Genomic DNA, 57671 nt, shown 5'->3' with positions numbered 1-57671 from the left:
AGTCCGGCAGTAGTCACATTCGCCACAGTAAATGTTAGGGTCCACGGTCACGTGATCACCGACTTTAACGTTCGTAACGTCGCTCCCAATTGCGGCCACAATCCCTGAGTTTTCATGGCCTAAAACGATTGGTGGCACAGCATCGGCTGAACCTGGTAGCCCAGCGTACAAGGCCCGGTCGGTTCCACAAATTCCGGCATAAGCGGTGTTGACCAACACTTCGTTGGGCTTAACCTCTGGGGTTGGTAAATCTTGAATCTCCATCTTCTTGGTTCCAGTTAAAACTAAAGCTTTCATCAGTTACTTCTTCCTCTCTTATTTGTTGTACTCTTTCAATGCTAGGGCGAAATCCCCTAATGTCGCTGAGCCATTCTCCTTAACGGATGGCATCACGATGTAATCTTCAATATTGCCCACATCAACGTAACCGTTGAGTAATTTCGTAAATTCTGCGCGTACCTTCACTAGGAAGCCCTCGCTGACCACGCCACCGCCAAAGACAATCTTGTCTGGCCGTAACATCAACGTTTCTTGCAAGGCTGCTTGTGCCACGTAGTACGCCATGATATCCCATACGTGATCGGTTAACGGGACCTCATGACCGTGTTTACCAATTCGGGCTTCAAAGGTTGGTCCACTGACCAAGCCTTCCAGGCAGTCCCCGTGAAACGGACAGATGCCCTTAAAATCTAAGTCATCCGGATGCCGCTTCAAGCGAACGTGGCCCATTTCGGGATGGCCCATGGTGCCGACAAACTTGCCATCAACGATTGCACCGGCACCCACGCCAGTCCCAATCGTGAAGTAGACCAATGAATGGATCTTCTCGTTAAATAACGTCGAAACCACGTATTCACCGTAAGCTGACCCGTTAACATCCGTCGTCCAAGCCATTGGAACATCTAGGTCTTGTTTCAGCCGACCCAGGAAATCCGTATTCGACCAATTAGCCTTGGGTGTATCCGTGATATAACCATATTTAGGGGCATTGCGCCGTAGTTCAATTGGGCCAAATGACGAAATACCAATGGCCTTAAGGTCTGGATATTGTTTAAAGTAATCAATACACTGACTTAACGTTTCCTCTGGTGTTGTCGTCGGAATGATCACGCGATTATCTGTCCGATAGTCCTCGTTACCGATTGCACAAACAAACTTTGTTCCACCAGCTTCAATACTTCCGAGTTGCATAGTAGCTACCTCCATGTGGTCGCGCGGGGCCGTGACCCGCACCACCCAATTACTGAGTGATCAATGACTATTACTATCATTTTTAAATCGGTTTCAGTATATCATCGCGATTCGTGATTTTAAGGGGGTTTTTCGTCCATAAATTTTCAGAAAATTACGTCAAATCTAGCTATATATGCAATGCAATCGATTCCGCTTTTTAGTGAAAAAGGTCACTTATCGGGTCAAAATTGCCTTGTGTGAAACCTTTTACCTATGATTTTCACACTTAAAAGTTGCCACTTTCACTCATCCGTGCTAGGCTAAGACCACTGAACTAATCGAATAAGTTGTTTTCTAGGGTTCCGCTGCACGTGCAGGTCTGGTCCGAGAGAAAACCTGTGGAACACAATTTCCGCAGCCACGGAAGGGAAAAAGCCTGGGAGATGTTGTCGTCATGACAGCATTTCTCAGGCTTTTTTACCACTATTAGGAGGAATTCACATGTTAAAGCATTGGTTACGCGTCGTTTATGGTGCTGTTTTCGAAGTTGGCTGGGTGGTAGGTTTCAAACACGCCACTACCCTCTGGGAATGGGGGCTAACGGCCCTCGCCGTCTACCTCAGCTTTTACTTTCTAATCAAGGCCGGCGAAGTCTTGCCGGCCGGAACCGCCTACGCCGTCTTCGTAGGTCTGGGAACGTTGGGCACGACCGTCGTGGGCATCCTCGCATTCGGCGAACCCGTCAGCGTTACTAAACTTGCCTTAATTGGCTTGCTACTCATTGGTATCGGCGGGCTTCAAACGGTTACGACCAAGGAGGTGCACTAAAATGGCTTGGATCTATCTCATCATCGCTGGCCTCTGCGAAATGCTCGGCGTCACCTTTATGAACTGGGCGATTCACCGTCGAACTTGGCCACTGTGGGGCGCGATGGTTATCGGCTACAGCCTGAGCTTTGGCTTTCTGGATCTGGCGCTAAACACGCTTCCCATGGGGACTGCCTACGCCGTCTGGACGGGAATCGGTGCCGCTGGGGGTGTCCTCACCGGCATGCTTTTCTTCGGCGAATCCAAGGACTGGCGTAAGCTCCTATGGGTCGGCGCGATTTTGCTGGCCGTGATGGGGCTCAAATTAATCAGTTAAGTCTCGCACCATGTTGAACCAAACCTCGCCAGCATGCTGAGAGGCCGAGACGCCCTCGTTACGATACCCATTGCGCTCATAAAACGGCACCAAGCGTTCTAAACAAGTGAGTGTTATCGCCTGGCGTCGTTGAGATCGTGCCACTCGGGCTAAAGCCGTCAACAATTGGCTCGCAATCCCCTGTCCCTGCCGCTGGGGGCTCACCGCCAGACTCAATACCGTCTGATAAGGGGAAGCCGCGGCATTAGGAAGGGTCTGCTCAAACAGATCATCGGTTAAATAGCGCTGATTAAATGCGGGGCCAACGATATAGCCCAGGACACTTCCCCCTTCCTTAGCCACTAAAAAGGTATCCGCAATTTGGCGAATTCGTTCGGCCATACTTGCTTCGGTCGCGGCCTCCGCTGGCGAGAAGCCTGCACGTTCAATCACCATAATTTGGTCTAAATCTTGAGGCTGCACTGGATTAATTGTGATCGACATCTTAAACGTCCCCCTGAGTAGTTAATACTTGTTAGTATAACGCCACAAGCAAGCAAATATACCTTTTTGCAAAAACACTTTCGCTTTTATCAACTGTAACAAAACCAGAGTAGCCAACGACGATCAGTTGAATACTCTGGTTTTAATACAGTACCTAGAAAATTATTTATTTTCTTGCCAAACCTTATCCCATGAATAACCGGTAAGATCCTCAACGATATGCTTCGTCTTAGGATCAACATCATCTTTTTTACCGCCTGCTTGTAATCGTTCAATTTCGTTATGCAGGATTTTGTGTGTACGTTGATTCAAGTTAAAACGAGAGACCATCCACCATGCAATAGCGATTGAAATTACTGGTACTACAATCAATACAACCAAAATAGCATCTTGTGCTTGCGCCGTTTGATGTAGTGCGCCTTCTTTAAATCCACCCCACTGTAGAATGAATCCTAACAATGCAGATCCCAAAGCACCCGTTAACTGACGAGTAAATGACTGCACCGCCGCAAAGGTTCCAGTCCGTAGCTTACTAGAAACAATCGTATCAACATCTGGTACCAACGGAATCACTTGCCATGCAGTGTATTCCAGGAATTGACGACCCACTTGCCACATGACACCGAGAGTGATTAAAACAATAATTGTTGTACCCTTGCCAATATTGCCGTGGATTGTTGAAAGAATAAAGAACCCTGCCATGACAACAAAAATTAGACTGAACGAAGTTGACCAGTTAACTTTAGGATTTTTCGTCTTAATTAACATAAATGCTGCCACTGGCACAACCAGCATACCAACGAATGATAGCGACGTAATCCCTTGACCAATAGTTTGTGTAAGGCCTAATACGAAGACAACATAGTAAAGAAAGGCCGTAGAGAAGCAATCTTTAGCAAAATATGTCATAAAGTAAATCGACACCATATACCGTGCGGACTTATTGCGAAGCATTTCCCAATAATCCCGTAAAGATCCAATAAAACTGTTCTCTTTCTTTGCATTACTATCACGATTAGAACTTTCAAACTCCTCAACTTCTTCAGGAGAATGCTCCCAAGTTGAGCGGTATGTAATAAGCGTACAAACAGCAAAGACAATCCCAAATACGATACCAGAAATTGTATATGCTTCTGCACCTTCTCCTAAGAATGCCAATAAAGTTGCTGGCAATGCTGATACTGAGAAAGTTGCAAATGCTGAAATGAACAACCGAATAGACGACATTTTTACTCGATCATCCGCATTAGGTGTCATTTCGGTAGCCAAAGTTTCATAAGCCGTTCCGATAATAACATTAGCCGTTTCTACCATCACAAAGGCAATCAGATACCACCAGAAACTACCCGGCATTACAATAAACAACATCGGGAAGAATAGAATAGTTAACAATGCTCCGACTAATAGTAGCAAATGCCGCCGACCAAAGCGTCGACCAAGCTTAGTCGCGTATAAGCGATCAGAAATTGAGCCCGCTAACATAGACATAATAGCATTCAAAAACTTACCAATTAAAAACAACATCCCAACTGAAGCCGCCGATAATTTGCCATAAGTAGTCAAGAAGAACATTAAATATGAACCCACTAATGTTCCCCAAGAAGCCCCATTCATATCATTTATTCCATAGCCAATTGAACGCCAAACAGAAATCTTGTGTGGAGTATATACCCACCGTTTCTTTTGATTCTCCATTTTTCTCCAACTTCCTATTCTTGGTTAGCCTAGCTTCTCACCATTTACCGATAAGTTGGTGACATTAATGGTCTTAATATCACGATCTTCATTATGAAATCTTCCGCCGGTCTCTTCCGCTCTTTCCGTAGGCAACAATTCACTTTCATCTGCCAAGGACCAGTCAAAATTATCGATTGAAACATTTTCAATATTTGCTTCCGGTAGACCAACAATAAATGCGGCTGTCGCTCGCACATTTGTAGCCGTAATATTCTTTATTTCAATATTCTTAATGTGTGGTGTGGTTTCATCAACTGGCTGCGGATCTTGAGACAATACGGTTGCTTCCTCAGCAGGTAAAACTCCCGGGGCGAAGTATTGTTCCAAAGAAATTGGACACCAGCATGCATTCATCTTTAAATCACGCAACTGAATATTTTTAATTGTGCCGCCACGTGTTCGTCGTGATTTTAGCCGAATACCGCGCCGAGTCCCCTCAAAAGTACAATTTGACACCTCAACATCGCTAATCCCCGCTGCTGTCTCTGAGCCAATAGCAATACCACCATGACTAGCTAGAATTTTGCAATCTGACACTTTAACATTTCTAGTAGGACGGTTAACCCGAATTCCATCTTTACCGGAACCGGATTTCAAAGTTACACCATCATCACCTACATCTAGCAAACAATGCTGTACGGTAACATCTTCACTGGAGTCAATATCCATGGCATCAGTATTAATAGCATCCGCTGGATTAGAAAAAGTCATATTTTTAATTGTAATTTGACTGGAATAAACCATATGCAATGTCCAGAATGGAGAGTTTTTAAGCGTAATACCATCAATGACAATCTCACGACATTTCCAAAATTGCACCAACGGTGGCCGCAAATATTGCGTCGATGGTCTGCCACCACCACCCGTTCGAGTCTTATAGTCAGCATTTAGATCTGCTAAACGTAATTCATACTTCTCTCTGGGAAGAATCCGATCTTCATTCTCAATCTCTCTAAATTTTTTCCACCAATTCGATCCTGATCCATCGATTACACCATCACCATCAATTTTAATGTGATGTTTACCATTAGCATAAATAAGCGGATGCATGGCATAGCATTCTATACCTTCCCAACGTGTCCATACCGGTGGATAAAGCATTGGGTCATCCTTAAACTTGATCACTGCCCCCTTCTGCACCGTGAGTTCTAAATTAGAAACCAACTCCAGCGGCCCTGTCAGATGATCACCTGGCTTAATAATTAAGTGGCCTCCGCCAACTCGACCAATTTGATCAATGGCCGCTTGAATATCCTCATGCTCTTTCACTTCAATAACTAGCATAACAACCCTGCTTTCCCACAAAAATGCTGTCTGAGCGTTCCAAACTAAATTTGTTGTTTAGAAGACTCCGATTATGTCCCTTTGAATTGTAAGCGCTTACTACATTACGTAGAATAACACGCTTTTGATTTTTTGTAAACAAATGTTTATCTCGCTAAACATTTGTTTACAAAAAAATTCCCCACTTCGCTATCTTAATTTATTAAAAAAGACAAGCCGAACAAACGACTTGCCGTTTACCAAATATTCAAATTAGATATAGAACAGACTTACTTATTTTTGATACTACTTTCAAGAAATTCAGGTGTCATCCCTTCGAATATATTAAGATAGGTGGTCATTGCCACCTGTGCTGCTGACCTAGCAACACCTGCTGTCTGCTCATCATCTAGTCCTCGCCTACGCGCAAAAACAATCGCTGCAATTGCTGCAGCACCTACCCCATTAGTATTCAAAACTTTCTTGGCTTCAACTGGAAAATAAAATGCATTGCTCTTCGTTTGATAGAAGAAGCCTAACTGTGCATCATAAATAAATACATTTGAAATCCCCATATCAACTAATTCGGCTGCACATTTCTTTGCACTATTGTGGTCTTTAATTTCCACGTCAGTAATAGCCGTGGACTCGTCTGCATTCAATACCAATGTATCTAATGCTTCAATACCATTCTTTAAACGGCTAAGTTTGTTAATTGAATCTGCAAACAGCGGTTGTTCAAAGTTTTGGTAAATCCAAGAAATTGTTTGCTCCGGTAAATTTGGATCTAAAACAATCATCTTAGCATTACTCAAAATATTCATACGTTCTTTCAAAAATTCTGGCGTAATCTCATCATGAATTCGACTATCATCCACACCAAATATCCGTTTGGCGCTCGTTTGATTGATGTACAAATACCTTGACGTCGGTATACTTGAAATCTGCTTTGAGTAAGTAATGTCCAAATTCTTTTCTAAGGCATCTTTCTTAAACTCCTCACCCGCTGAATCATGACCATAAACAGAAATAAAATAATTTGGAATCTCAAGCTTCGTTAGATCAACTGCAATGTTTCTCCCTAATCCACCCACATCAGAATAAATAACACCGGTATTAGACTTTTTTTCAATCACTTCACTATTAGGAATACCAAAGATATCTAGAGTAATCCCACCGACAACAGCAACATAATTTTCCGGTGAAACAATATATCCCTTACCTTGTAAAAATCCTTTTTTCACCAGATTAGAAATGTGAGCTGCAACTCCAGAACGCGTAATTCCCGCCAGTTCTGCTAACTCATTTTGGCTAATCATTGGATTCTGTTTTATCCATTCAAGAATTTGTTGTTCACGTGACAGCATCGTTCATATCTCCATTTCTAATTTCAAGCACCCAACGTTATGACATTGAGTGCGGACTATAATCATTAGTCTAATTATTAATAATTAAGATCTTGGTCCCGCCATTAGCTCCTTTTAAAAGCCATTGCTCCGAAACATATGCTTATTATACACTACGGAAAGTTCAAAGTTTAAGTGTTAAAATTTTGATTTTTCTAGATAACAAAAGGGAATTCCTAAGCTGGAATTCCCTTTTGTTATTTTACCCATTTCAGCTAGCCCCAACGCCCACTAGCTAACCTTCACTAAAGAGATCAATTCACCATTTACGCTAACACCGTACGTTGGAATGGGGCCGCTAATGACCGTAACGTCCAATTTATCCGCCGTCAGGTCAATTTCGAGAACACTCTCCGCAATCTTCATCCGGTAGGTTAAGCGGTCTAACTCCGTTGGCAAATGATTGGCGAAATGTACCACTTCATCCTGTACGTAAAATCCAGAAAACCCTGCGACTAAAGCTAACCAGCTACCACCGAGATTGGCCAGGTGTAGCCCATCCGCCGTGTTCTTCTGTAAATTAACCAGATCCATCTGGGCCGTATCCATGAAGTACCGGTAGGCTTTCTCTGGGTCGCCCATCCGCGCGGCTAAAATACTGAAGATCGACCGCGATAACGATGAATCGTGGGTCGTTACCCCTTCATAGTACTGATATTCCCGCTTCAATTGATCAAGCGGCAAATCTTCAGGGAACAGGTAGTCCGCCAGCAACGTATCGGCTTGCTTAGACACCTGATAACGATAGATGGTCAATGGATGGTAGTGCAACAATAGCGGGAAGTTATCCTTCGTCGATTTGTCCGCTGGCCACCGGGGCTTGTCCAAGAAGCTATCGTCTTGTTCATTAATCCCCAGTTCATTGCTATACGGGAGATAGACGTGGTCCGCCAGATTCTGATAAACGTCCAGGTCATTTTCAGTCATGCCAAATTTCGCCAACAACTGTGGTGACCGCTTCATCATCTGGTGCGCTAACTCAACGACCAGCTCGAAATTGTGCTTAGCCAACCGGTTCGTGTAGTAGTTATTGTTGACCAGTGCGGTATATTCGTCCGGCCCCGTCACCGTGTGAAATTCGAAGCGACTACGATCACCAACTTGACGCCAGGAGCCGAAATTCTCCCAGAAGCGGGCTGTTTCGAGGACCATTTCAAAGCCACATTGGATGACAAAGTCTAAGTCCCGGGTGATTTCAAAGTACTTGCCCACCGCATAGGCAATATCCGCGTCGATGTGATATTGCGCCGTGCCAGCCGGGAAGTACGCCGATGCCTCTTCACCATTAATCGTCCGCCAAGCAAAGAGGGCGCCTTGATCAACCCCGAGTGTCCGCGCCCGTTCCCGCGCCTTCGGTAAGGTTTGGTAACGATACAGCAAGAGTTGCCGTGCCATCTGCTGGTTCGTGTAAGTGAAGTAAGGCAGCATGTACATTTCTGTATCCCAGAAGTAGTGTCCTTCGTAGCCTGAGCCGCTGAGCCCCTTAGCCGCAATATTCGTTCGCCCGTCACGACCAGCTGCTTGATTCAACTGGAAAATATTGTAGTGAATCGCCAAGTCCAGCGCATCATTGCCGCCGACACTCACTTCACTACGGGTCCACACGCCTTGCCAGAAATTCTGGCTGTCCTCGGCGAGCGCGCCCAACGAGCTGGCCATAAACATCGCCGCTGGATCAATCGTATTGCGTTGACCCACCTCACCAATATAAGCTTCATATTCCAACGTGTGTGGCTGTTCATCGCTCAAATCCACCGGCTGTTGTAGCAACTGCCCATGACTCTCCAAGATGCCCAGGTACATGGTCACTGCCTGCTTGGTCACCCGAGTCTTCACGTGATAGCGTTGTAAATCTTGCGTGACGAATTCCGTTTCACAGATTGGCAAGCCGGCCATCCGGGTCTTCCGGGGATCCGCCGACGGAATCGCCTCCGCTTCAGCGGGAACCGCAATCGACTTACTTACCAGCAGCCCCTTCGCGTAGGTCTTCGCAGTGAACGTATAGCCAACTCCCCACAGGCTAGTCTGACCTTGGCCAATCACCGATTTGACCCCCATCATAATCGTTTCGCCTTGGTCAGTGCTAATCTGATAGTCTTCTGTCAGTAAGCCAGTGCCGAGATTGAGACTAGCGGCCGTCCGCTTGCTGTGCGTGAACTGATGGCCACTACTAGTTGAGACGTGGACGTGCCGCAGATCTGGCAGATTGAGAATCGTTTGGTGTTTCTGGGCGTAACCGACCCCTGCTTCGCCATAGGTAATGGGGGCGGTTTCATAAAATCCATTAATTAACGTTCCTGTGATGGGATTACCGCTAATCGGATCGTTTGCCCGAACACCAAAATGTCCATTTCCCAGTGAGAATACCGTCTCTAAATATTCCGGTTGTTCATTAGCCACATCGCGTAAAGTCAAATGATAGTCGCGTAAAGTCACAATAATCTCCCCCAATTAAAGTTTAGCTTAAATCAATTTTGCTGCCGACCGCAACGCATCCTGAACAGCTGGAACGTTACCCGTAAAGTTCAAGAAGGCGTGGCTGATACCACCATAGCGAATGTAATTGGCATCCCCATTTGCGCGACCAACTTGATCGATGAAGGCTTCACCCTGCAAACGGAACGGATCGTACTCACCCACCAGCAGCGTGGTCTTCTTAAACGTCTGTGGATCTGCTAATAATGGTGACAGTAGCGGCGCCGTCAAATCAACGCGCTGATCTGCCACGTAGTAACCACTCATAATTTCGTCAAGCTGTTCAAATAACTGGTAGCTTCTGTGTAAAGCATCGCGCTGTTCCGGAACGATGTCAATACTATTATCGTCCCACAATTGACCGCCTAAATCCGACCCCTGAATCACCGTCGGATAGAAGAGCAGGTGCGAGTCAATCGTGCAGATCCCCATTGACTGGCAGAGTTGGCTAACCCCTAGTGCAATGGAGCCGCCTGCGGAATCGCCACCCAAAGAAATGTGGTGATACTCCTGAGTCATGGCCGCCACCACAGCCAGGCCATCCAGAATACCCGCGGGATAAGGTTGCTCCGGTGCCAACGCATAGTCGACGTTGTAGACCACGCAATTGGCCTGCTCAGCCACGTACTTCAGCGCCAACAACACATCCTCTGGCGTTCCGCCATAATAAGCCCCACCATGGAAATAAATCAAGGCTTTATCCGCAGTTAGGTGATCCATCCGCGCAATCCGGATAACCCGCACGCGTCGATTCATGGCAACGATCTGCTGCATTTCAATTTTCATCTCGACCGACGTTAAATCCTTCTGCCCGGACGTTTCGGTGCCTTGGCGTAAACTGAATAGATCCGTTGGTAACTGTGGATTTTCTTCAATTTCGGCAACCGTTTCCCAGACTAAGGGCTCGTAGGTGTGAGCGGGATTACGCTCCTTAATCCACTTGGTCACCCCATCAACCACGGTCGTCGTCTGTATTTTAGCTAACCGTTTTAACTCGTCTGCATACCCCAAAGATTGCTTGGTTGTCGTATCATTCAGCATTTTAATTACCCCTCTCATTAAACTACTGTCGTCGCCAGAAAGCGTTCAGGTCCCATAACTCAGCTAGCCATTGCAGCTGCTGATCGAACCATTCCGCTACATCCGGTCGGATAAACCGCTCCCCAAAGTCCGGATGGGCTGACTTAAAACTCATTGGAAATGCCGTGACGGCCCGGGCCAAGCTCAAGCCGTGCGGACCGTGTGGATAAATGGTGGCCACCATCGGTACCCCGTGCTGATGTAATGCCGTGATGAACCGCCGGGCATTTTCCGCCGGCACCAGTTCATCCTCGGCAGTGGTCCAGATAAACGTAGGTGGATTCTGCGCCGTGACGACCTGATCTGCCTCATGCTGGGGCCAAGTCCCGACAATCGCTGATGCAACGGCCGCATCCGTTGGCCAACCTAGCCGTAGCCCAATCATGGGATAACCTAACGTGAGTGCACTCACTCTCAGTGTCGCCGCTGATACTTGTAGGTCGGCAGCCAGGCGTGGCCACAACCCCGCATACAGCGCTGCCAGATGGCCGCCCGCCGAAAAGCCAACTAATAAGATGTGCGTGGCACTAATGCCATAACGACCAGCATGCTGGTGAAATTCGTGAACGACGCCCGCTAGCTGGTAGAGAGCTCCCGGCAAGACTGGCGGCTGCTCAATTAACCGATACGCCACGACCGCTACCGCAAAGCCTTGCGCCAAGTACTGCAGCGCCACAATCTCATTTTCACGATCCGAATAAAACGCATAACCACCACCCGGTAATAGAATCACCAACGGCCGCCGCTGCGGTTCGAATTCAGCAATGGCGGCCGGTTGATAGTAGGTCACTGTTACCGGATAGTCAGTGAACCCACAGGTGAATTTAAACGTTTTCATTATTTAGCTTGTCAGCGCCCGCCTTGGCTTCTTTAGCTGACGTGATCTCATCTTCGTCCAACTTGTAGAAGATGTACAGGATACCGACAATAATTAGGGCGAGAATAATCGGTAACCAAACAAAGCTCGTGCTGATCGCCGTCAATGCTTTGGCTCCTTGGATCTTGGCTGTGGCTTGGAAACCACCCCAGGAAAGCAACCAACCAGAAACTAAGCCACCGAAGCCCATACCGAGCTTGGCACCAACCATTGGAACAGAGGAAAGAATACCAGGTTCGTCGATATGCAATTCGGAACGAGAGTATTCAACAGTATCCGCAATCATCACGAAGGCGATCGAGAAGGCCGCCCCCATGGCAACTAAGGCGATGACGTTCCCAGCAAAGAGTAATGGAATACTCTTGAAGGACATGATCACTTCACCAATCCCAAACGTAATCATCGCTAGAATCATCACGTTACGGTGCTTCATAATCTTACTCAGGAATGGCACGGATAAGTTCCCGGCAACCGCTACAATTACTAATCCGTTAAACGCCCCAACTAAATCAGCGCGCCGGTAAACGTAGGTCAAGTAGTAAACCGCAGTTTGCATCCGGATTACCCAGAAGGTCTGGAGTAAGATGAAACTCAAACTTAAGGCAACCCATGGCTTGTTCTTTACGGCACCTTTCAGCGATTCCTTCACGGACAAGTGTCCCTTAATTTCCGATTCACCTTCGGCATTCTCGGTAATGTCATCTTTTTCACGTAAGTTGGCAAATGAACTGAAGAACAGGACGATAATGGCTAAACCAATAAATATCCCCCAAATCATCCAACCTTTTTCAGCGTTCTTACCACCTAAACGCGCAACCATTGGTAAGGAAATGGCCCCGATAACGGCCGTCCCAATGTTCGTCATGACCATCCGTGCACTGGCTAAGTTCGTCCGTTCATCTGGGTCCTTCGTCAAGCTAGGCAGAATGGCCGTGATTGGCGTGTTAGCCCCGGAATAAACTAAGCTGAACAGCGTGTAGACGATGGAAATCCAAGCCAGCTGGAAGATCTTGTTGCCCCCAAACGATGGGTTAAAGAACAGCAGCATGGTCAAAATCCCTAATGGAATCCCGAACCACAAGAAGTATGGCCGCGCTTTCCCATATTTAGAATGCGTGTGGTCAATTAAGAATCCATAGACCACACCATCAAAGGCATCAATGATTCGCACAACGAAGAATAATGTCCCCACAAACGCCGGCGAGATACCAACTACCGTGGTGTAGTAGAACAACAGGTAAAGCCCAACGATTTGCCAAATCAGGTTCCCCGCCATATCAGTTGCACCATAGAAGAATCGCTGTTTCCATAATTGTCCTTTACTCATGATGAAACCTCCCCCATAGATTTAATTGCTTCTCTTTGTAACCGTTTACATATATAGCATACCGGATCGGCTCGGCCCCGATAATCCCCTTTTTTGGCTAACCACTTACCTTTTCTAACCAGTTCGTCCAATCTGTCACTTTATTTATCAAAATTGACAAACGAACTCCGTTACCGCCACTATCATAACCGAAAAATGATCCCAACTAGTAGTTGGGGGACTTCATTAGTTTTCCATGCTAACTCACTGCTAACTATCGAGAGTAAAACCTATTCTGCAACCCCTCAAACTCGGTTGATCAAGATTGACGAGATTTCCCGCCTTACCGTTCGCCAATTTTGGGCTGGAACGCTGTGGGAAGGACGGCCTGAGCCACAGACCGGTCTTAGGCCTCGCTTGGAGCCGAAAGACCACGTCTCCAAGTCGCCATTTACCAAGAAGAACACTTGGTAAATCCCACGGCTGAGCCCAAAATTGACTCACTCACGGCTACATTGACGTGACCATTTATCATTGAATAAATACCGATGCACCAGATTCTCTTAGTCAAAAACAGTACGTCGTTCTACCAGCCACAGTCAGTCCCCCACAACGGACAGAATCTCCGCCCTTTACTATAAAAAAGCGCCACCTAATCAGGATTACTCCTGTTAAGCAGAGCTTTGACTTGTTTGTATTGAAGATTGAACAAGCTATAACCGCTATCCACCGGTCTATTTCAACCGGCGGATACTTTGCCGTTCGACCAGTTTGATCGGTGTGATCTTCTGTGAGGTATCATCCGGGGCGCTGACCTGGCGCACGCCGGCCACACCCATTTCGTAGAAGTTCTGGGAAATACTCGAAAGGGCTGGCTGCACAAGGTCACAGATCGTCGTTCCATCAATCGCCAGAATTGAAAGATCGGTAGGAACCTGCAAGCCTAGACTGCGGGCCTGATTAAGAACGCCCACCGCCGCCATATCACTAGCACCAATCACCGCTGTGAGCGCTGTGTCGGCGCCATAGGCTTGCATCGCCTGCTGCCCGGCAGCATAGCTATAATCGCCGAGTTGAACCCACGCCGGTTGCACGCGAATCCCCGCTTCCTGCATGGCCTGGCGATAACCTGAAACCCGTTGCCGACCAGTATGGAAATCACTATCGACCCCTGCAAGGCCAATGCCCCGGTGCCCCCGCTGCAGTAGCGTTTGAGTCGCCTGATAGCCGACCTGCCAATCATCGGACGTGATGTACGGGACCTGGATGTCGTCAAAGGAAATGGACAAAAAGCAGAAGGGAATCTGAGCGCTCTGCAACAGTTGTAAATTATCCGCTGACAAGTCGACCGACAACAGTAAAATTGACCGGACTGGCCGTTCGATCACCGTGGTCAGGGCTCGCCGCTGTTGTTCTGGGTCGTCATCCCCCGCGTAAACGATGATGACGTTCAAATCATGCAAGTGGGCTTCCGCCTGAATGCCCTCAATGATGGGACTGGCAAAATTGGTTTTCGTGGAATTAACGATTGCGGCAATGACATTGCTTTGGCGCGTCACCAATTCAGCCGCCGCCGTATTCTTCTGGTAACCCAGTTCTTTAGCTGCCGCACGCACCTTTTCACCGGTCTGGGCGCTAAAAAAGCCCGTTTTATTGGCCAAAACCCGTGAGACCGTCCCGGGTGAGACCCCCGCCAACTTGGCAATATCTTTAATGGTTGCGCCCATTCAGGCCACCTCACTTTCTCCGTTCATCTAACTAGTTCTTATTCTACCGTTATCCATACGAAAGCACAAAGTCCAAATCACCGTCATTGGCCGATTTTTAACACAAACGTTTGTTATTCTTTAAAATCAGCATTGCAAACGTTTGTGTAACGTGCTAGAATCTCTATTGAAAGCGGTTACTTAATCACTCAACCGATCGGGTAATCCCCACTTGCTATTCCAACTCTAGGAGGAATCATAATGTCTCAAAATGCAGCGCTTCAAAATGGTCGGGCTACGCAGGCCCCGGTTCAGACGACCGCCAGTGAGAATGCCTTACCGCGGCTCCCGTTAAAGACGATCTTTGCCATGACCTTTGGCTTCTTTGGGGTCAATATGGCCTTCTCCCTGCAATCGTCACAAATGGGGAGAATCTTCCAAACGATTGGTGCCGATCCGACCAAATTAGGATTTTTCTTCTTACTGCCCCCTTTGGCTGGAATGGTGGTCCAACCCCTCATCGGTAAATACTCTGATATTACTTGGAATCGTTTCGGTCGGCGAATGCCTTATCTGATGATTGGGGCCCCCATCGCCGCGTTGGTCATGATTCTCTTGCCAAATGCTGGGTCGTTTGGCTTTGGCTACGCCTCCATCGCCGCATTACTCTTCGGCGCCGTTGCCATCCTATTCATGGATCTTTCTTCAAACGTCTGCATGCAACCGTTCAAGATGATTATCGGTGACATGGTCAACGAAGACCAAAAGGATCTTGCGTGGTCTTGGCAACAGTCTTACTCTAATCTAGGTGGGGTGCTCGCCACGATATTCCCGTTCATTCTCACTTGGTTTGGCGCCTCTAACGTCGCTGCTAAGGGAACCGTGCCATTATCCGTGCGACTGGCCTTTTACATCGGTGCCGGGATTCTTCTATTAACATCAATCTATACCATTATTTCCGTTAAAGAATACGACCCCGCTACCTATAATCGGTACCATCACGTTAAGGCCGAGACCAAGCAAAAGACTGCTAGTCTCTGGCACTTGGTCAAAACCGCGCCCCGCGCCTTTTGGGAAATTTCCTTCGTGCAACTCTTCGATTGGTTCGCGATTCAATACCTATGGACTTACGGGACCGGCGCGATTGCCGATAACGTTTGGCACACGGCCGACGCCGCATCTGCTGGCTATCAAGCTGCCGGCAACTGGTTCGGGATTCTTTCCTGCATTCAATCGTTGGCTGCCGTTGTCTGGGGCTTCGCAGTTCTCTCCCACACCAAGCCCAACCAGCGAAAATTCTGGTTCCGCCTCAGTCTCATCATGGGCGGCGCGGGAATGATCTGGATCTACTTTATCCATTCACAATGGTTGCTCATCTTACCATTCTGCCTCATTGGGATCTGCTACCTCACGATGCAGACGCAGGCGATGTCTCTCTTCACCGAATCCTTAAATGGGAAAAATGAAGGGGCTTACTTGGGACTGTTTAACTGTGGGATCTGCTTACCCCAAATCATCGCTTCTCTGGCCAGCTTCGCCATCTTCCCCGCGATTGGCAAATCAATGCCCGGGATGCTCGTCATTGCCGGAATTGCCTTTCTGCTCGGTGCCGTTGCGGTCAGCGTCATTCATCCACGTTTATCTACAAAGTAATCCACAATTATTAAACTTAAAAAATTCAGGAGGTTTTACTTATGTCAACTCAATGGTGGAAAAATTCAGTCGTTTACCAAGTCTATCCTCGTAGCTTTCAAGATAGCAATAATGATGGGATTGGTGACTTGCCGGGCCTGACCCAACGGTTACCTTACATTAAAAAATTAGGCGCCGACGTGATCTGGCTCAACCCGATTTACAAATCTCCTGATAAGGACAACGGCTATGATATCAGCGATTACCGCAACATTCAGGATGTCTATGGGAGTATGGCCGACTTCGATCATCTGTTAGCCAGTGCCCACCAACAGGGACTGAAATTACTGATGGATCTGGTCGTCAACCACACATCCGACCAACACGATTGGTTCCAGCAAAGTCGGCAGTCGCGGGATAATCCTTACGCCGACTACTACATCTGGCGCGATCCCGTTGATGGTCACGAACCGAACAACTGGGGCTCCTTCTTCAGCGGCTCGGCTTGGACCTTTGAACCTAAACGCCAACAATATTACCTGCACCTCTTTGCCCCCGGACAACCTGATCTGAACTGGGAAAATCCCAAGGTCCGCCAAGAAGTCTACAGCCTGATGAAGTTCTGGTTGGACAAGGGGGTCGATGGCTTCCGGATGGACGTGATCAATCTCATTTCCAAGCCAGCCGGTCTGCCTGACGCACCGCAAGCTCCTAACGCGCTGTATGGCGACGCCCAAGCCGCGGTGGCTGACGGTCCTAAGCTGAATGCCTATCTCAAAGAAATGAATGAACAAGTACTCTCACATTACGACATCATGACCGTGGGTGAAATGCCAGGCTCAACGCCGGAAGATGCCATCGCCTACACCGGCTTTGACGCCCATGAGTTGAATATGGTCTTTCAATTTGAACACGTCTCACTGTCGGCCAACCCCGATCCGCGCCTAGGAAAATGGAACGATCAGCCCGTCAAGTTGGTTGACCTCAAGGCCGCTCTCTCCCGTTGGCAAAAGGAACTCGACGGGCGCGGTTGGAACAGTCTCTATTGGAATAACCACGATCAACCGCGTGCCGTTTCTCGCTTCGGAAACGATTCGCCAAAATACCGTGAGTTGTCGGCCAAGATGTTGGGGACCACGTTGCACATGCTCCAAGGCACGCCGTATGTCTACGAAGGTGAGGAACTAGGCGAAACCAACGTCCATTACACTCGCCTCGATCAGTACGAAGACTTGGAAAGTATCAACGCCTACAATCAACTGGTTAAGCAAGAAAAGATCGTAGATGATTCTACCATGTTGAGCTACCTCGCCAACATTTCCCGAGACAACGCGCGGACACCGATGCAATGGGATAACACCACCAATGCCGGCTTCTCCAAGGCCCAACCTTGGTTCGCATTGAATCCTAATTACACCAGCATCAACGCGGCCGCCGAGGTGGATCAACCCGACTCCGTCTTCAGCTACTATCAACGACTGATTGCGCTACGCCACGACAGCGACCTCATCGTTCACGGGACCTATGAAGAGCTTGACCCTAACGACGAGCAAGTCTTCGCTTACCGTCGGCACTATCAAGGGCAAACACTGCTGGTTATCAGCAACTTCACCGACCAGACCATCACCCGCGATTACCAACAGGATCAAGCGGACCACCGCGTCATTGGCAACTACGCCGACGACTTAGGCACCACGTTACGGCCGTACGAAACCAAGGTCTACTTGTTCAAATAAATTGCTTGTGTCCTGCCGTCCTGCCGCCTTACCGTTCGCCGTCACCTGCGGCTGCCAACGATTCCGGCTGCTGTGGGGACCGCCTGCGGCCTGAGGAGCGGTCCTCCGGCTCGGTTTAAAGCCTGACTAAACTCGTCAGTCTCCAAACACGTCCCATGCTGTAACCCGAGTGAAAAACCTCGGGAAACAGCATCGACACAGCTACCTCCATCATTGGCCTCCTCCGGTTACGATGATTTCTGGCCATAATATTTGAATAATCAACATGGTCACGGTACGACGTAAATATCGTCCACATCACCAACGTAGCCGAGAGTGAGCCAAATTTGAGCTCAGCCGTGGGATTTACCAAGTGCCTTTCTTGGTAAATGGCGACTTTGAGATGTGATTTTTCGGCTCAAAGCGAGGCCTAAGACCGCCCTGTGGCTTAGGCCGTCCTCCCCACAGCGCTCCAGCTCAAATTTGGCGAACGGTAAGGCGGCTGGCCTGTCAATGTTTATGTTTACATCATAAAAACCACCTTCAATTGGAACTAGCCAACTGGAGGTGGTTTTTTTAGGGATTGAGGTACTGGGCCAACCACTCAACGTAGTGGGTTTCCCGCTCGATTGCGTGGTCCAAGATGAGGTAATGGCCGTACGCATGGTCTACGGTCGTCGAATCGGCAAAGACCGTTTCCCGTCGCTGCTGCAGGTGATGTAGCTGGGCTTGGTGCAGTTGATACTGCTCGCGTAGCATCGGCTGTAATCGGGGATCGTCCGCCGTCTTGATGAAGTATAGCTTCAGAATAAATTCGTCCTTGTTAGGCGTCAATTCCGGCGACGGTTCACTCACCCAGTCCACTAATTTTTGATAGCCAGTTGGCGTCAATTTATACTGCTTCTTCGCCAACTTTTCGCCGGTCACTGTGTCCTCGTGCGTAATGTCACCAGCGTTTTCCATTCGCTTAAGCAACGGATAAATTTGACTGTGCTGTGCCTGCCAAAATTCACCAATTTCATTCTCAAACGCCTTAGCTAAATCATAGCCTGTCTGTGGCTGCTGGTTCAATAATCCTAAAATAATATATTGCAGTCGATTTCGCTGTCCGATGATGGTCAACTCCTTTAGTCGCACCCGTTATGTTATCTTCATTGAACCAGTTTAATCAGTAAAGTTCAAGAAAAACTGTTGACAAAGACGTCTATTCTCACTACACTAATCAAGTAAATTCAAACATGTAATTAATTACATGTTTGCCGACAGAATAGAAGGAGCGCTTTACCATGACTAAAACATTTAAAACCCTGGATGACTTCCTAGGAACTCATTTCATTTATACTTACGATAACGGCTGGGAGTATGAATGGTACGCTAAGAATGACCACACCGTTGATTACCGAATCCACGGTGGCATGGTTGCCGGCCGCTGGGTGACTGATCAAGAAGCCAATATCGTCATGCTGGTGCCCGGCATCTACAAGGTCGCTTGGACAGAACCCACCGGAACTGACGTGGCCCTCGACTTCGTCCCCAACGAAGGCAAGTTGAACGGCACCATCTTCTTCCCCAAGTGGGTTCAAGATCATCCTGAAATCACCGTCACTTATCAAAATGAACACATCGACGTGATGGAAGCCGCCCGGGAAAAGTACGCGACTTATCCTAAGCTCGTGGTTCCCGAATTCGCCAAAATCACCTACATGGGGGATGCCGGCCAAAATAACGAGGACGTGATCAGTGAAGCCCCTTACGCCGGCCTTCCAGACGATATCCGCGCGGGAAAGTACTTTGACGCCAGCTACCACCGCATCAAGAAGTAATGCGTCTCATCATCCCCCACTAATTTGTGGCATACTAGAAGATAACAACGATCTAGAAAGTGGGGCATATGTACATGGCAAATTATATTCAAGAGATTCGGCAGCTCGTTGGTCACCGGCCACTCATTCTCAATGCGGCGGGGGCCATCCTGGTTAATGATCAGCAGGAGGTTTTATTAAATCTCCGCACGGATACCCACAATTGGAGTCTTCCCGGCGGTTACCTGGAATACGGCGAAACCTTCGACCAGGCCTGCATCCGCGAGTACAAGGAAGATGCCGGCCTCGACGTGGAAATCGTGCGACCACTTGGCCTCTTCGATCAGGGATTTACAACCTATCCTAACGGTGACAAAACACAAGTGATTTCGCGGCTGTACTTGGTCAAACAAGTCGGCGGCCACACCTTAAGTCAGGAAACGGATGAGACCCTCGACTTAAAGTACTTCCCCTTCGATCAGTTACCACCATTACTGAATCAACAAACCGCTGATATGCTCGCAGCCGGGCGGGCGTATTTCGCCAAGCAGCAATAACCACCCTTGTCAGCCTAGAATTCAGCGACTGACAACTATCCCAAAGAACGAATGGGCCTGAGGTATCAGCTTCAGGCCCTTTTCGTGCGCCAAATGTCCGTAGCTGGCAGAGCTGGTTTCGCTCTTACCTATTTAGTATCCCAACCCAAACTAATCAGGATTAGAAACGCCCCCGTGCCGACGCCCAGCGCGCGACTCGAGGTATTATCAAATCGCCAAATTCCCAGCTCTGCCAGTAGACACAGCACCCCTAACCAGAAAGTCACCGTCCGATAAAATTGCCGATTAAATCTAAACCGCACAACCATCAGCCCCTCGCATTTAGCATTTGCCTCAATCTAACACAGCCGACAGCAAGAGTTGTGCTGAATGCCCAGCTTAGTTCGGCCAAGTTCCCTATCTTCCAATGATCGGCATCATTCACTACGCAAATCATCCGACCACCATGTCAATTAATCCGTCAAAAGTTATTTCAGCAAACTTAATGTTGGCGTATAATGATACCATAACAAAATCTTAATATTGGGATAGTGTGGCTCACCCCATTTTCCACTAACCACTACATAATTTCATCATGCTCATTTCCAGTCGACTTCAGTCCTTTCCGGGCCGCCAAATGCCCAACTGAAGTCTTTTAACGTGGCCGCCACACTATCCCTTCTGAGGAGTGACTCTCATGAAGAAGTGTCCCAACTGCCAACACCCCGTTGCACCCGACAGCGCCTTCTGTGAAAATTGCGGATTCGACCTGCGGCAGGCACCGGCCGAAGCGCAACGACAACCCCAACAACGCGCCGACAAACCGGCTAAGCATAAGACTTGGTTGACTCGTACGGTTTGGGGAATTCTCGCGGTGGCCCTAATCGCCGTTCTCGCGCTGGGCTATTCATTTTACAACAAGCAAGCTGGCAAGGAACAACAGGTTGCCAACATGGCTGATATGATCCGCAATAACCAGAGCGGCGACCTTGCCAAGGTGATGGTCAGCGACAATCCCAATCTTAAAATCACGGGTGACACCGTCCAGCCGCTACTAACCTACGCTCGGGCACACCAACACTACGCGAAAACCCTGCAGGAAGAACTGATGTCGTCCGGCGAGTCGCGTGACCAGACCTTCAAGTTAGAGACGGATGGTCACACCATGCTCATCTTCCCCATTTACAAATTACGCGTGCGCACCATGCACCCCGTGCTCAGCACCAATGTCGCCAACGCCACGCTAGAAGCTAACGGCAGTCCGCTGGTTACGGCGAAGAACGACCACTTCACCTACACCGCTGGTCCCCTGTTCCCCGGACATTACACCTTCAAACTTTCGGATAGCCGTAACAAGGCCACGAAAAGTACCGACCTCATGAAGGCTAACGACGTCCATAAGCAAATTAGCCTACTGACCACGACGCAGACCAACGGCAAAGATACCGTCAATCAAGACGACACCACTGATAATGACGAGCAGCCCACGGCCGACGACTCTGCCAATACGCATCATACCGGTAAGGAAGCCAGTGACCTGTCCGACGATGCGCAAGAAGCCATTGACGCCGCTAGTGACGACTATGATTTTGACGTTGACGACAACACCTACACTGTCTCCGTTCCGGCCGACGACATGCTAGAAATCAAGGCCTACGATAAATTTTCTGGTCAACACGAAGGCACCTTCCGCTACGATCAGATTCACAACATCGTCAGCGAATACAACCCGGATACTGATAAATTTGAAACCAATGATTAACTGAAAGGACGATAACCACGCCATGAAACAAACCTACTATCGCATCTGCCCCAAGTGTGGCAATCAGAACGCGGCCGACGCTAATTTTTGCTTAAAATGCGGGTCCACTCTATCTGCCGCAGATGAATACACCCTGATCCCCCACGCAGCCGACCAGTCGTTTCCACTATTCGACTTGGAATTAACGCCCGATGAAGTTGCCCAAACGAAGAACTTCATCATCACCGCCGCTACCCAGTTACCCGCCGGCTACCGGAGCGCTGGCCTCATCTTCGCCGAAAGCGCGGTGGCCCCGCAAGCTGGCACCAAAGCCGCCTGGGAAGATCTGATGAAGCACCTCTACGCCTTGCTGTTGACGAAGCACTACGCCGGTGCCATGCGCATCACCATCCAACCCCAGCCTACTAATCCCAGTCAACTCTGTCTCTACGGCGAAGCACTGATTGCTGAAACCCGACACTAATTTTTTGGAGGTAAAACTTATGCACTTAGTTCCGTTGATGGCTCCTGCCGATAACCAACCCGGCGGCGGCCAAAACCACTTCTGTCCCAACTGTGGTCATCCCGTAGCGCCCGATGACGTTTTCTGTCAAAATTGTGGCTACAATCTACAAGCAGACGACGCGGCGCCTACCAACCAGTCCACTGATGAGGCACCGCAACCTGCCCAGCCCACCCAAACGCAGACCCGGCAAGCCACACCACAACCTGCAGCCCCGGTCAGACGCCCACGCCAACCCATGACCAAGGCCAAAAAGATCCAATGGTGGAGCATCGGTGGCGTCGTTGTCCTGCTGATTATCTTCTTCGTTTGGGGCAGCCAACACTACTCCCGCGCAGCGACCCTCGATCGCGAGATTGCTAACATCAAGTCCGGCAAGCACCTCACCACGACCTTTACCAGTGGCAGCTCTGACCTGAAGCTGAGCAAGACGAAACTACTGCCGGTTAACCGGTACTACGGCGAACACGCCAAGGCTCTGGCTACCCTGAAGACCGAACTGCAGACTAGCGGTACCAGCAACGACGGTAACTTTACATATAAGCAAAACGGCCACCACCTGTTCTTCTTCCCCAAGTATCAAATCAGCGTGAGTCCCGTCTATCCAACCGTGACGACCAACCATACCGGTAACGTCATCAAGCTAGACAACCAAAAGATTGCCACCGCTACGACTGACGACTACACGAAGAAGCTGGGCGCCATGGTTCCCGGTGAATACCACCTGCAATCGAGTGGAAAAATCGGCAGCCACCATTTGACTAACAGCGGCGACTACCACATCACTGGCAGCAAGACCTACGACCTGGAACTCACGACCGTTTCTGTCACGTTTAACACGGTACCGGCCTCTGCCATTTATCTGAATGGCAAGAAGATTGGCAATGCCGACGACAGCGGGATGTATACCTTGAACGACGAGCCGTGGTCCTCCGATATGTCGGCCTACGCCCAGTATTCATCTAGTGCCGGCAAAGCCACGACGCCTGCCGTACACATCAGTAAGAGCGACGACCAGTCCGACGTTGACCTGAACTATAAGGACATGATCGACGAGAGTGATGCCGATGACTTCTTCGACAACCTATTCACGGCGGTCGAAAATTTGTCTGACCAAGGTGACATAGATGATGCCACCGATGATGACGACGATGCCATGGCTGATTTCTTCGCCAACGGCAGTAGCAACACCCAATACGACCAACTGAAGCAAATGGCTGAGGGCTACTACAAAGATGACGATCTGAACTACATCGAAATGGACACCGATATCAAGAGTGTCAAGCCTGGTCCCAATGGCACGAGCCTGGTTTCTTACACGGTCAAATACGACTTCACCCTCGATGATTACGATCATATTCAGACCTTCCAGTACACGGCTACCCTGAAGCCTGCCGGTAACGACAACGCCTCACAGAGCTACGAAATCACTAAGATCTCCGCCAGTCAGAAAGTTAATGACTACCACGAAGATTCCGACGACTAAGGAGACTATCCATGGATAATTCAAAAAAGTTCTGTCCCCACTGTGGTACAGAAATCAAAAATGACGCTAAGTTTTGCCCTAAGTGTGGCTACGCGTTAAGCCAAGCTTTAGACAACGACCAACCAACATCACCAACACAACCCGAATCACAGACACAGCCCCAACCAGCCGCCGCTCAATCAGACGCAAGCAGCACGGCCACGGATTCCTTCAGTGATGTCAAACGCTTCTCTGGCAACTTCTTCAGTTGGTGGCTGGCCACGATCCGGCACCCCAGTCAGGTCGTGCCCAATGCCAATCGTTCCTTTGGGGTGATTGCCCTTGCCCTCGAAGATCTGCTGACCGTACTCATGTTGGTTTCACTAGGCAAACGACTCATTGCTCTCTACAGTAGCGACGTGAGCCAGGCCGTCGCCAGCATGATTAATGTGAACGGTATTTTGTTCAAAGCCGGTATGATTTTCTTCTTCCTGATTCTACTGGGCGTAGCGGTCTATGTCAGTCTCAGCTACGGTTTCCGTCGCTTAATTGACGATCAGGCCCCACTGAACTTCTGGGAATTCACCAACCAATTTGCCAGTATCACCAACCTGATTCTGGTCTTCAACCTGATCACTTTTCTACTGAGTCTGATCACGACTGGCGCGAACTTCTCTAGTTACAGCCTGATGATTCTCTTCATGATTCCTACCAGTGTTATCTTAAATCTGGGGTATGTCTTCATCATCATTAAGGACGTTGAACACCCCCGTCTGGATAAGTTTTACACCCTTCTGCTGGCGGTAGCGGCCCTGGCGATTGCCTTCCTGATCTTCACCTACATCGCCGGTAGCATTGTGGGCGGCTCCGTCGTCAACTTCATTCAGAGTAACTACGGCAGCTTCATGAATGGCTTCTAGTCTGCCGAATCTAGTGCCCAAATTACTGGTTATACCTACCCTAACAATTAGGCAACATGGTGATTTCTTCGCCTTGCCGGTCGGCAGATATGGGCTGGAACGGCGCGAACACAACTTGAAGCCTCGGAAGTACCGAGTCTACAAGCTTGGTTTTCTACTAAGCCAGTGAGAAATTCACTCACCGACTAAGTAGAACGACGCACCTGAGCCCATATCTGCCGACCTCACGGCTTACACAGTGTACCTAGGCAACTGAGATAATAGCTGTCACAATCGTTATCAATCGAACTGAAAACACTAAATAACTGCGCATTCTCAACTGTTGTACAGATAAAACACAATCAGAATCGCAGGCGGAATCCCTGGCAGCCGGAGCGCGACCAACCTACAACCTAGTTTAACGGCACAAAGGCTTTCCACTACTGAGGAGTATTTTGTCTTTCAACCTTTAGGTGGTATTCTAGACTTCAGAATCTCTACTGAGGAGGCATCACGATGAGTTTAATTTTCATCAAACGGGCAACACTGCGTGACTTACCGGCAGTGATGGCGATTATTGACCACGCCAAAGCCCAATTAAAAGCCGCTGGAAGCCCACAATGGCAGGATGGCTATCCGGATGCCGTAGCGCTAAAACAAGACGTAGATGCCCAGCAATGCTGGTTACTGGTGGTTGACGGTCAGGTTGCCGGCACCGCAACGATGGTGATCGGCGACGACCCTAATTATCTACACATTGAAAACGGCCAGTGGCAAAATAATCAAGATCCATACGCCACGATTCACCGGATCGCGATTGGGGCGGGCTTTGCTGGCCAGCACCTGAGTCACTTCTTCTTCTCCAACCTGATCAGCCAAGCCTACCGCGAAGGTGTTCGCAACTTTCGGATGGACACCCACGTCAAGAATCAACAAATGCAGGCCATCGCCAGAAGCTTTGGCTACAAGCATCGCGGAACGATTTACGTGGACGAGCAGACGCGGGATGCTTCACGCTTGGCTTATGAACTGAACTTGGACTAGGCTCTACCGCCTTACTAGGAGCCGTAAGCAACCTAGTCACGTAAATTTGAGTGATGGCTTAAACGCCGACAAAAATTAAAAATTGGTTCTGGAAATCATCCCGTGATTTCTAGAACCAATTTTTTTGCTCTTTTCAACGAAGAATCGGCCACTAGCTACCAATCAGCACACCTATTTAATCTCGTTAGCTGTGTGCCCCGTCGCAAAAAAATCCTGAAAATTTTGGTAGCTAATCCGAATCATGTCCTCCAGCGCCGGTTCCGTGTAAGAGCCCACGTGGGGCGTGATTAAGACCCGCGGATAAGCCGCCAACAACCGCTGCACTTCAGCGCTAGGGAGATCCGCAGTCGACGCAAATGCTTGGCCTAAAATCGCCACCTCATCACGGATGACATCCGCACCATAACCGCTGATCTGACCAGCATCCAGCCCTGCTAAAATAGCGTTTACATTAGTTAACTCACCCCGCGCCGTGTTAATGAGCACAGCCCCGGGTTTCATCTGCTTGATAAAGTCGGCATCCACCAAGTCATCATTTTTTCCCGGAAAATAAGGCACGTGGATGGAGACAATATCGCTTTGCGCCAGTAGCTGTGGTAACTCGACCAGGTCCAACGCTGCCTCGGCCGCCGCAGAGGGATAGGGATCGTATCCCAAGACGTGTGCGCCCAGTCCTTGGTACAACTTCCCTTCCGTCAGACCAATCCGCCCGGCTCCCACGATGCCGACCGTGGCCGTGTGAATTTCCTTACTGAACAGGGCATCGTTCACGATAAAGTTAGCCTGCTGCGTCTGCGTAATTCCCAGATTGACATGCCGGAACAGCGTCATCCCTAGCGTAAACGCCAATTCCGCCACCGCATATGGCGAATAGCCGGGGACCCGAGCCAACGTGATCCCCAGATCGGCAGCCGCCTGCAGGTCCATGTGGTTATACCCCACCGAACGGGTAAAGACGGCCTTAATCCCCCAGTCCGCAAATTGTTGTAAATTCTGCCGGTCAACCACGCAATTGCCCCGGACTAACACGGCGTCAGCATCCGCCGCGGCTCCAACGTTCTCGTGCGTCAACAACTCCCGAACATAGGTCAACTCAAATCCATGGGTATTTAACCGCTGGAAGTACGGCTCTTCCAATTCACGAACACCATACGCTGTAATTTTTACCATAAGTCAACACGCCTTCCTAATGAAAAACACCTAACCCATTGATAACTTCCAAGATTGCGATCCAGATCGGCATCATGACCACCGCCGCAATCGTTGAGACTAACGATGCATTTGACGATAACAGTGCCTTGCGATCGAAACTAATGGCATAGGCCGAAACGACTGCCGCAGTCGGCGTGGCCATCATCACCACGATCGTTGCGACGGCAACATAACTCAGCGACAAAATTCCCGTGGCATTTAACACGCACAATAGCACCAAGTTCAATAGCGGCACGATCATCACTTTGTTAAATGCATAGTACCATGGCGTCTTGTCCGCCGCAGCTTCCTTGATAGAGATGGACCCCAGCGTCGCACCAATCGCTAACCAAGCCAATGGTGAGGCAATGTTTGCCAGATAAGTGAGGGGCTTGAACAGCCAGAGCGCGGTCTGATCAATCCGGTAGAAGGCCACGTGAACCATGGCGGTCCCCGTTACCCCATTGACCACGGCCGGCACCGTTACTTGCGGCACCAAGTGTTGTCCTAACCACATGAAGAGGCCAAGAAAAGTCGCGATGACAATGGGATTGAGAAACATCTTTTTCACGTTTTTCGCCGCCATTTTCAACCCCGACATCTTGATGTAGGCATAGGAATACAGGAAGATCCGGTAGCCGATGTTAAAGATGGAACTGTACATGACACCTTTAGCGCCGTAGACCGCCCCGACGATGGGAATCCCGAAGAACGTGGTGGATCCAAACGTCGTCAGAATGGCTAGCACTTCGCGTTCGTCCTTGACGTACCGCTGATACAGGAACGGGGTCACAAAAATCAGGAGAATGTAGATCACAATGCCCCAGATGAGCACACCCATTCCCTGATGGAAGGCCGTTGAATCCATCGGTTGCATGAATGAATTAAACGCTAGGGCCGGAATGGCCACCGTCAAGGAAACGTTGGTTAAAACCTTACCAAAGTTTTCGCCAAAGATCCCGCGGCGGCGTAAGAAGAAACCCAACAGAATGATAAAAATCGTTGACGTAATCGAACTAATAATGGCGGCGTTAGAAAAGGTCGCTTCGATCGCTTTTAGAATCCCCATAATGGTTACCTCCAACGCATAAATTTACTGCCTTGGCCGTATTATTATTCGTTCCCTTAGCGAGTTATAGCGAAACCGGCTAGTTGGTTCGCTAACTTATGCTTTGAACGGCTTACCGATTAAAATGAGAGTGGGACAAAAGGTGGTTAGCTGGCGAGCATTAAGGCTGATCCCGGGTCTGGATTGTTTGGTTATCAGTTTTAAACGGAACCAGCTGCCTTTTGGCGCACGTTTCGACAATGTAAATTCGGCTATGCAAATGGGGCTGGGGCTTTTGTCCCAGACTCTAAAATACCCGTCCACTTTAACGTCAGAAAGTGGTACGCTAAAACTTAAATTATTGAGCTGGAGGTTTTTCATGAGTTTAATCTATCTACGGCGGGCCCAAACGCCCGACATTGCTAAAATTATGACCATTATCGCTGACGCTAAAGCATTATTAAAGGCAGATGGGAGTCCCCAATGGCAGGACGGCTACCCCAATGAAGCCACGATTCGTCAAGATATTCTGGCCCAACAGAGCTGGGTGCTGATCGTCGACGGCCAGGTTGCGGGAACTGCCGCCCAAGTCATTGGCGACGACGCCAACTACCACCAGATTACGGGGACTGGCTGGCAAAATACGACGGATCCTTACGCCACCATTCACCGCATCGCCCTGAGTCGAGACTACACGGGGCAACACCTGAGCCACTACTTTTTCACCACGCTGATTAGCAATGCCTATCGCGATGGCATTCGCAATTTCCGGATTGACACCCACCAACTAAACCAGCGGATGCAAGCCATTGTCACCAGTTTGGGCTATCAATTCCGGGGTATCGTTCACGTGGCGGAACCGGGCGATAATGCCCGCCGAGCTTATGAATTGAATTTGGTGGGTTAAAGCGGTAACATAGTCACTTAGCGGACGACACCTAAAATTTGGGGTGAATAATTACTAAAGTCGTGCACCATTAGGGCTGTAAATTAATTAAGTGATGATGTATAATCTAGGTTATTGCCTCAGCACAGAAAGGGGATTTTCCTTTAAAATGTATCGATTCTTTGTCCAACCGCAAGTCAACGCTGAAACACAAAAATTAGCTGGATACGAACTACTATTACGGTCATCTTGCCATGATTACTGGGTAACGCCCACTGATTTTACCGCGGTACCAATGGACCAGCAGGTATTGTTATCCTATCAAGAGATCACGAGCATTTTAAAAGATCATCGCGACAATCCCGAAATTTCATTGAATTTAAACCGTGAACAATTTACGGATCGCCGAACTATTGGCCACCTGATCCATTTAAAGAAGTCAGTCAAGAACTTAAACTTGATTGTCGAGTTAACAGAAGCCCCTTCGCTGGAAGAACTTCACCGTTACGTGGCCCTCTACCGGTCTTTCGATATCAAGTTAAGTCTGGACGATGTGGGCACCGACAATCCCTGGTCGCAAGCCGTCCAAGACGTCTTACCTTTCATGGACAGCATCAAGTTCGCCATGCAGAATTTCCGGTTCCAACACCGACAAGGCGAAATGATGCAGAGCCTCAACTTTTGGCGCAAAATCGCTGACAACTATCAGCTGGGCTTCACCCTAGAAGGTATCGAAGATAAGGGTGATGTTAAGCTCGCTCAGGAGTATAACGTCAAGCTGGCCCAAGGCTACTATTACAGCAAGCCAGTGCCGTATGCGGCTGTTTAAACCGGTTTAAATTGATTGTTTAGTGTACTTACAACGATTCATCCCCGTTCATTGGGATGGGCCGTTTTTTATTCGCAATTTTCGTGATTTAAAATGTGAAACTCATTATAAAATTATTTATTTTTAGTCCCATCTCAACTCAATTCTTTCTATATACGCAACCAATTCTTGTTTTACCAGCATTTATAACTATTAATTTTCATTGTTGACATCTCCCCCACCAGCGACTATTATGAGAACCAAGTTAAAAACACATGAACGCATCACCAGGAAGAGTAGTCGTTCCCGCTAAGTGCAGAGACCACCGGTAGCTGAAAAGGTGGCTTACAACGGAATGGCGAAGATGAGCCTGGTAGCTAACAGTCGGTGCAAGCTGATTGTTCGATTTGAAGCCCGTTACCGCTTCCGACTTTTGGCAACAGAAGTTACGGAGATGTTGGGCGTGAGTCCAGCATGAAACAAGGTGGTACCGCGAGTGAAATCGTCCTTATGTCAACAACATAAGGACGATTTTTATTTTGAGGAGATGTTTTGGGATGAAGAAAAAAGGAACGATTTTAACACTTGCTGCACTCAGCCTCTTAACGTTAGCGGGGTGCGGGAGTCAAGCCAGTGGCAGCGGGTCTAACTCTAAGTATGCGGCTAAACAAGAACTCAACTGGACCGAATCTTCCGAACTGGCCTCCGCCGACCTCGCCAAGGCGACCGATACGCTTAGTTTTACCGTCTTACAGAACACGCAAGAAGGGCTCTACCGCTTGAACAGCAAGGGTACGCCGGCGAATGCCCTCGCGACTAGCACCAAGATCACGAACGGTGGCAAGACTTACACGTTCAACCTCCGGAAGAATGCCAAATGGTCAAACGGCGAACCCGTCACTGCCAAAGACTTCGTTTACTCCTGGCAACGCACGCTCGATCCGAAGACCGCGTCCCAAGACGCCTTCTATCTCTATCAGGTTAAGAATGCCGAGGCTGTCAATAAGGGCAAACAACCGCTAAGCGCTCTGGGCATCAAGGCGGACGGCAACTACAAGCTAACCGTCCAGCTGACGAAGCCCGTGTCATACTTCAAGAAGCTGCTGGCTTGGCCGCTCTTCTACCCGCTGAATCAAAAGGCCGTCGACCAGTACGGGAAGAAATACGGGACCAGTTCCGCCACGACCGCGTACAACGGGCCTTTCCGGCTAACGAAATGGAACGGAACGGGAAAGAGCTGGACGTTGGCCAAGAACAAGACTTACTGGGACAAGCAGGCGGTTCACCTGACGGCCATCAACGAACAGGTTACCGAATCCACCACGACCAGCTATAACCTGTACAACGCCAAGAAGACTGACGAAACCCTCCTGAGTGGGCAGCAGATCAAGAATAACCGGAACAATAAGGACTTTGTCAAACGTCTCCCTACCGGATCACAACGACTGGATTTGAACCAAAAGAAAGTCGCTGCATTCAAGAACCTTAACGTTCGGAAAGCTCTGTCCTTAGCCATTGACCGGACCCAACTCGTCAACGACGTCCTGCAAGATGGTTCCGTGGCTTCCAAGGGCTTTGTCCCCGCTGGCATGGGCAACAATCCCAAGACCGGCGAAGCCTTCAACCAGGAGGCCTACGTCAAGGAAGGCGTTTCTTACAACCTCAAGCAAGCCAAGAGTTTACTCGCTAAGGGGCTGAAACAGACCGGCGATAAGCAACTCAACGTCACCCTGTCCGTTTCCGATACCGACACCAGCAAGCAGACCGCTGAATTCGTTCAGAGTTCGCTGGAAAAATTACCGAACGTCAAGGTCACCATCAAGACCGTTCCTTACGTCCAACTGATTACGCAACAAAATAACGGCAACTACGAACTGACCTTAGCCGGTTGGCAATCCGTCTTCGCCGATCCAATTAACTTCTTGGACGTCTTCGAATCCGACTCGAGCTACAATACGACCGGTTGGAAGAGCACCCAATTCGACAAATTGTTGGATGCCGCCGAGAACCAAGACGGCAATAAGCCGGCCACGCGTTGGTCCAAGCTCGTTCAAGCCGAGAAGGTCCTCATCAACGATCAAGGCACCATCCCTCTGTACCAGGCTGCCAAATCACAACTGTTAAGAAGCAACGTGAAGAGCATCGTCTACAACGGCGCCGGGGTGCCTTACGACTTCAAGACGACTTACATTGCAAAGTAAAACAACGGCTTGCCAAACGATTAGCCTGTCATGAATTTAATTTATAGATAGTAGAAACAAGCCCCAACCAGCGTTTGAAGTGCGCGCGGTTGGGGCTTGTTTTTGTTTTCATTTAAATATCGAAATCATCAGTACCCCACGCATGACTGCGGAGTGGGGTCCGGAAAGCATAAACGTTGTCGCCATCGACTCGCAGCTTCAGCGCCAGCCGTTTGTAATTCTTCAGAACCTTGACCTTCACTGCCTTGCGACTGATGGTCCCTATCGAGAGATGCTCATCTTCCATAATGCGTGAATGAATCCGGTAGACACCCTTTGACTTCTTGGAAAACGTTGCTGGGATAGCAACAGTTCCCAACCATTTCATCGGCTTGAGTGCTTTCTTCTTGCTGGTATATTCCCGAGCTGTAATCTTTTTATTGGTTAGCGACAGCTTCACCACAGCATAGTTGTTACCATTATCGTCGAATTTTCCGACGTACCCATACCAGTTCCCCTTCAAACTGCCGGGTAACTTCGCCGCTTTACTAGCAGCCTGAGCGGACGTAGTGGTTCCACCAACTAGCAGCAGGCCCAAACTGGCAATCCCTAAAAGTAAGCTCTTATATCCTATTTTCATTGGTGATTTCCTCCCGAATTTTAAAGTAAGTCGTGATTGTAGCTGGCGTGACGCAAGTTTCCTACTCATCCGTTGGTATGTAATCCTCAAAATCCCAACCCCAAGCATACGCTCGCAGTGGTTGCCGGAAAGCGTAGACGCTATCCGCATCGCCCCACCAATGAAGTGCCGGCGTCTTTTTGCCAGCAACCTTAACCGTCCTTAGTTGTAGCCGGTCCAAGTCATCCTGATAAGCCTGTGAACTCAAAACGTAATACGTCTGATGATGTTTGTTGGTCCGCCGCTGATAGCTTACCAGTGATTTCTCGCCCCACTGCCACTCGAGTCGACTCAGGTTGGCCTGCGTCGTTTGCAAAAAGTTATAGTCCATCCGCTTGCTGGTAAACCGCAGCTTGATGGCGTAATAGGTCTTCTTGTGTCCCAGTTTCTCCGAACTCACGTAACCGTACCAATCTCCTCGGTAGCTCTTGGGTAAGGAGTGCGCTTGGGCAGTCAAACTCCCCGTAAAGATGGTCGCCACGAGGCCGGCGATTCCTAGCAACAATGCTTGTTTAATCTTCATGATCACAACTCCTCACGACTAATCATACAGCTCCAAACTGTCCTCATAGCCAATCCCCCACGGGTGGCTACGAACGGGCTGCCGAAATAAATAGAGATTCTCGTAGCCCGCGTTCAAAATCAGCGCTTGGCGACTGGCGCCTGCCCCAGTTACCGTTTCCAATCGGATCTTGGCAACCGGATCGTCATCGTAAATTGGCAGATAGATCTGATAAATCTGTCGATTCTTCTTATCTTTCTTCGACCGATACGTCGCCAGCGCCGAAGCTCCCCAGGTCCACTTGCGATTCTTAAAATGTGCGTTGGTCGTGGTTTGATAGTCAAACGAAATTCGCCGTGCTTTAACCGTGAGACGACTGAAATGGTAGTGACGGACATGGTGAATCTTTTCGCTACTAATGTACCCGTACCAACTCCCCTGATATTGGCTCGGCAAGGTGTCTGCTTGGGCTGAAACGGTTAACCAACCGCCACTCAACAGCAAACCCACCAGGCCAACGAGCACGCCCTTAATCTTCATGCACTTCCCCTACTTTCTGGAACAATTATCAGTTCAATTAACTATTTTAAATATAGTTCAACCCGGTTAATTAGACAAGATGTTTTTGATTTAAGTACAAATCTGGTTGCCTTCAAAGTGGGATTCTAATAGTTTTTATTTATCCATGAATCAAAAAGTGTCCGTAAAATAAAAATGTACCAGCCACCGACTTATAACAAGTACGTAGCTGATACATCGTCCTGATATTAATTGTTCGTATAATCCCAGAAATGGAGCTTCATCCCCGTCAGGCCTAACGCCATATGACTGGTCAATGCCGCGCCACCCAATAGCGTTGCCAGCTGAATATTAGGGATCAATTTTACCGGAATATCATAGCCCGATAGTCGTTGAAAATAATTACGCACCTGCGGAATCGCACTCGGAATCTGATGCAGTAGCGGTGAATTTAAATAAAAGACATCGGGATCCAACATCCCCACGACGTTATTGAGAATTCCCGCAATCCCATTGGCAAATTGCGACAGCACCGTAATGACCTCGGCGTTATGATCCGCGTAGAGCTTAGAAATTTCATCTAGCGACATGGTCTCTTTGCCCAGCAAGTCGCTGATTTGATGGATGACCGCGTACTCGGAATAGACGTCCTGATAGGTCACCTGACTGCGACTATTATTGATGGAAAATGCCGGCATCACAATGTTATGGCCGAGATTGCCCACGCGGCCCTGCGACCCCCGGTACAACTTATTCTCCAGAATAAAACCCGCCGCAATTCCCTGGTGAATGCTCAACGTGACCGTATTTTCCAGCCCGCGTTCTTCCACGAAATCACGGGAATAGATGGCCGAAAGATTGGCCTCATTTTCTAATAAGATCGGCACGTGATACTTGGCAAAATAGTCCTTCAAATCCAGCGGTCCCAGGTCGAGGAACGACTCCTGAACCTGCGCGCCATCCGTTATCCCGTGAATAGCGAAACAGATGCCTAACAGCCCTTGCGTAGTGCCGTCGATCGCTGTAAAGTGACCAATCAGCTCATCCAATGCGGCCGGCAAATCGGTTATTTCGGCAGTCTGTCGCTGCTGAAATTGTAACGTTTCACCGTCCAGATAGCACGCCAATGCCCGCACAACCTGTGAGTCCAGCTCCACCGTCAACGTGTAGCCGTAACGCCGATTAATCTCGATCAACGTGGGTTTACGTCCCCCGTTAGACGAGGCCGATCCCGACCCAATTTCAGATACGACGCCTTGGTCCTGCATTTCACTGCATAGGAGAGAAACGGTCGCCTTGTTCAGGCCTAAATCCTTCGCAATCGCCGACCGGGACGTTGCCCGGTGATTGAAGATGTACTCAACAATTCTCTGATAGTTATAATCATGTGAATTAATCCGACTCGCTGATTCCGCCACAACGTCCACTCCCGCCTATTTCGTTTCACAAATTCACGTGTGTACCAAAAGTTTAACACACTCTGCCACCACAACTAAGCCTTTCGTCTATCAAATACGCCTTACCGTTCGCCCAATTTGAGCTGGAACGCTATGGGCAGGACGGCCTAAGCCAAAGTTCGGTCTTAGTCCTCGCTTTGAGCCGAAAAATTCACGTCTCAAAGTCGCCATTTACCAAGAAGATCACTTGGTAAATCCCATGGCTGAGCTCAAATTGGGCTCACTCACGGCTCCATTAGATTGTCTCAGCATCTCAATTTAAACAAGAACACAGAAGCCAAAATCTTGGCAATTACCGAGACGTCATTCGTCATAACACCATAGTCTATAGCTTCTACCGTGTTGGAGACACTCTGGAACTGGCAGAACTTACCTGACTCCAGCCTAAATTTGGCGAACGGTAAGGCGGAATTCTCCACACCATTCAAAACTGATAACCAAAAAAATGATCTAACCTAGTTGTGAGATTAGATCATTTTCACCACTCTACCGTGTCACATCGTATGTGAAATTAGTAAAGGTGGCCTGCGTACTGTTGCGTTTGTACATATCAATCACATCCAAGCCGATGAAGTTCCCCGTGTAACCACCCGACAGGAAGCTAACGTCCATCGCGCCCAACGAGGTCTGCTTAACCCCGTCGTTGACGATAAATTCGGCCTGCGACTCATTGATCTGAATGCTGAAGTTGTAAGTGCCCTTGCCGCTAACTGGAATCTTGGCAATTTGCTCGAACTCTCCGGCAATCGACCGGTGGAGAATCACACAAGGCTTATCGTTCTCATCCAACGTGACCATCAACAACACGTAGTTATCCAGGTCAAGATACAGCGTCATGCCGGCCATCTGAAGATAACTTTCTGGCGTGTATTGCATTTGGACAGCTGCCCGACAGTAGAAATCAACTTGCCGGGTGGCCACCAAATGTTGATCGAACGCTGACTGCGGCGATTGACCACCCGCGATCGTTAGCCCCGTCTGGCTTGGCTTCAACCACGCCTTATTCGGGAACTGACGCAGGGTATTCCAATACTCCGTGTTCAACTGATCACTGGTGAACGGATCACTAAAGCTGTGACTCTGAATTGGCGTGCTCTTAACCCCCGCCGGTGCCGGTGCTTCCAAGCTAGGATGATTGCCTCCACTCGCGAGACGCAACCAGCCATCATCCGTCCAGACCACCTTTTGAATCGCCGTCTCTCGGCCAAGCACGGGGTCATCCCCCTTGAGCGGCCGCGTGCATAGATGGGCCATATACCATTCATGGTTAGGCGTTTCCGCGATGCTGGCATGACCGGCACACTGTAGCGGCAAGATCGGGTCATCAGCGGACGTTAACATTGGATTCTGAGGGTCGACTTCGTAAGGTCCCCAAATATTGCGGCTCCGGGCCACCGTCTCCTGGTGACCGGCCTCAGTTCCTCCCTCGGCACACAATAGGTAATAATACCCGTCGTGCTTATAAATCTGCGGCGCCTCGGTCTTACGGGCGGCCGTCCCCTTAAAGATAACCCGTGGCTTGCCCTGTAATTCCAAGGTAGTCGCGTCAATCTTCTGGGCCACGATTCCCGCAGACTTGTTGTGCGTGGATAACCGATAATCCCAAATTTCATTCAGGAAGTAAGCTTGACCATCGTCATCGAAAAAGATCGAGGGGTCAAAGCCTGAGCTATTAATGTAGACGGGCTCACTCCACGGCCCGTGAATATCATCCGCCGTCACAATATAGTTGTCGGCATCTTTGTAAGGCACCTTCGTCGCATTGACGTTGGTATAAACAATATAGTATTTACCATTGTGATAGCTGGCAAACGGTCCCCAGATGGAACAGCCCGTCGGATTACCTTGCAGATTAACATTATTATCCGGCTGAAGAACGGACGTCTCGTAAGTCCAATTAACCAGATTGTCTGACGAATACACCCGAATCCCGGGAAGCCACTCAAAGGTTGACACCACAATATAATACTTATCTTTCACTCTAAAGAGTACGGGATCAGGATTAAACCCCGTTAACACTGGATTTTGAATATTTCTCATAGCACAACGACTCCTATTTTTCGTTCTCAGCAGCTTCTTCGGCTAATTCCTTTGCGTTCCGTTCTTGTAATTCAGCAGAAATCCGCTTGTACGTTTCCTTATCCAAATTGTAGAACTTCATGGAGAAAATAGCGATGAAGTAAATAATGATAGGCACAACCGTGGTGGCAATCACAATTCCGTGAAGTGCACCGGCAGTTTGGTGTTGTGCGGAAGCGACGTAGCCCGTTGCGGAGAGAACCAGGCCAGGAATCATCCCACCTAAGGCATTCCCACATTTGAAGACGAAACCAATGATGGCGTAGATCACACCACCCATTCGTTTGTTCGTCTTGTATTCACCATATTCGACCGTTTCAGGAATCAAGGCCCACATGTAGGCGGAAATCATTCCGTTACCAACTGAGGCAATTCCCCGGGAAATGAAGATCCAGACAATCCATTCTGGCTTAGCGAAGAACAGGCCGACCATCCCAATAATATCGGCAGCTACCGACACGATGATCAATTGGAATTTGGTCATGTGGTTGGCTAACCAAGGAATGGCTGGAATGAAGGCTAAGGCTGGCAGCGTCCCAGCTAAGGAATACCACTTCACCAAATCAGCCCGGCCAACGTAGTAAGTCACGTAGTAAATCCCCGTGGCACTAACGATGGACTTAACCCCATAAATAACGAAGAAGAAAATACACAGGATAACTAATGGTCGGTTATGTAAGAGTTGTTCAAACACATCTTTGACTTTAATTTTAGTATGGGACGCTGGCACCTTCACCCGTTCGTTAGTGGAGAAGAAACAGCCCCAAAGTAACAGGCCACCCATAACGCCCATGATCACCATGGTTAACTGCCAACCTTTAGCAGCCCCCATGCTCTTCGTGAAGAGGTCCGCTAAGAATGGCACGAAGAAGGCCACAATAACTTGACCCACGTTAGCTAAGAAGGTCCGGTAGGTCGTCAGACTAACTGATTCTTGTTGGTCGTTCGTCATCGCTGACGTCAAACTTCCGTAAGGCACGTTCACAAACGTATAGCAGACAGACAACAGAATGTAGGTGACGTAAGCGTAAGCTAATTTACCGACACCACCGAAGCTCGGTACCGTAAAACATAAGACCGCTAAGATGGCAAATGGAATCGCGCCATACAGCAGGAAGGGCCGGTACTTCCCCCAACGTGTATTCGACTTATCGACGAAGAATCCAATAATTGGGTCACTGAAGGCATCAATAAACCGCACGACTAAGAATAACAGTGACGCAGCGGCCGCTCCCAGTCCAAAGACATCAGTATAGAAGAACAAGAGGTAGCTGGACAGACTAGCGTAAATTAAATTACAAGCAAAGTCCCCAAGTCCAAAGCCAATCTTTTCGCCCACGCCAATCTGACCAATTGGACGAATGGCACGTTTCGGCTGACTATTTTCCATAAATGAGGCATCTCCTTTAAACATAAATTTAAAAAAATAAACTAATCACCCTGAAGTATATCAGGAAGCGATTACATTTCAAGGGACCCTCACTAATCAGTTCTAGCCTTTCAAAGTGATAGATTATTTAAGAAAGCGTTTTTCATAATAATTAGTTCTATTCCACCCTTCCAAATTATCGTGGCAAAAAAAGTTTTATGAAAGTTACCAGCGCTCGTCTTAGAAATGTTAATTTACGAAAATAAACCAATTGGAGAGTATAAACGATTCAACGCGTCACAAATTCTCGTAACCGCGCTACACTCGCTTTTGTCAGCGATCACGGATTGTTTTCATTTATGAAAAGTCCTCGACAGCAAAAAAAGAGTCTGGGACAAAAGCCCCAGACCCATTTCCATATCTAAATTTACATTGTCGAAACGTGCGCCAAAAGGCAGCTGGTTCCGTTTAAAGCTGATAACCAAACAATCCAGACCCGGGATTATTCGGTTATCAGCCTTAATACTCGCCAGCTAACCGCCTTTTATCCCACTCTTCTCATCAATATTTACGTCATAGAACAGTTAGCGTGGAAAGAGTGGTAACTCCGCCAGAAACGCGATGTCCGAACGATCCACCGCGTCGCCTTCCGCCAAGATGGCGACTTGACCAACAACCGTAGCACCGGCCTTTTCCACCAAGGCTCTAGCGGCGTTTAACGACCCACCACTGCTGATCACGTCGTCGACAATCACGACTTTCTTAGCCACCAGGCGGTCCGCATCAGCCCCATCCAGCACCAATTGTTGCGGCGCATTGGTGGTAATGGCCTTAACTGGCACCGTCAGCGGCCCCTGCATGTAATCCTTCACCGACTTCCGCAAAACGACGAACTGCGGATGCGCCGTGACTCGGCTAAGTTCCTGTGCTAGTGGAATCCCTTTGCTTTCCAGAGTCACAAAGTAGTCAAACTCGGCCGGTACCTTTTGGGCCAACGCTTGAGCGGCATAGTCGGTCAGCTCGGCATCCCCCAACAGAACAAATGAGGCAATCGCCGTGGTATCGTTAATGGGTAAGATCGGTAACTGCCGCGTTATCGGCCCTACCTGCAATTCGTACGTCTTCATTTCCTAGACCCCCAATCCTAACAGTGGCAGTCCAAACTTAAGCACGGCGCCCGCGAGTAGTCCCGCAAACGGATCTGCGACCGCTGTAATCACCAGCGTAATCGCCGCGATCGTCGCCGTTGGTCCTTGGAGCGCCAGGCCAGCGTTAACTGGGAAGATCACCACCGCGCCCAGAATGAACAGGAACCCGGCAATTGATGCGCTTGGCACGTACTTCCCTAACTTCGGCAACCAGCCAACCGCTAGAATCGCCGCCATGATCAGCATCATCATAATTCCCGCCACGACTGGTTCCGGGGCACTCGCCGTCGCTGAAATAATCGCTTCGACCGGGGCACCTCCCAGCAGACTGGTTCCCATATCAGCAATCGACTGGGTAATCGTTAAGAGATTTAAATCAACCGGATTAGGCTTCTGCCCCGTCATTTGGCCCGTGATCAGCCCGTAGGAAATGTTGGCGCCCACGTTTAGACACGCCAGACTCAAAGCGCCCCGCACAACCCGCACACTTATCGTTGGCTTCGTAAAGACGAAGCGCCGAGCGGTCACGTGTTCCGGCAATTCTGCGCGATAGTGTTGGATGAACACGGCGGCTAAACTGGAGCCCACCACCGACACCACAATCGTCCAGACCAGATCCTTGGTGATTAAATACGTGGCTGCCGCCAGACCCACGGATAACCAGCCAGTCAGCTGCTCATCCTTCGCCATGTTCAGCGCAATCTTGGCTAACATGATCCCTACACCGGCCATCATCCCCGCCATAATGCCGTTACCTAAAGTATCGACAATCTTGGTCAAGGTCCCCGTTACCCCAATCAGCAGCATAATCACCGAACCGCCCAGAATAATCGACGTCCGTTCCTGCAGATTGCGGCCTAACTTTCCCGTCAGTGCTAATGACTCAGCTTGAAACGATAACGGCGCAACGGAACTAAAAGCGCCGTTAACCGCCGAAGCAAAAATAAAAGAAAACATCGTTGGAAAAATTGCAAAACCCAGTGACATCGCCATAATCCCTTGTGGAATTCCATTCAAGACGACCCCAATAGCCGCTAACAAATCGGCCAGCCAATGCATAATCATTTCCTCCCCATCAGAAACGGTTTATTCGTATTTCAATTCAATCATACGGATTGGACAGCGAAAAGTCCACACATTTCTGCTTATATACGAATATTTAATATAAAATCGCTCATTAAATTCGATTATTATTCGACTGGCTGATCAGTTTAGGTCCGAGTAATTTTGGACCACAACTACCTTCCGCTCCTCACGAAGCCCAAAAGCTTGCGGTTGTGGCTATTTTCCCGTATGATAAGGTCCATCACTTCGAGTTAGTCGAAGGTCAGTTCCGTAAGGAGGAAACCACTAATGTCATATACAATTCACGAAGTCGCCGAGAAGATGGGGATCTCAACCTACAGCATTCGTTACTACCACGAACACGGCATGCTGCCCTTCGTTCAACGTGACGAAAACAATAATCGTGTCTTCGAGGATAGCGATCTCGAATGGCTCAATATCATCGTCTGCTTACGGGCTACTGGCATGTCCATCGCACGGATCAAGCACTATCTGGCCCTCGCCCAAGACGGCGACGACACAGTTCCCGAACGTTATGAAATGATGAAGGAACAGCAGGCCCAAACCTTGCAAGAAATCAAGGACCTTCAGCAACATCTCGCGACCATCAATTTCAAGGTCGCCCACTACGCCGCGTTGATGGAAAATCACGAACCAGATAGCTTCATTCCCTCCGACTTGCAGCGTAAAACCGCCGTTAATCACTAATTTAATATTTTCCCAGAGGCCGTGGCAACAGCGGCCTCTTTTTCTGTCTCGAAGGTAGCTAGCCGATGCCCGATCTCCATATCAAGCAGGCATTCGCACTGATCCAGCCCTTAACCGCCGACCAAAAAAGCGTCGACACCACCAGCCGGTCCAGCCTTAGTTCCACCCTAGTTTTTCCCCAATATTCCGACAAAGTAAGCCCTTTATCTTGACCCCCGTTTACTAATATGCTAATCTGAAAGGCCTGTTCAATTATTAAATCGTTCATAAGGGAGGGATTGTTGATGGAAACAACCCTATTGCCGCACTGGCGGCGCAATATCTACCTGTTTTTAACCAGTCAATTTCTATCAGGGATCACCAGCATGGTGGTGCAATACGCTATTATCTGGTACCTGACCAAACAGACCGGATCGGCCACGATACTTAGCCTCGCGACTTTACTGGGAATGCTCCCCATGGTATTACTTAGTCCCTTTATCGGTCCCTTTGTCGATCGTTTCAATAAGAAACTTCTGTTAATTGTCCCCGACATTGTAGCTGCCATCGTCGCCATCATTCTCTCCACGGTGGGGACATTGCAAGCCACTTTTCCCATCTGGCTCATCTTCATTTCACTGCTGATTCGTTCCATCGCTCAGACCTTCCAGATGCCCACGATTCAGTCAATTATCCCAACCATGGTGCCGACTGAAGAGTTGACCAAGATCAACGGCCAATTGGGCATGGTTCAATCCGCGAATATGATCATCGCACCAGCGTTAGGCGCTTTTTTATTTGCCATCGTACCGTTAAATTTCCTCATTCTGTTAGACGTTCTGGGCGCCATCATTGGGATTAGCCTACTACTATTGATCCAGATTCCGGAAAATCCGGTCATCGACGCACCCCTTCACGTCCTAAGCGATGCCAAATTTGGCCTGACCAAGTTACGCCATACTCGCGGACTATGGGCGATCACGATGACGGGTGCCATCTTCACTTTACTCTTCATGCCCGCCGCCAGCCTGTACCCGCTGATGACCATGGGCTACTTCCACGGTAGCGTCGGCCAAGCCGGGCTGATCGAGGCCGTCTACTCCGTGGGAATGCTGGTAGGCGGAACGATCATCGGTATCTTTGGTAACTGGAAAGACCGGATGCGGCCCATCCTTTGGGCCATGTTAGCCATGGGGATAACCTTTGGCGCTAGTGGTTTTCTTCCTGGAAATCAGCGTGGGTTCATCTGGTTTGTGGGTCTAAATGCACTGGCCGGGATCGCGACGCCCTTCTACAGTACGTTGCTGATGGCGATGATTCAGCAGAGCTTTCCACCCACTCAGTTGGGCCGAATTCTCGGCGTCCTCAACTCAATCATGAGTATCACCGGACCCGTCGGCCTGATCTTCGCGGGTCCACTAGCTGATTCGATCGGCGTGGAAAAGCTGTTCACTATCGGCGGTGTCGGCACGTTAATCTGCGGGCTAATCATGTGGCTCTTGCCATCCGCGCGACAGTACGACGTCACCCTCCAACAAAGTCACACCTTGGAAGACACCGAAATCACCAAATCATAATCTAAAGCAAGCGGCCGAGAGTACGTCTCAGCCGCTTTTTTGATTGGTACACTTGACAAAATGAATGAATAATATTAATATTCATTCATGATCTGCTGAAAGGAGCCTGCCTTATGGAAGAAAAACAAACGCGGTTGTTTACCGCCGCCCACGATTTATTCTTAGCTCAGGGATTCAAGCACACCAGCATTGCCGAGATTGCCGAGCAAGCCGGCGTCGCGGTAGGAACGTTTTACAATTTTTATCAATCTAAGTTCGACATCTTCATTCAAGTCTATAACGCTGAAAACGAACATGCTAAGGGCGCAATCTTGGCAAGCGTTGATCTCGACGTGGCACCAGCCGACTTGGTAAAAACCATCATCCAGAAAATTTTCGCGCAATCTGCGCACAATCAAATTCTCCAAGAATGGTTCAGCAATCCCCAACTCAACGCGCTCATCGCCAAGGCCAACCAAAACGCCGTTGAGGATAGCTTGGTGTACGCCACTCTCATGCAGCTCATCGACCGCTGGCAAGCACGTGGTTTACTCAAATCAGGGCTCAGCAAGCAGCGGATTATCAGTCTTTTCAACGCCTTAACTGTCGTTGACTTGCATCAAAGCGAGATCCAAACCGACGATTATTACCAGTTGCTCAATGACCTGATCGCTGGCATATTAGCCTTCATCCTAAAATAGCCACTTGGTTATTTTTTGCACAAAAATGAATGAACACTAAATATATTCATTCAAAAAAGGAGCTCTATTTTATGAAAAAAATTCTCTGGGTAACCCTCATCCTCTTGATCATCCTCGCCACTAGCCTCTTCTGGATCGTGGCCAGTCACCGCCGTTTAAACGTTAACACCGGCCAGCTCGGTCAACTCACGCACCGGACTGTCACCCTCCGCGGTACACCTCAAAATATCAGCCTACGCGTCCGGACTGCCCGCCTTAACATTCAGACTGGCAGTCACTACCAATTACTAATGAATAATGTTATTAATAATCAATTTGACATTAATAATAGTGAACGTGATTTAAGCATTACAGAACAGAACCACACCCAACACCAGCTAGAAATCGGGAAAACGCCCGTGCTGACGTTAATTGTCCCGGCCAAACTTCATCAATTGACCATCCAACAACTCAATGGCACGATCACTTTGCACAATCTCACTACTGACACGTTGGCCGTCAATCACGCTAATGGCACCACTAAAATTGATCAGCTAACCCTTAAGCAGAGTGGTCAACTCACCAAGCAAAACGGCCGGACTGACATCACCCACCTTACTAGCGACGGCCTTCACGTGACAGTAAAGACTGGTCAGTTCAAGCTAAATGGGCGCAAACACACCGGACAACACCCCACCTATACTCAAACTGGCGCGTATCCTTTAACAATTAATAGTGGTAACGGCCAAGTCAGCGTCACGACTAGATAACTCACACAAAAAGCGTGGTCAACCAGCACCACGCTTCGTTTACATTCCCATTCTTAATTGTTCATTGGTCGCCCGTATGGTAACCTGAACATACGTTAAGCCTTTTTTGACGGCGAATATGGGGTTAACTCATCTGCTGAATAGTAATCCTGTTGGACACCACTAAAGCGGATTAAATAGCGGTCTCGTTTCACGTCTTGATAGACAACCACCCCAACTAACGGGGCCGTTCCTACCTTAGCCAAGACTAAGTCGCCGATCTTATATTGAGTTGACATTGCACCTGCTCCTTTTCATGTCGATTGATTAACTCTAAGTCTACCGAACGAGCAGCCTCGCAACAATCGTCAACCTAGCGCAATCGATGAATAATGAACGATCTGACGTAATTGTCGTTTATCTAGAAAGGAACCTGGCGATGGTCAAAACTGATTTACGCGTCACTAAAACGAAACGGGCCATTCAACAAGCAGCGTTATCCCTGCTGCTTAAAAAGCCGATCAACAAAATTACGATCACGGAGCTGGCCCAATTAGCACTCATCAACAAGGGAACCTTCTATTTACATTATGCGGACATCTACGCTCTTTACGACGACCTACTGGCGACGGCGGCACAACAGACCGTCCAGGCGTCTAATGCCTATCCCTTGCTTTTCCAGGACAGCGAGGCCTTCGTCCGTGAATTCTTATTCGCCGAGAGTCCTGAGCTACCGCCAACGCAACAGGCCTTGCTGAAGCCGGAGAACCTGCGTTTTGCACCGACCTTTCCCAAGGTACTGCTGGAAATTTTTAAACAGGCGATTTACGATGTAGGCGTCCTCACGCCTAACCGCCAAAACGACCTCAAGCTCACCTTTCTCTTGAACGGCATGATTTCACTACTGGTCAATCCCACGCTCATTGACCGCGATGATCCCAGCTGCATCGACTTTACCGTCCACTTTATCAGTCGGAATATTGAACAAACCTTTCCTGAATTTTACGCTGGAAAATAAATAAAGCGTCACTCGCCCATCCTTTTTGGATCAACGAGTGACGCTTTATTTTTGGAAAAACATCGTGCACAACTAACTCATCACATCTTCTTTTCAAAGCCTTCCATCGGGGCCGCTTGATTCTGATAATCAGCCGCCACTTCTGGGTCCGTTGTAAAGTGCATGACGGAGTAGAAGGCGCCCTTCAAGTAATCCTGCATGGCGCGGGGGATCTTCAACTCATCCAGCTCGGATGGTGATAATTGATAACGAATGCTGGCTTCATCGCCGTCAGCGACTTTTTCCATCCACTGGGGCTCACGAATCATTTCACGTCCCATCGCGACTAAATCAGCACCCATATTAAGCACGGCATCCGCCTCGGCAGGCGTTTCGACCGAGCCCACCCCAATCAGCGGCTTACGACCAGCCAATTGCGCCACTAACTTTTCCATGATTGGCTCGTGATCCTGTTGATCATTCAGCGACGTCCGTTGGGCTGACCCCATTGAGGTGTGGACGTAATCCACCACAGAATCTCCCAGCATGTCAACGAAAGCCAGTGTGTCAGCCAGTCGAATACCAGGGGTTTCAATTTCCTCCGGTGAGATCCGATAGCCCAGTAAGAATGGGCGATCAGCGTACTGTTCAATTGCCGCATGGGCGCTCGCAATCACTGCCTTGGCAAACGCCATCCGGCCATCCCGATCGCCACCCCACTGATCGGTTCGGCGGTTGGAATTAGGGGAAAAGAATTGTTGGAGCAGGTAGGTGTTGGCACCATGCAGCTCAACCCCATCAAAGCCCGCAGCGATCGCCCGACGTGTGGCTTCACCAAACGCCACGATAATCTCTTCAATTTCCGCAGCGGTCAGTTCCCGTGGCGTCTGCGAATCAGCGGGGAAGACGGCTTTGACGGCACTAGCACTAACTGGCTGCTGGCCGCGTATGATTTGGTCGTTAGACTTTCTGCCGGCATGAAAAATCTGCAGAACTGCCTTCGTCCCATTGCGCTTCATTGCATGCGCCAACTCGCTTAGACCGGCGATATCACTGTCATTGGCAATCGACAGTTCGCCCTCAAATCCTTTGCCGCTTGCGATCACGTTGGCTACTTCACCGATGATCATCCCCAGGCCGCCGGAACGGGCGCCGTAAAAGTCGATCTCATCATTGGTCACGTGACCATCGTAAAAGCTAGACATCGTGGTCGTTGGAGACATCACGACCCGATTTTTCAGTGTTACGCCATTTTCAAATTGATAGGGTGCCATAAATTTATACGTCATTTATATTGCCGCCTTTCTGAATGGTTGAACAGGTTTGAATTGCCGTTAAAATTGGGCGTAGGGTTGCGCCCGTGGCGGTGAGGGACCACCGCCATTGTTTCATGTGAAACACGACGAGGTGGTGGCGTTGAAGTTGCGCCAATCCCCAAAGACCGCGTCCGTACTGGCCGACCGCCAGTTGGTGCAGTAATTGCCCCGTGGTCTGTGGTCGTTGCGCCAGTGCCAATAACAATTGCCACTGAACGGGGTGCGTCACGATTGCCTGAGTTGCCCGTAATCCTTGTAAAGTTGACGCCATAAGCCACCTCCTCAATGAACACAGCTTACCAGCCTCGGCGGTACAAAAAAAGAAGGCACTTTAAAGTACCTTCCCTAACCTTCCAAAATATGGGTAAATCCGGCATGATCATTGCGAATCTCCATGTCGGGCAGCTGGGTAGCGCGTTGCTCGCCCCATTCTGACATCTGGACCAGAATCTGGCCCAACGATTTGCCCAGTGCCGTCAGCTCATAGCTCACCTTGAAGGGCGCCCGTTCACCGTATACGTGGCGCACGATGATACCATCACGTTCGAGCTCACGCAGTTGCTGGGTCAGCACCTTCTGGGAGATCGCCGGGAGTTCTTGACGGAGGTCACACGTTCGCTGAGGCCGATTCCCCAGGTAGCACAGGAGTTGCGGCTTCCATTTTCCACTAATGACCCCTAACGTTGCTTCAACCCCATTATTGTATGACTGTTTCACGTGATGACCTCCTCGACTTTTTGACTTATTGTATCGCTTTAGGATCATTTTGGGGAGTAGGCACTTTTTGGTAACTATGCCGGCCTTCTAAAAAACTGCTATTGAATATTCCGTTTGATAGTGTAAGATTAAAACAATTTAGCTAGCTAGGGGGTATTTTATGATAAAACCAGAGCCATTACATCGCGGTGATCACGTCGCTCTCGTCAGCCTCTCCAGCGGGGTTATGGGCGAAGCCTTTGCCGTTCATGAGTATCGCCGAGGACAGCAACGACTCCGCGCGTTAGGTCTGGTGCCCGTTACCATGCCTAATGCTTTGAAAGGCCTCGACTATCTCGAAGCCCATCCCGAATCCCGGGCCGCCGATCTCAAGCAGGCATTTACTGACGCCTCCATTGCCGGAATTTTCTGTGCCATCGGCGGGATTGAGACTTATCGGCTAGCGCCTTATCTTCTTGATGATCCGGCGTTTATTGCCGCCGTCAAAGCCCACCCTAAGTTGTTCACCGGCTTCTCCGATACCACCGTCGACCACCTCATGCTCTATCGTCTGGGGCTCACCACGTATTATGGTCCCAATGTTCTCAACGATCTGGCTGAACTGGATCAGCAGCTCCTTCCCTACACGCAACATACCCTGATGCACTACCTAGAAAATACGGCAACGACGCCGATTACTAGTAGTCCCATCTGGTACGAAGAGCGAACGGACTTCTCACCAGCCGCACTAGACACCCCACGAGTCAGCCATCCCGAGACACGCGGGTATCAGGTTCTACGCGGTCACGGCTCCATTAATGGTCGATTACTTGGCGGCTGTATCGATAGCCTGAATAGCCTTCTCGTCGACGCCCAATATCCCGACGAACCCGTCATCGCAGCCAAATACGGGCTACTCCCAACACCCGCAACGTGGCGGGATAAAATCCTCTTTTTGGAAACGAGCGAGGAACAACCTACACCGACTGCCTATCGCGCCATGCTGGAGCATTTAAAACAAGCAGGTATTCTCGACAACGTCCGCGCTATTATCACCGGAAAACCCCAGGATGAACGCTACTATGATGACTATTGTCAAGCCATTCTGGTCGCAACCGCAGATCAACAAACACCAATCATGGCCAACCTTAACTTCGGCCACGCCTACCCCCGAACTGCGCTACCATACGGCTTGACGGCACAACTCGACCTAGACGCTGGGGCATTAACCGTCACGGAACCGTTCTTTGCCGGAGAGGTGACCAGATGACCAATTAGCAAGACAGCCGCAGGTGACCAGCTTAGACTATTCTTCAGACTAAAATCCTGGTCATTTCAGCATTGATAGTGATTTTAGTCCTTTCAACCTTTAGCCGCTAACGTAAAATGACCAACAAGTGGGAAACACCCCGCCTTGTTGGCCATTTTCATGTCTCAATCATCCTAACGACTTAGCTCACCGTCGCCGGAATCGCCATCACATCAGTGTCTACAATGCCGAATTTCAAACGCATCGCCGCTTCGATCTCTTCACCCAACCGGTAGCTATCCTGCACTTCCATGTGCGGATCCACCGCAATGACCAGTTCCAGCGTCACCACGTTGCCATTATAGTGGGCTTTCAGCTCCATGACCTGGCGCACCGCAGGAAATTCTGCGGCAGCTTGTCGAAATTGCTCTTCCACTTTGGGATCGAAGTAATCCGCCAAGTTAAGACTACTCTCACGAAAAATCTTAATCCCCGAGCTCAGGATGAAGAGCCCGACAAGGATACTGGCAACACCATCTAGCCAGCTCAATTTAAATAGAAGCGCGCCACCAATCGCCACCATGGTTCCCAAGCTGGTGACCGCATCACTCAAGCTGTCCTGCGCTGCCGCCGTCAATGCTGCGTTCTGTAGCTTGCGTCCGGCGCGCCGATTCAGCCACCAGACGACCAGCATAATGGCCGTTGCCACGGCCGCGCCGACTAACGTAATCGGTTGAGGCACCGCCTGCGTTTCGGTGTGCATCAAGCTCTTGATCCCGGAGAAAATAACGCTGGCGGCAATGGCGATCATGACGATTCCCGTGATCAGCGTAAAGACCGTTTCGTAATGAAACCGCGTCAATTGTAGGCGCTGGCCACTATTACCAATGTCTTCGGGTAGCGGCTTCCCCATCAAATCATCATCGTGAATATCCCGGGCGATATGGATACCAATCATCAGTAGCACCGACGAAATTATCCCCGAGAGATTGTTAAACGCGTCGGCGCGCAGGGTCTGCGAATGGCCCACCAACGCTAGGTAGAATTCGATTAGCGAAATGGCCAAGTAGGCCCCGACATTCAAGCTTAAGTGGTGCTGGGCACCCTTTAATTTTGTCAATTCCGTCTGTTGACGCGCTTGCCATACAGCTTGTTCACTGCGTCTGTGCGCATCCATATTTTTCATACCGATACCTTCTCACGTCTCAAGATACTTTCATTATACCCACTTTGATGAAAGAAACGTTCCCGACCGACTACTAATGTATATGAAATTTATAAATACCCCCAATATTTTTGTGTTGACTAGTCAACTTGTTATTGTTTTCATTAATTGGAATTGCGCGTTTCCCAAGATTATTTGGCTTTATTTTTGAAGTAAGTAAACCCTTTAACCACGCCGCTTATAGCGACTATCGTCAGGAATAAACGGGCGAACTTTGCGAAACCGGTTGCAAACTGTAATCGACTAAGTTATAATTACTTTGTGAAATTGGTACTAAGGATTTTCAAAACTTCTGAAAGAGGGAAAATTGAATTATGGCTGAACGTAGTTATGACTTTCTTATGCCCAGTGTCAACTTTTTTGGCCCTGGTGTAATTAGCAAGATTGGTGAACGTGCAAAGATGTTAGGAATGAAGAAGCCCGTCATTGTGACTGGTAAAATTCTCGAAAGCATGGAAAATGGTGCCGTTCAACAAACCATTGCTTCTCTTGAAGCTGCTGGGGTAGACTACGTGGTTTACGACAACGTTGAACCTAACCCTAAGATCCGGAATATCAAAGAAGTTAAGAAATTATATGAAGATTCAGGCGCTGACTCCATCATCACGATTGGTGGAGGCTCTGCTCACGATACTGGTAAGGGTGCCGGTGACATCTTAACTAACGGTGATGACATCACTAAGTTAGCCGGGATTGAAACCTTAAAGAACGCCTTACCACCACTGATCGCCGTTAACACGACTGCCGGGACCGGTTCTGAATTAACCCGTCACGCCGTTATTACCAACGAAGAAACTCACTTGAAGTTCGTGGTCGTCTCATGGCGGAACATTCCGTTGGTTTCCTTCAACGACCCAACTTTGATGCTCGACATTCCTAAGAACCTGACGGCCGCAACCGGGATGGACGCCTTTGTCCAAGCCATCGAACCTTACGTATCCGTTGACCACAACCCGATCACCGACTCACAATGTGTCGAAGCCATCAAGTTAATCGAAGGTTCCCTGCGTGAAGCTGTGGCTAATGGTCACAACCTCGATGCCCGGACTAAGATGGTCGAAGCTGAAATGTTAGCCGGGATGGCCTTCAACAACGCCAACTTAGGTTACGTTCACGCCATGGCTCACCAACTCGGCGGCCAATACGACGCCCCTCATGGTGTCTGCTGTGCTTTGCTTTTGCCTTACGTTGAACAATACAACATCATCGCTTGCCCAGAACGTTTCGCCCAATTAGCCGAAATCATGGGTGAAGACACGACTGGTTTATCCACGCGTGACGCTGCCGAATTGTCCATCAAGGCCATGAAGCAAATGTCACAAGATGTTGGTATCCCAGCTTCCATCAAAGAAATCGGTGCTAAGCCAGAAGACTTCGAACTGATGGCCGAAAACGCCTTGAAGGACGGGAACGCCTTCTCTAACCCTCGTAAGGGAACTAAGGAAGACATCATCAAGATCTTCCAAGCTGCTTACGACGCTAAATAAGTGAGTCACTGGTTGTGGTCTGAAGCCGCCACTTCAGGGCATAACCCCTCAAAATAATTCAGTTAATACAGAAAAAGTCACCTCACACGAGGTGGCTTTTTCTGTATCTTCTCATGGTTTAAAGGTCCTAATAAACGTTGAGCTATAGCCGAAATCCAGACTACCTATTCCGGCGCTACCCGATATCGTAATACCGTCTTGGCCTTTTCCGGCGCCGTTCGCCGGGCATCCGTCAGATAGATCTCCCGATGCCAGTAATCACCCATCGTGGGGATAACTTTCAACTTCTTTTCCTTCAGAACGGCTTGTAGCTGGGCAAAGGTTGTGGGTTCATCGTCAAACGGGCCGTGATGGATGGTCTGCAAGACTTGGCCTTCTTCGTACGACTCCCACCGCAGCTCGGCCAACCATAGAATCTGCTTCTTCGCCATCACGCGAGCCCGACTGGCTTCAAAGTCCTGCTCGGTCAGTCGATCTGGCTGGCGCAACATAATCTTATATTGCAAAGCGGCCTTGTTCAAATTCACCCCGCGTGAGCCATCACTGGTGGTCCAGACCCCTTCCAGGGGGTACACCGTGTATTCGTAGGGTTCACCCAAGTCACCACGTTTCAACGCCATCCGGAGATCATAGGCCACCGGATACAGCGCACTCACCTGCTCACCGAACTGTGGCTGATTAGGATCGCCATTTCCCGTCAGCGTGATAAAATTCAGCCGGGGCAATGTTAAAATTGTGGGTTGCTTGGGCAAATACCAAGCTTTTTCGGCTTTCCGCCATTCATGTTTCACGTGAAACACCTCTCCTTACTTTTCGACCAGTGGTACTAACATTTCGCCATGAGCACCCGCTTCATCCAAGCTCGTCATGTAAGATGTGTTGGGGCCACCCACGTAAGCGTAGTCCGTTAACTGGGGCAAGATCTCGCCAAAGGCTGGCCCTTCCAGTGCATTATACAACCCCATTTGATCGGCGGCCGTGCCCTTGATCACCAAATACTTACCCGCTGGAAATTCAATCAACCGTTGATCTGCCGCAGCCGTTGAATCCGCCGTTACTTCACGCCCCGCATAGTAATGAAATTCGCCATTGAGTGCTTCATTGACGGCAAATGGATAGTCATTAATTCCGTCTAAATCGTCCAGTACGTGGTTGGCATTAATCTTTTGCCAGAAATCAGCCTTCTGTTGACCCATCTCTGGAAATCCACCGGTTAAGACTGTGCCAATGCCCAAAACCGTAAACGCTGCTTTCGTTTCAATCGTGTAATCTGCCATATTGTGATGACCTCCCTTAAATGTTAAGCTCAGTATACCGTTTAATCGTTTCAAAAATTGACACCATTTGGAGACGTTAGCATGAACAAAACTGACCGGATTAACACCATGATGCGCTACATCAACAACCGTCAATATTTCACCATTCGTGAGCTCGTCAACCAGTTTCACATCTCCCGGAGCACCGCGATTCGTGACCTCAACACCATTCAAGAACTCGGCATGCCACTGACTGCTAGTGTCGGCCGCGATGGGGGCTACGCCGTGCTGCAGAACCAACTGCTTCCCGCCGTGCAATTTAACAGTGAAGAGCTCAAGGCCCTTTTCGTTAGCTTCTTGGCGACGTTGAACACCCAGCTTCCTTATCTACAGAACCGCAACACACTAACGGAGAAGCTCGTGGCCATCGCCTCGCAGACCCAGCAAGACGACCTCTTAACGCTCCAAGAACTGCTGGTCTTTGACCACACCAACTCCCGCAATCCCAAGCTGACGGAGCTGACCGACTACGCACCGGCCCAGCTCAAGCTTCTCCTCAATACCTGCCTGACGACGCGCCAACTCATCCTGACGACGGCTGATCAGACCATGACGGCTTGGGCTCGCCACGTCTTCAACCGCCAAAATAGTTGGTATGTTGAGGTCTGGCTACTCGATCAACAGCAGTTTAAGCAGATTCCGGTTGATCAGCTCACCCAAGTGGCCCCGGTCGCTAAAGAACAGGCTGTGAAGCCCGCCGCGATTGAACGAGCCATCAAGCAATCGCGGCCGCAACCCAACGTTACCTTGACGTTAAACGCCGATGCGATTCAACAATTTCACCATCACCCGCACCCAACCGCGACGCTGCAGTACCGTGATGCTTTTCAACAGACCGCCGTCTTGGAATGCTACCTGAATCCTGACGATCCGCAGCAGGTAACCGACTTCACGCGCTGGTACCTATACTTAGGCGCCGGTGCTCAAATGACCCAAGCGCCGACGCCTCTTCTGACCTATTTGAAAAAATCACTCACACACTTACTCGCGCAATTACCGCAGTAAGTAGCCCCCATCGACAGGGATCATCACACCCGTCACGTAATCGGAAGCGTGACTGGCGAGGAAAATCATGGGCCCCATCAGATCAGCGGGTACACCCCAGTCGCCACTAGGAATGTGGGCCGCAATTTCTGGTCCGCGGACGGGATCTTCTTGCAATGCCTTAGTCATATCGGTACTAATATAACCCGGTGCTAAACCATTGACTTGAACATTATCCTTGGCTAACGCGTCGGCATATGCCCGCGTCAGGCCAAGTACCGCGTGTTTGCTAGCGGTATACGGGAAGATGTATTTTCCAGCCCGGTACGACAGCATCGACCCGATGTTAATGATCTTGCCGTGCTTTTGCTTGGTCAACACTTTGGCCGCGGCATGGGCCAGGTAATAGGTGGCGTTCAAATTAATATCAATCACCTTTTGCCAGTCTTCATCCTTGTAATCCAGCACGTCATTTCTGATAATCACGCCCGCATTATTCACGAGAATGTCGAAGTGGTCGAATTCCTTGAGCGTGGCCGCAATAATCTTATCGGCTGCGCCTGGCGCCGTAACATCTTGCTGCAGGAAGCCCACGCGTTGCCCATTCTGCTCAACAACTTGGCGAATCTCTTCCCAGCCGTTCTGGGTCCGACTGACCACCATCACGTCGGCACCATACAGAGACAATGCGGTCGTATAAAACTTACCGAGTCCCCGCGCGCCACCGGTGATAATCGCCACTTGGCCCTTTAACGAGAAACTTTCACGATTAAAATCTGACATCCAATCCACTCCTTAGTAATGCGCTTTCATTTTTAATTTTATCACCGTTTCATCAAAACCGGAAAGAATTGATTAATCCCCTAAAAAGGCCGCCCACTGCGTTATCGTTAAGCGCTAGTGGGCGGCCGAATTCTGTTATTAAATTACTTTTGATGACGCAGTTCCATTTCAATTTCTTCCAATGACTTGCCCCGTGTTTCTGGGACCAGGTAATGGACGAAGAACATCGACAAGACTGCAAAGACGGCAAAGACGGCGAACGGCCCACCGACATTGTTGTGGAAGTAAGCCAACATCACTAGGAAGAACTGTGACACTAGAAAATTCCCAATCCAGTTAGCCGCTGATCCGATCGATGACCCAATTCCCCGGACACTCAGTGGGAAGATTTCCCCAATCGTGACCCAAGCAATCGGCCCCCAGGAAATGGCGAACCCGAAAATATAGATGGCGATCAAAATCATGGTTGGCACTGCCGTGGTGTGAATATCCATGGTAAAGTTCATAACCGCGAGGATCCCTAACGAGACGGCCATCACAATTGATCCAAACATCAGGAATGTCTTCCGGTTGAATTTATCCATGATGAAGGTTGCCAGGACCGTCACGACAAAGTTTACGACCCCAATCCCGACGGAAATCCAAATGGCACTGCCTTCAGCGAAACCGAAGCCTTTGATAAACACTTGCGGCAGGAAGTAGATCACCGAGTTAATCCCGACTAACTGTTGTAGCAGCATAATCCCTACGGCAACGATCACCGCGGGCCGGGCCACCGTGAAGAGTTCCTTCAAACCACCCTTAGGCTGTTGCGCGACGACCTTGATATCTGCCAGTTCTTTTTCCGGATCATCCGTCGTATTCTTACGCAACAGCTTCAATACACTCAGCGCTTGTTCATTATGGCCCTGTTCGGCAAGGAACCGTGGTGATTCGGGCAACAATAGGCCACCAATCAGTAGTAGCGCCGCTGGAATCAACGCTGATCCCAACATCCAACGCCAATCACGAATGCCCAGTAGGTTGTGATTCAAGAAGCCCAGATTAGAGACGTAGGCCAACAGAATCCCTAAGGTAATCATCAGTTGAAATAAGGTTCCCAGCGACCCCCGCCGTTCCGCAGGTGCCAATTCGGCTAGGTAAGCTGGCGTCAAGGCTGACGCAGATCCAACGGCCAGTCCCAAGATAATCCGGGCGACGACCATCGACCAGAACCCAATGGCCACCATGGAGAGTGATGACCCGAGCAAGAACAGGATTGCCGCTAAGATCAGCAGCCGTTTCCGCCCATATTTGTCAGCTAACGGTCCGACGCCTAAGGCCCCCACGGACGAACCGATCAGCACGGACGAGGTAATAAACCCAGTCTGCGCAATATTCAGACTGAAATTATTCTCAATTAATGGCGACGCCCCGGAAATAATCCCCGTATCAAAACCAAACAACAGGCCCCCCAAGGCACCAAATGTAAAAATAAAGAAGGTACTCAAGTGTCGATTCATCATTTTTCCACCCTCCGCAATAAGTGCTAACTTTCCCTATATAAATATTTGTGTAACCGCTTACTTGTACAGTGTACGCGTCCCCTTTTAAATGCGCAATTGTCTAGACCAAAAATTTTATATTTTTCATTTGATGGTTTGTTAAAAACAGCGACTAATCCCAGATTGATGGGATTAGTCGCTGTCTTAACTGCTATTCAAAAAAACGCTTGGAAGTCTATCAAAATCGCAAATTAAATTATTCTGACTGATTTCCAGTAACTAGAAAACCTTTCATGTAATTCTTACGATAATTCGTCGGCGTCACACCAACTTTCTTCTTAAATAATCGCAGAAAATACTTTTCGTCATTAAAGTAAGCCCGATCAGCAATCACCTTCAACGGCAAATTGGATTCGAGCAGTAATCTTTTGGCGATATTAATCTTCAAAAAAATGATGTAGTTTTCTACCGTAAACCCTGTCTCTGATTTTAATAACTGACTCAAATAGCGATAGTTTAAATCAAAGTGGCTCGCGACATCCTTCACCCCCAGAGTGTAATTAAGATTGGCGCGAATCCAATCTTTGATTAACCGTGCCTTGGGATTTTCCTTAACCAGGCGGTGAAGCGAATTCACAAAATCATTTGCAATCTGCAAGGCTAATTTAGTCACGCTGTACGACATAATGGCATCCGTATAATTAATTTCCTGCGAAACTGCCAACACCTCATTAGCACTTGCCAAGATGTTATCAAAATTATCAATTGTATATTCCGCTGGTAAAATGGCGTAGTTGATAATCCGACTCAACCGATCGCGATCGTCCAATGCTGCCAGCAACTCTTCTTGCGTGAGTGTCTTCACTTGGTCTTTAGGATAAAAATGAAACCAATAGTATTCCACATCCCTTGGTGACTTTTGATACCCCGTCACCGTCGCTTCACTCGGAACCAACATGAACTTTCCTCGGCTTAGTTCATGATTCGTTCCGTTGACTGTCAGATAAGCAACGCCTTTAACACCAATGATCAATTCATAATTGTCGCTTAATGTTGTCGCCTGGTGTTGCCACCCCGACTTGGCAGTATAGCGCCCAGCTACAAAATGATGAAATGGACGATCACTATTCAAAATCGTAATTGGCTCATGTTCCTTCATCTGACATTCATCCACCTTCAATTGATATTTTTGTTAAATTGTCCACTTCTATGCATATTTATCTGAATATTGTCTACCAGATTTGTGGCATCAATTCATAATCGTCCACCTTTTCTATCATTATATCAGTTTCGAGCAGCTGGTGAAAGCGCGTACAATATAACTGTCTTCTCGAGTAGACCAGAAAATTTGAGGTGAGCATCATTATGAAAAAGAAAGCAAAACAATTTCTCAGCAATTATGAAATGTTTAATCCTGAATTATTCACCAGAAACTCCAAAATCCCCATCAAACACATGATTCAAGTGCTTGATGGGAATTTTACGTTTTCACCTTTTAAGTGCAGAAAAAGAGCCTCAGCTCTG

Annotated in this window: 55 protein-coding genes and 1 riboswitch (1 of these 56 running past the window's edge); of the genes, 22 read left to right on the top strand and 33 right to left on the bottom strand. The window is 48.9% G+C overall.

Annotated elements, in window-relative coordinates; genetic code table 11:
* Positions 1–297: the 5' end (the start) of a zinc-dependent alcohol dehydrogenase family protein gene (locus HF569_RS06415; protein ID WP_168849093.1), read on the bottom strand. It extends 705 nt beyond the left edge of the window; 297 of the gene's 1002 nt are visible here — the first part of the coding sequence; the start codon lies at positions 295–297; its stop codon lies beyond the left edge, outside the window.
* Positions 298–315: 18 nt separating this feature from the next.
* Positions 316–1191: a fructokinase ScrK gene (gene scrK / locus HF569_RS06410; RefSeq protein ID WP_168849094.1), complete on the bottom strand. Its 876-nt coding sequence runs from the start codon at positions 1189–1191 to the stop codon at positions 316–318.
* Positions 1192–1516: 325 nt separating this feature from the next.
* Positions 1517–1618: riboswitch (guanidine-I (ykkC/yxkD leader) on the top strand.
* A 56-nt stretch (positions 1619–1674) separates the two neighbouring features.
* Here scrK and HF569_RS06405 point away from each other — a divergent pair.
* The gene (locus tag HF569_RS06405) at positions 1675–2001 is read left to right on the top strand and encodes a DMT family transporter (RefSeq protein ID WP_168901770.1); all 327 of its coding nucleotides are present in this window, start codon (positions 1675–1677) and stop codon (positions 1999–2001) included.
* A 1-nt stretch (position 2002) separates the two neighbouring features.
* Positions 2003–2317, top strand: coding sequence for a DMT family transporter (locus tag HF569_RS06400; protein WP_168901769.1), 315 nt, complete (start codon positions 2003–2005; stop codon positions 2315–2317).
* Here the strand turns inward: HF569_RS06400 and HF569_RS06395 are convergent.
* The 9 genes from HF569_RS06395 to HF569_RS06355 form a co-directional block, all read right to left on the bottom strand.
* Positions 2306–2800 carry a GNAT family N-acetyltransferase gene (locus HF569_RS06395; protein ID WP_168901768.1) on the bottom strand — a complete coding sequence of 165 codons (495 nt, stop codon included), beginning with the start codon at positions 2798–2800 and terminating at the stop codon, positions 2306–2308. The genes HF569_RS06400 and HF569_RS06395 overlap by 12 nt on opposite strands.
* Before the next feature lie 162 nt (positions 2801–2962).
* Complete coding sequence (locus HF569_RS06390) at positions 2963–4495, bottom strand: MFS transporter (RefSeq protein WP_168901767.1); 1533 nt, start codon at positions 4493–4495, stop codon at positions 2963–2965.
* 24 nt (positions 4496–4519) lie between these two features.
* Positions 4520–5821, bottom strand: a complete 1302-nt coding sequence (locus HF569_RS06385) for a glycoside hydrolase family 28 protein (protein ID WP_232842583.1) — start codon at positions 5819–5821, stop codon at positions 4520–4522.
* A gap of 269 nt (positions 5822–6090) precedes the next feature.
* Positions 6091–7167 carry a PfkB family carbohydrate kinase gene (locus HF569_RS06380; protein ID WP_168901765.1) on the bottom strand — a complete coding sequence of 359 codons (1077 nt, stop codon included), beginning with the start codon at positions 7165–7167 and terminating at the stop codon, positions 6091–6093.
* Between the two features lie 270 nt (positions 7168–7437).
* Positions 7438–9642, bottom strand: a complete 2205-nt coding sequence (locus HF569_RS06375; RefSeq protein WP_168901764.1) for a glycoside hydrolase family 65 protein — start codon at positions 9640–9642, stop codon at positions 7438–7440.
* Between the two features lie 27 nt (positions 9643–9669).
* Positions 9670–10722: an alpha/beta hydrolase fold domain-containing protein gene (locus HF569_RS06370; RefSeq protein ID WP_168901763.1), complete on the bottom strand. Its 1053-nt coding sequence runs from the start codon at positions 10720–10722 to the stop codon at positions 9670–9672.
* 22 nt (positions 10723–10744) lie between these two features.
* Complete coding sequence (locus HF569_RS06365) at positions 10745–11599, bottom strand: alpha/beta hydrolase (protein WP_168901762.1); 855 nt, start codon at positions 11597–11599, stop codon at positions 10745–10747.
* Complete coding sequence (locus HF569_RS06360) at positions 11586–12965, bottom strand: MFS transporter (protein WP_168901761.1); 1380 nt, start codon at positions 12963–12965, stop codon at positions 11586–11588. Before HF569_RS06360 ends, HF569_RS06365 begins: the two co-directional genes overlap by 14 nt.
* A 713-nt stretch (positions 12966–13678) precedes the next feature.
* Complete coding sequence (locus tag HF569_RS06355) at positions 13679–14671, bottom strand: LacI family DNA-binding transcriptional regulator (RefSeq protein WP_168901760.1); 993 nt, start codon at positions 14669–14671, stop codon at positions 13679–13681.
* A gap of 240 nt (positions 14672–14911) precedes the next feature.
* Between HF569_RS06355 and HF569_RS06350 the strand changes: the two genes are divergently transcribed.
* The gene (locus HF569_RS06350; protein ID WP_211089656.1) at positions 14912–16303 is read left to right on the top strand and encodes an SLC45 family MFS transporter; all 1392 of its coding nucleotides are present in this window, start codon (positions 14912–14914) and stop codon (positions 16301–16303) included.
* Positions 16304–16344: 41 nt separating this feature from the next.
* Positions 16345–18018, top strand: coding sequence for a glycoside hydrolase family 13 protein (locus HF569_RS06345; protein WP_168901759.1), 1674 nt, complete (start codon positions 16345–16347; stop codon positions 18016–18018).
* 555 nt (positions 18019–18573) lie between these two features.
* Here the strand turns inward: HF569_RS06345 and HF569_RS06340 are convergent.
* On the bottom strand, positions 18574–19110 hold the full coding sequence (locus tag HF569_RS06340) for a PadR family transcriptional regulator (protein ID WP_168901798.1): 537 nt from the start codon (positions 19108–19110) through the stop codon (positions 18574–18576).
* A 173-nt stretch (positions 19111–19283) separates the two neighbouring features.
* Here HF569_RS06340 and HF569_RS06335 point away from each other — a divergent pair, with 173 nt between their 5' ends.
* Together HF569_RS06335 and HF569_RS06330 are read left to right on the top strand one after the other, a co-directional pair.
* Positions 19284–19820 (top strand): phenolic acid decarboxylase, encoded by a 537-nt coding sequence (locus tag HF569_RS06335; protein WP_168849104.1) that lies wholly within the window; start codon positions 19284–19286, stop codon positions 19818–19820.
* Between the two features lie 74 nt (positions 19821–19894).
* Positions 19895–20356, top strand: a complete 462-nt coding sequence (locus tag HF569_RS06330) for an NUDIX hydrolase (protein WP_168901758.1) — start codon at positions 19895–19897, stop codon at positions 20354–20356.
* Positions 20357–20484: 128 nt separating this feature from the next.
* Here HF569_RS06330 and HF569_RS06325 read toward each other — a convergent pair whose 3' ends face one another.
* A complete protein-coding gene (locus HF569_RS06325) occupies positions 20485–20658 on the bottom strand; it encodes a hypothetical protein (RefSeq protein WP_168849106.1) in 174 nt (57 codons plus the stop codon).
* Positions 20659–21032: 374 nt separating this feature from the next.
* On the opposite strand from HF569_RS06325, the gene HF569_RS06320 reads away from it, so the two are divergent.
* From HF569_RS06320 to HF569_RS06300, 5 genes are all read left to right on the top strand, one after another.
* Entirely contained in the window at positions 21033–22097 is a 1065-nt protein-coding gene (locus tag HF569_RS06320) for a TcaA second domain-containing protein (protein ID WP_168901757.1), read from the top strand.
* A 22-nt stretch (positions 22098–22119) separates the two neighbouring features.
* Entirely contained in the window at positions 22120–22560 is a 441-nt protein-coding gene (locus HF569_RS06315; protein ID WP_168901756.1) for a zinc ribbon domain-containing protein, read from the top strand.
* Positions 22561–22579: 19 nt separating this feature from the next.
* A complete protein-coding gene (locus HF569_RS06310; protein WP_168901755.1) occupies positions 22580–24085 on the top strand; it encodes a zinc ribbon domain-containing protein in 1506 nt (501 codons plus the stop codon).
* A gap of 11 nt (positions 24086–24096) precedes the next feature.
* Complete coding sequence (locus tag HF569_RS06305) at positions 24097–24984, top strand: DUF6574 domain-containing protein (RefSeq protein ID WP_168901797.1); 888 nt, start codon at positions 24097–24099, stop codon at positions 24982–24984.
* A 495-nt stretch (positions 24985–25479) separates the two neighbouring features.
* The gene (locus tag HF569_RS06300; protein WP_168901754.1) at positions 25480–26007 is read left to right on the top strand and encodes a GNAT family N-acetyltransferase; all 528 of its coding nucleotides are present in this window, start codon (positions 25480–25482) and stop codon (positions 26005–26007) included.
* Between the two features lie 171 nt (positions 26008–26178).
* Here the strand turns inward: HF569_RS06300 and HF569_RS06295 are convergent, their stop codons facing one another.
* Positions 26179–27177, bottom strand: coding sequence for an NAD(P)-dependent oxidoreductase (locus HF569_RS06295; RefSeq protein ID WP_168901753.1), 999 nt, complete (start codon positions 27175–27177; stop codon positions 26179–26181).
* A gap of 16 nt (positions 27178–27193) precedes the next feature.
* Positions 27194–28267 carry an AEC family transporter gene (locus HF569_RS06290; protein WP_168901752.1) on the bottom strand — a complete coding sequence of 358 codons (1074 nt, stop codon included), beginning with the start codon at positions 28265–28267 and terminating at the stop codon, positions 27194–27196.
* A gap of 358 nt (positions 28268–28625) precedes the next feature.
* Between HF569_RS06290 and HF569_RS06285 the strand changes: the two genes are divergently transcribed.
* The 3 genes from HF569_RS06285 to HF569_RS06275 all read left to right on the top strand — a co-directional run bounded on the left by HF569_RS06285 (position 28626) and on the right by HF569_RS06275 (position 32141).
* A complete protein-coding gene (locus HF569_RS06285) occupies positions 28626–29153 on the top strand; it encodes a GNAT family N-acetyltransferase (RefSeq protein WP_168901751.1) in 528 nt (175 codons plus the stop codon).
* A 148-nt stretch (positions 29154–29301) separates the two neighbouring features.
* A complete protein-coding gene (locus tag HF569_RS06280) occupies positions 29302–29961 on the top strand; it encodes an EAL domain-containing protein (RefSeq protein WP_168901750.1) in 660 nt (219 codons plus the stop codon).
* A 536-nt stretch (positions 29962–30497) separates the two neighbouring features.
* A complete protein-coding gene (locus tag HF569_RS06275; protein ID WP_168901749.1) occupies positions 30498–32141 on the top strand; it encodes a peptide ABC transporter substrate-binding protein in 1644 nt (547 codons plus the stop codon).
* A 112-nt stretch (positions 32142–32253) separates the two neighbouring features.
* Here HF569_RS06275 and HF569_RS06270 read toward each other — a convergent pair whose 3' ends face one another.
* The 8 genes from HF569_RS06270 to HF569_RS06235 all read right to left on the bottom strand — a co-directional run bounded on the left by HF569_RS06270 (position 32254) and on the right by HF569_RS06235 (position 40932).
* Entirely contained in the window at positions 32254–32760 is a 507-nt protein-coding gene (locus tag HF569_RS06270; protein ID WP_168901748.1) for a hypothetical protein, read from the bottom strand.
* 61 nt (positions 32761–32821) lie between these two features.
* The gene (locus tag HF569_RS06265) at positions 32822–33322 is read right to left on the bottom strand and encodes a hypothetical protein (RefSeq protein ID WP_168901747.1); all 501 of its coding nucleotides are present in this window, start codon (positions 33320–33322) and stop codon (positions 32822–32824) included.
* An 18-nt stretch (positions 33323–33340) separates the two neighbouring features.
* On the bottom strand, positions 33341–33841 hold the full coding sequence (locus HF569_RS06260; protein ID WP_168901746.1) for a hypothetical protein: 501 nt from the start codon (positions 33839–33841) through the stop codon (positions 33341–33343).
* A gap of 227 nt (positions 33842–34068) precedes the next feature.
* Positions 34069–35238 (bottom strand): ROK family protein, encoded by a 1170-nt coding sequence (locus tag HF569_RS06255; protein WP_168901745.1) that lies wholly within the window; start codon positions 35236–35238, stop codon positions 34069–34071.
* Between the two features lie 525 nt (positions 35239–35763).
* Positions 35764–37317, bottom strand: coding sequence for a glycoside hydrolase family 43 protein (locus HF569_RS06250; RefSeq protein WP_168901744.1), 1554 nt, complete (start codon positions 37315–37317; stop codon positions 35764–35766).
* Positions 37318–37330: 13 nt separating this feature from the next.
* Positions 37331–38746, bottom strand: coding sequence for an MFS transporter (locus tag HF569_RS06245; RefSeq protein WP_168901743.1), 1416 nt, complete (start codon positions 38744–38746; stop codon positions 37331–37333).
* Between the two features lie 563 nt (positions 38747–39309).
* Positions 39310–39852: a phosphoribosyltransferase family protein gene (locus tag HF569_RS06240; RefSeq protein WP_168901742.1), complete on the bottom strand. Its 543-nt coding sequence runs from the start codon at positions 39850–39852 to the stop codon at positions 39310–39312.
* A 3-nt stretch (positions 39853–39855) separates the two neighbouring features.
* On the bottom strand, positions 39856–40932 hold the full coding sequence (locus HF569_RS06235; RefSeq protein ID WP_168901741.1) for an NCS2 family permease: 1077 nt from the start codon (positions 40930–40932) through the stop codon (positions 39856–39858).
* Between the two features lie 294 nt (positions 40933–41226).
* On the opposite strand from HF569_RS06235, the gene HF569_RS06230 reads away from it, so the two are divergent.
* From HF569_RS06230 to HF569_RS06215, 4 genes are all read left to right on the top strand, one after another.
* Positions 41227–41646, top strand: a complete 420-nt coding sequence (locus tag HF569_RS06230) for a MerR family transcriptional regulator (RefSeq protein ID WP_168849121.1) — start codon at positions 41227–41229, stop codon at positions 41644–41646.
* Positions 41647–41930: 284 nt separating this feature from the next.
* Positions 41931–43202 (top strand): MFS transporter, encoded by a 1272-nt coding sequence (locus HF569_RS06225; RefSeq protein WP_168901740.1) that lies wholly within the window; start codon positions 41931–41933, stop codon positions 43200–43202.
* Between the two features lie 113 nt (positions 43203–43315).
* Positions 43316–43882, top strand: a complete 567-nt coding sequence (locus HF569_RS06220) for a TetR/AcrR family transcriptional regulator (RefSeq protein ID WP_168901739.1) — start codon at positions 43316–43318, stop codon at positions 43880–43882.
* Positions 43883–43953: 71 nt separating this feature from the next.
* The gene (locus tag HF569_RS06215; RefSeq protein ID WP_168901738.1) at positions 43954–44631 is read left to right on the top strand and encodes a DUF4097 family beta strand repeat-containing protein; all 678 of its coding nucleotides are present in this window, start codon (positions 43954–43956) and stop codon (positions 44629–44631) included.
* 95 nt (positions 44632–44726) lie between these two features.
* Here HF569_RS06215 and HF569_RS06210 read toward each other — a convergent pair whose 3' ends face one another.
* Entirely contained in the window at positions 44727–44909 is a 183-nt protein-coding gene (locus HF569_RS06210) for a hypothetical protein (RefSeq protein WP_168901737.1), read from the bottom strand.
* Between the two features lie 140 nt (positions 44910–45049).
* Between HF569_RS06210 and HF569_RS06205 the strand changes: the two genes are divergently transcribed.
* The gene (locus HF569_RS06205; protein ID WP_168901736.1) at positions 45050–45628 is read left to right on the top strand and encodes a TetR/AcrR family transcriptional regulator; all 579 of its coding nucleotides are present in this window, start codon (positions 45050–45052) and stop codon (positions 45626–45628) included.
* 80 nt (positions 45629–45708) lie between these two features.
* Here HF569_RS06205 and HF569_RS06200 read toward each other — a convergent pair whose 3' ends face one another.
* From HF569_RS06200 to HF569_RS06190, 3 genes are all read right to left on the bottom strand, one after another.
* Complete coding sequence (locus tag HF569_RS06200) at positions 45709–46896, bottom strand: NADH-dependent flavin oxidoreductase (RefSeq protein WP_168901735.1); 1188 nt, start codon at positions 46894–46896, stop codon at positions 45709–45711.
* Entirely contained in the window at positions 46886–47194 is a 309-nt protein-coding gene (locus HF569_RS06195; RefSeq protein WP_168901734.1) for a hypothetical protein, read from the bottom strand. The genes HF569_RS06200 and HF569_RS06195 overlap by 11 nt, the downstream gene beginning before the upstream one ends.
* A 74-nt stretch (positions 47195–47268) precedes the next feature.
* On the bottom strand, positions 47269–47640 hold the full coding sequence (locus HF569_RS06190) for a winged helix-turn-helix transcriptional regulator (RefSeq protein WP_168901733.1): 372 nt from the start codon (positions 47638–47640) through the stop codon (positions 47269–47271).
* A gap of 160 nt (positions 47641–47800) precedes the next feature.
* On the opposite strand from HF569_RS06190, the gene HF569_RS06185 reads away from it, so the two are divergent.
* Positions 47801–48889: a S66 family peptidase gene (locus HF569_RS06185; protein WP_168901732.1), complete on the top strand. Its 1089-nt coding sequence runs from the start codon at positions 47801–47803 to the stop codon at positions 48887–48889.
* 181 nt (positions 48890–49070) lie between these two features.
* On the opposite strand, the gene HF569_RS06180 is transcribed toward HF569_RS06185, so the two are convergent.
* Positions 49071–50054: a cation diffusion facilitator family transporter gene (locus HF569_RS06180; protein ID WP_168901731.1), complete on the bottom strand. Its 984-nt coding sequence runs from the start codon at positions 50052–50054 to the stop codon at positions 49071–49073.
* A 353-nt stretch (positions 50055–50407) separates the two neighbouring features.
* On the opposite strand from HF569_RS06180, the gene HF569_RS06175 reads away from it, so the two are divergent.
* Positions 50408–51580 carry an iron-containing alcohol dehydrogenase gene (locus tag HF569_RS06175; RefSeq protein WP_168849133.1) on the top strand — a complete coding sequence of 391 codons (1173 nt, stop codon included), beginning with the start codon at positions 50408–50410 and terminating at the stop codon, positions 51578–51580.
* A gap of 164 nt (positions 51581–51744) precedes the next feature.
* On the opposite strand, the gene HF569_RS06170 is transcribed toward HF569_RS06175, so the two are convergent.
* Complete coding sequence (locus HF569_RS06170) at positions 51745–52371, bottom strand: GyrI-like domain-containing protein (protein WP_168901730.1); 627 nt, start codon at positions 52369–52371, stop codon at positions 51745–51747.
* Positions 52372–52386: 15 nt separating this feature from the next.
* Complete coding sequence (locus tag HF569_RS06165) at positions 52387–52857, bottom strand: GyrI-like domain-containing protein (RefSeq protein WP_168901729.1); 471 nt, start codon at positions 52855–52857, stop codon at positions 52387–52389.
* 81 nt (positions 52858–52938) lie between these two features.
* Here HF569_RS06165 and HF569_RS06160 point away from each other — a divergent pair, with 81 nt between their 5' ends.
* On the top strand, positions 52939–53901 hold the full coding sequence (locus tag HF569_RS06160; protein WP_168901728.1) for a helix-turn-helix transcriptional regulator: 963 nt from the start codon (positions 52939–52941) through the stop codon (positions 53899–53901).
* On the opposite strand, the gene HF569_RS06155 is transcribed toward HF569_RS06160, so the two are convergent.
* The 3 genes from HF569_RS06155 to HF569_RS06145 form a co-directional block, all read right to left on the bottom strand.
* Positions 53890–54663 (bottom strand): SDR family oxidoreductase, encoded by a 774-nt coding sequence (locus HF569_RS06155; RefSeq protein WP_168849136.1) that lies wholly within the window; start codon positions 54661–54663, stop codon positions 53890–53892. The two genes, HF569_RS06160 and HF569_RS06155, sit on opposite strands and share 12 nt — an antisense overlap.
* Before the next feature lie 143 nt (positions 54664–54806).
* Positions 54807–56168 carry a sugar porter family MFS transporter gene (locus HF569_RS06150; protein WP_168901727.1) on the bottom strand — a complete coding sequence of 454 codons (1362 nt, stop codon included), beginning with the start codon at positions 56166–56168 and terminating at the stop codon, positions 54807–54809.
* 235 nt (positions 56169–56403) lie between these two features.
* Positions 56404–57306 carry an AraC family transcriptional regulator gene (locus HF569_RS06145; RefSeq protein ID WP_168901726.1) on the bottom strand — a complete coding sequence of 301 codons (903 nt, stop codon included), beginning with the start codon at positions 57304–57306 and terminating at the stop codon, positions 56404–56406.
* Between the last annotated feature and the right edge of the window lie 365 nt (positions 57307–57671).

Origin of the sequence: Levilactobacillus tujiorum (genome assembly GCF_012641185.1) — a bacterium.
GTDB lineage: Bacteria > Bacillota > Bacilli > Lactobacillales > Lactobacillaceae > Levilactobacillus > Levilactobacillus tujiorum.
Note: the sequence above shows the minus strand (reverse complement) of the source record. Positions and strands in the feature narration are given on the sequence as shown.

What these genes read in the sequence shown, in the direction of transcription:
- scrK (WP_168849094.1), bottom strand. Translation starts at nt 1,191, where the DNA reads ATGCAACTCGGAAGTATTGAAGCTGGTGGAACAAAGTTTGTTTGTGCA.
- HF569_RS06405 (WP_168901770.1), top strand. Translation starts at nt 1,675, where the DNA reads ATGTTAAAGCATTGGTTACGCGTCGTTTATGGTGCTGTTTTCGAAGTT.
- HF569_RS06400 (WP_168901769.1), top strand. Translation starts at nt 2,003, where the DNA reads ATGGCTTGGATCTATCTCATCATCGCTGGCCTCTGCGAAATGCTCGGC.
- HF569_RS06395 (WP_168901768.1), bottom strand. Translation starts at nt 2,800, where the DNA reads ATGTCGATCACAATTAATCCAGTGCAGCCTCAAGATTTAGACCAAATT.
- HF569_RS06390 (WP_168901767.1), bottom strand. Translation starts at nt 4,495, where the DNA reads ATGGAGAATCAAAAGAAACGGTGGGTATATACTCCACACAAGATTTCT.
- HF569_RS06385 (WP_232842583.1), bottom strand. Translation starts at nt 5,821, where the DNA reads ATGCTAGTTATTGAAGTGAAAGAGCATGAGGATATTCAAGCGGCCATT.
- HF569_RS06380 (WP_168901765.1), bottom strand. Translation starts at nt 7,167, where the DNA reads ATGCTGTCACGTGAACAACAAATTCTTGAATGGATAAAACAGAATCCA.
- HF569_RS06370 (WP_168901763.1), bottom strand. Translation starts at nt 10,722, where the DNA reads ATGCTGAATGATACGACAACCAAGCAATCTTTGGGGTATGCAGACGAG.
- HF569_RS06365 (WP_168901762.1), bottom strand. Translation starts at nt 11,599, where the DNA reads ATGAAAACGTTTAAATTCACCTGTGGGTTCACTGACTATCCGGTAACA.
- HF569_RS06360 (WP_168901761.1), bottom strand. Translation starts at nt 12,965, where the DNA reads ATGAGTAAAGGACAATTATGGAAACAGCGATTCTTCTATGGTGCAACT.
- HF569_RS06355 (WP_168901760.1), bottom strand. Translation starts at nt 14,671, where the DNA reads ATGGGCGCAACCATTAAAGATATTGCCAAGTTGGCGGGGGTCTCACCC.
- HF569_RS06350 (WP_211089656.1), top strand. Translation starts at nt 14,912, where the DNA reads ATGTCTCAAAATGCAGCGCTTCAAAATGGTCGGGCTACGCAGGCCCCG.
- HF569_RS06345 (WP_168901759.1), top strand. Translation starts at nt 16,345, where the DNA reads ATGTCAACTCAATGGTGGAAAAATTCAGTCGTTTACCAAGTCTATCCT.
- HF569_RS06335 (WP_168849104.1), top strand. Translation starts at nt 19,284, where the DNA reads ATGACTAAAACATTTAAAACCCTGGATGACTTCCTAGGAACTCATTTC.
- HF569_RS06330 (WP_168901758.1), top strand. Translation starts at nt 19,895, where the DNA reads ATGGCAAATTATATTCAAGAGATTCGGCAGCTCGTTGGTCACCGGCCA.
- HF569_RS06320 (WP_168901757.1), top strand. Translation starts at nt 21,033, where the DNA reads ATGAAGAAGTGTCCCAACTGCCAACACCCCGTTGCACCCGACAGCGCC.
- HF569_RS06315 (WP_168901756.1), top strand. Translation starts at nt 22,120, where the DNA reads ATGAAACAAACCTACTATCGCATCTGCCCCAAGTGTGGCAATCAGAAC.
- HF569_RS06310 (WP_168901755.1), top strand. Translation starts at nt 22,580, where the DNA reads ATGCACTTAGTTCCGTTGATGGCTCCTGCCGATAACCAACCCGGCGGC.
- HF569_RS06305 (WP_168901797.1), top strand. Translation starts at nt 24,097, where the DNA reads ATGGATAATTCAAAAAAGTTCTGTCCCCACTGTGGTACAGAAATCAAA.
- HF569_RS06300 (WP_168901754.1), top strand. Translation starts at nt 25,480, where the DNA reads ATGAGTTTAATTTTCATCAAACGGGCAACACTGCGTGACTTACCGGCA.
- HF569_RS06295 (WP_168901753.1), bottom strand. Translation starts at nt 27,177, where the DNA reads ATGGTAAAAATTACAGCGTATGGTGTTCGTGAATTGGAAGAGCCGTAC.
- HF569_RS06290 (WP_168901752.1), bottom strand. Translation starts at nt 28,267, where the DNA reads ATGGGGATTCTAAAAGCGATCGAAGCGACCTTTTCTAACGCCGCCATT.
- HF569_RS06285 (WP_168901751.1), top strand. Translation starts at nt 28,626, where the DNA reads ATGAGTTTAATCTATCTACGGCGGGCCCAAACGCCCGACATTGCTAAA.
- HF569_RS06280 (WP_168901750.1), top strand. Translation starts at nt 29,302, where the DNA reads ATGTATCGATTCTTTGTCCAACCGCAAGTCAACGCTGAAACACAAAAA.
- HF569_RS06275 (WP_168901749.1), top strand. Translation starts at nt 30,498, where the DNA reads ATGAAGAAAAAAGGAACGATTTTAACACTTGCTGCACTCAGCCTCTTA.
- HF569_RS06270 (WP_168901748.1), bottom strand. Translation starts at nt 32,760, where the DNA reads ATGAAAATAGGATATAAGAGCTTACTTTTAGGGATTGCCAGTTTGGGC.
- HF569_RS06265 (WP_168901747.1), bottom strand. Translation starts at nt 33,322, where the DNA reads ATGAAGATTAAACAAGCATTGTTGCTAGGAATCGCCGGCCTCGTGGCG.
- HF569_RS06260 (WP_168901746.1), bottom strand. Translation starts at nt 33,841, where the DNA reads ATGAAGATTAAGGGCGTGCTCGTTGGCCTGGTGGGTTTGCTGTTGAGT.
- HF569_RS06250 (WP_168901744.1), bottom strand. Translation starts at nt 37,317, where the DNA reads ATGAGAAATATTCAAAATCCAGTGTTAACGGGGTTTAATCCTGATCCC.
- HF569_RS06245 (WP_168901743.1), bottom strand. Translation starts at nt 38,746, where the DNA reads ATGGAAAATAGTCAGCCGAAACGTGCCATTCGTCCAATTGGTCAGATT.
- HF569_RS06240 (WP_168901742.1), bottom strand. Translation starts at nt 39,852, where the DNA reads ATGAAGACGTACGAATTGCAGGTAGGGCCGATAACGCGGCAGTTACCG.
- HF569_RS06235 (WP_168901741.1), bottom strand. Translation starts at nt 40,932, where the DNA reads ATGCATTGGCTGGCCGATTTGTTAGCGGCTATTGGGGTCGTCTTGAAT.
- HF569_RS06230 (WP_168849121.1), top strand. Translation starts at nt 41,227, where the DNA reads ATGTCATATACAATTCACGAAGTCGCCGAGAAGATGGGGATCTCAACC.
- HF569_RS06225 (WP_168901740.1), top strand. Translation starts at nt 41,931, where the DNA reads ATGGAAACAACCCTATTGCCGCACTGGCGGCGCAATATCTACCTGTTT.
- HF569_RS06220 (WP_168901739.1), top strand. Translation starts at nt 43,316, where the DNA reads ATGGAAGAAAAACAAACGCGGTTGTTTACCGCCGCCCACGATTTATTC.
- HF569_RS06215 (WP_168901738.1), top strand. Translation starts at nt 43,954, where the DNA reads ATGAAAAAAATTCTCTGGGTAACCCTCATCCTCTTGATCATCCTCGCC.
- HF569_RS06210 (WP_168901737.1), bottom strand. Translation starts at nt 44,909, where the DNA reads ATGTCAACTCAATATAAGATCGGCGACTTAGTCTTGGCTAAGGTAGGA.
- HF569_RS06205 (WP_168901736.1), top strand. Translation starts at nt 45,050, where the DNA reads ATGGTCAAAACTGATTTACGCGTCACTAAAACGAAACGGGCCATTCAA.
- HF569_RS06200 (WP_168901735.1), bottom strand. Translation starts at nt 46,896, where the DNA reads ATGACGTATAAATTTATGGCACCCTATCAATTTGAAAATGGCGTAACA.
- HF569_RS06195 (WP_168901734.1), bottom strand. Translation starts at nt 47,194, where the DNA reads ATGGCGTCAACTTTACAAGGATTACGGGCAACTCAGGCAATCGTGACG.
- HF569_RS06185 (WP_168901732.1), top strand. Translation starts at nt 47,801, where the DNA reads ATGATAAAACCAGAGCCATTACATCGCGGTGATCACGTCGCTCTCGTC.
- HF569_RS06180 (WP_168901731.1), bottom strand. Translation starts at nt 50,054, where the DNA reads ATGAAAAATATGGATGCGCACAGACGCAGTGAACAAGCTGTATGGCAA.
- HF569_RS06175 (WP_168849133.1), top strand. Translation starts at nt 50,408, where the DNA reads ATGGCTGAACGTAGTTATGACTTTCTTATGCCCAGTGTCAACTTTTTT.
- HF569_RS06165 (WP_168901729.1), bottom strand. Translation starts at nt 52,857, where the DNA reads ATGGCAGATTACACGATTGAAACGAAAGCAGCGTTTACGGTTTTGGGC.
- HF569_RS06160 (WP_168901728.1), top strand. Translation starts at nt 52,939, where the DNA reads ATGAACAAAACTGACCGGATTAACACCATGATGCGCTACATCAACAAC.
- HF569_RS06155 (WP_168849136.1), bottom strand. Translation starts at nt 54,663, where the DNA reads ATGTCAGATTTTAATCGTGAAAGTTTCTCGTTAAAGGGCCAAGTGGCG.
- HF569_RS06150 (WP_168901727.1), bottom strand. Translation starts at nt 56,168, where the DNA reads ATGATGAATCGACACTTGAGTACCTTCTTTATTTTTACATTTGGTGCC.
- HF569_RS06145 (WP_168901726.1), bottom strand. Translation starts at nt 57,306, where the DNA reads ATGAAGGAACATGAGCCAATTACGATTTTGAATAGTGATCGTCCATTT.